Source organism: Rheinheimera sp. KL1, assembly GCF_001275035.1.
Taxonomy (GTDB): domain Bacteria; phylum Pseudomonadota; class Gammaproteobacteria; order Enterobacterales; family Alteromonadaceae; genus Pararheinheimera; species Pararheinheimera tangshanensis.
Window position 1 is genome coordinate 286,855 of record NZ_LAMX01000026.1, and the last position, 57,671, is coordinate 344,525.

The window sequence follows — 57,671 nt, forward strand, 5'->3', positions numbered from 1 at the left end:
GATACGACTTTATCCCGCAGTATCAAAAGTCTGTATGCTGCAGGGCACTTTGACGACATTCAGGTGTTTCGTGATGGCAGTACTGTTATTTATCGCTTAAAAGAGCGTCCAACCATCAATAACATTGAGTTTGATGGCAACAAAGACATCAAAGAAGAGCAGTTAAATGAAAGTTTAACAGGTCAAAAGATTATTGTTGGCGAGCCTTTAGATAAAACCGTAATCAAAGAAGTTGAAAACGGCTTAACAGAGTTCTACCACGGCGTAGGTAAATACAACGCCACGGTCAAGATGAAGGTCACGTACTTACCTCGTAACAGGGTCAACCTGAAGATTGAATTTGAGGAGGGGGATGCCGCTTCTGTCCGTCAGATCAACGTGGTAGGTAACGAGTTATTCAGTGACGAAGAGCTGCTGAAAAATATCGAATCTAAGTACGATTTACCCTGGTGGCGCTTTTTGTCTTCAGACCGTTACCAGAAGCAAACCTTACAAGGTGACTTTGAGAAAATTCGTAGTTACTACCTAGACCGGGGTTACCTGCGTTTTAACATTGATGCGAATCAGGTTTCTGTCAGTACAGATAAAAACTCAGTGTATGTGACGCTGAACGTGACTGAAGGTGAGCAGTACACTATTACTGGTGTGGATTTTGTCGGTGACTTAATAGGTCAGGACGCTTTTATTAAGGCGCTTTTGCCGCTGAAAGCCGGACAGTTATACAACGGCGCTTTGGTGACCTATACCGAAGAGAGTATTGCTAAGTTACTGGCCCGTTTTGGTTATGCTAATTCTAAAGTTCGTACCATCCCGACCATCAATGATGATACTAAAGAAGTGGCTTTAACCATCAGTGTGGAGCCAGGAAAGCGGGTGTATGTGCGTCGTCTGGAAGTAGCAGGTAATGCCTCAACCAAAGATGAAGTCATTCGTCGTGAAGTCCGTCAGATGGAAGGTGCCTGGTTATCCAACGATGCGCTGGAGTTGTCCAAAGAGCGTATTCAGCGTTTACCTTATATCGAAAAAGTCGAATTCGAAACCAAAGAAGTTGCTGGTGTAGATGATAAAGTTGATGTCAGCTACAAAATTAAAGAACAGCCGTCAGGTAACTTTAATGCTGGTATCTCTTATGGTGATTTCCAGGGCTTGTCCTTCCAAATTGGGGTTGAACAACAAAACTTCTTTGGTACTGGTAACTCGGCTGGAATCAGCTTAAGCACTAACAGATACAACAAACAGATTTCATTGTCTGTCACAGATCCCTACTTTACGCTGGATGGGGTGAGTCTGGGTGGGCAGGTTTTCTATTCAGACACAGACTATTCCAGTTTGTCGTCTAACTTAGAAGCCTACAAACAAAAACGTTATGGTTTTGGTGCTTCTATTGGTTATCCGATTAACGAATACAACAGGTTAAACTTCGGCAGTAACTATGCTGTGAACGAAATTAACTCTTTGTCTGAATATGATCAGTTGCGTCATTTCAGAGCTGTATTGATGGATAAGAATGACCCGGATGGCGGCTACAAGTTTACTAACTATGAACTGGTTGCAAGTTGGATCCAAAGCACATTAAACCGTGGTTTATTCCCAACAGCTGGTCATGAAATGGTATTAAGTGGTCGTATTACGACACCTAATTCTGATTTGCAGTACTTCAAAACGACTTTTGAAGCCCGTAAGTACATTCCTTTAAGTAATGACCACCGCTGGTCGTTCTTAAGTAAGCTGGAACTTGGCTACGGTAATGGTTATGGTAGCAAAGATGGTTATGATTATACGCTGCCATTTACCGACAACTTCTATGCTGGTGGTCAGAATTTACGTGGTTTTGAAGCTCGTATTATCGGTCCTCATGCGATTTATCGTCAGATTAGTACAGTTCCTGGATTACCTAATCCAACAGGGCTGGCCGGGGCTTTCCCGACTGACCCAAGTTTTGACACTTATTTAGTGTCACCACGATCAACGGGTGGTAATGCCATGGCTATTGCTACCCTTGAGTTAATCACACCAACACCTTTTGTTGGTGAGGATTATGTGAACCAGATACGTACCAGCCTGTTTGTTGATGCAGGTAACGTCTGGGATACAGAGTTTGATTTAAGTCGTTACGACGGTCTAAGCCCAACGACAAGTCAGAATTTTAACAGTCCTGCGCTGTTAGACTATTCAGATCCAGGCTTAATACGTATTTCGACGGGTCTTTCTCTGCAATGGATTTCGCCTATGGGTCCATTGACATTTAGTTTGGCTAAAATCATCCAGAAAGAAGAGGGTGATGATCAAGAAAACTTTAGTTTCAATATTGGTACTACATTCTAAATTTATGGGAAATGGAAAACATGTTTAAGCAAAGCTTAGCAAAAACTGCATTAGTGTTGATGGCTGGTCTGTTCATGGCTGGTACTGCTGCAGCAAAAGAAATGAAAATTGGTTTGGTGGATGTGCAAGCTATTGTCGCTCAATTGCCTCAAACGACTTCTATTCAAAATACATTAAAAGCTGAGTTCGAAGGCCGCATCGCTGAAGTACAAAAGCTGGAAAAAGACATTGCTTTTAATCAGGAAAAATTAAAGCGTGATGGCGCAACCATGAACGACCAGCAGAAGAAAACTCTGCAAGGTGAGATGGAAAAACAAATGCGCAGCTACGAGCAGTTAGCTCGTCCATTGGATGAAGACTACCGTAAGCGTCAGGCTGAAGAGCGTAATAAGCTGATGGGCTTAGTGAAAACTGCCATCGATGCTATTGCGAAAAAAGACAACTATGACCTGATCTTAAATGCTCAGGCTGGTGTGTTCGTTAAACCTGAATATGACATCTCTAATGCTGTTGTAGCTCAGGTGAGCAAAGCCAAATAATGGCTAAGCTTACTCTGGCTTTTATAGCTGAGCAGCTCAATGCTCAGCTAGTTGGAGACGCCACGGCACTGATCAGTGCCGTTGGCACATTAGAAGACGCCACAGGATCTCAGTTAAGCTTCTTATCCAACAGCAAGTACCGTAAATTCTTACAATCGACTCAAGCCGGTGCTGTGCTGATCAAAGCTGAGGACCAGAGCTATTGTCCGGTCAATGCACTGATCGTAATAGACCCTTATGTGGCATTTGCGAAAATAGCTCAATTATTAGATTCCACACCTGCTGCCGCTTATGGGCGGGGGCAGAATATAGTGATAGACCCTTCTGCTTCCGTAGCGGATTCTGCCGTTATTGGCCCCAACGTGGTGATATCCGCTGGAGCTGTGATAGGTGAGAATGTACAGATTGGCGCCGGTTGTTTTGTTGGTGAACAGGCTCATATAGCCGATGGCTGTAAAGTTTGGCCTAATGTGACCCTCTACCACGGCGTACGGCTTGGAAAAAACTGTCTGGTGCACAGCGGCGCAGTGATAGGTGCAGATGGTTTTGGTTTTGCCAATGAACGTGGCCGCTGGTTGAAGATCCCTCAGGTCGGTACTGTCATCATAGGTGACGATACTGAAATTGGCGCTAATACCACCATAGATCGTGGTGCATTAGGCGATACAGTGATTGGCAATAACGTTATTCTGGACAATCAGGTACAAATTGCTCACAACGTGCAGATTGGCGATCATACCGCCATTGCGGGTTGCACAGTGGTCGCGGGCAGCACTAAAATTGGCCGTTACTGCATTATTGGTGGTGCTTGTGCTATCAATGGTCATATGGAGATTTGTGATGGCGTGCAAATCACCGGCATGTCGATGATTATTAAGTCTATTACCGAAAAAGGTATCTATTCATCCGGTACTCCGGCCAGCACTAATCTGGAATGGCGGAAAAATAGCGTCCGGTTTCGTCAACTGGATCAGATGTATCAAAAATTACGGGAACTTGAACAGCAAATGGCTGTTTTATCCCAACCGCCTTCAAAAGACGAATAAAATAAAAGAGGTTCACTTTGGCTAACCAATTGAATATCCTTGAAATACAGGAAATCATGGCCCTGTTGCCGCATCGCTATCCATTTTTAATGATCGACCGGGTTTTGGATTTCACTCCAGGCGAATCTTTGACTGCTATTAAAAACGTGACTATTAACGAACCTATATTCACTGGTCATTTCCCTACTATGCCAATTTTCCCAGGCGTGTTAATTCTGGAAGCGCTCGCTCAGGCCACGGGTATTTTGGGCTTTAAAACAGTAACAGAACGTGCTGAAAACGAGCTGTACTTATTTGCTGCTATAGACGAAGCTCGTTTTAAGAAACCAGTAGTTCCTGGTGATCAGCTGGTATTAGAAGTGAAGTTCTTAAAAGAACGCCGTAATTTGTGGAAGTTTTATGGTGAAGCCAAAGTGGATGGCCAGGTCGTTTGTAGTGCTGAATTGATGTGTGCCAGAAGAGAGCTTTAATATGATCCATCCTACCTCTGTGATTGAAACAGGTGCTGTACTTGGCCAAAACGTCAAAGTTGGACCATTTTGTTATATCGCTGCCAATGTGGTGATCGGTGATAACACTGTGCTTGAATCTCATGTGGTGCTCAAAGGCCCGACCGTTATAGGTAAAGGCAATCACTTTTACCAGTTCACCAGCATAGGTGAAGATTGTCAGGACAAAAAATACAACGGCGAGCCAACGGAACTTATTATTGGTGACAACAATGTATTCCGTGAAAATTGCACTGTGCATCGTGGCACTATTCAGGACAAAGGGGTCACCCGTATAGGGTCGAATAACCTCTTTATGAATAACACTCATGTGGCGCACGACTGCGTGATTGGTGATAACGTGATTTTTGCCAGCGGTGCTCAATCTGCTGGCCATGTGCATATTGGTGACTGGGCTATTTTAGGCGGTATGAGTGGTATTCATCAGTTCTGTCATATAGGTGCTCATGCCTTTATCGGTGGAGGCTCTATTGTAGTCAAAGATGTTCCTCCTTACCTGATGGCACACGGCTCCCATGCTGTTCCGGCTGGTTTAAATGTTGAAGGTTTAAAACGTCGTGGCTTCAGCGCCGATGCGATTTTAGAAGTACGCCGCGCTTATAAAGAAGTCTATCGTAAAGGTTTAACAGTGCAGGAAGCTTTGGATGCTCTGGCAGAGAAATCTGCCGAATTCCCGGAAGTCAAAGCCTTCACTGATTTTATCGCCAACTCCAGCCGTGGCATTATCCGCTGATGGGTGAATTGCAATCCAAGATAGCTCCTTATTCAGTGAAAGTCGCCTTAGTCGCCGGAGAACATTCCGGCGATATTTTAGGTGCTGATTTAATTCGCGCTTTGAAGCTTTTGTACCCGCAGGCCGAATTTTATGGCATAGGCGGTGAGCGGATGAAAGCCGAAGGCTTTAGCGCTTTGTTTGATATGGAAGAGCTGGCGGTGATGGGCATAGTGGAGGTGTTAGGCCGCTTGCCACGTTTGTTGCAGGTGCGCAAAGAGCTGCTGGAGCATCTTACTGCCACACAGCCTGATGTCTTTATTGGTATAGACGCACCGGATTTTAATATTCCGGTGGAGCTCAAGCTCAAAGCCGCTGGTATTAAAACTGTGCATTATGTCAGCCCTTCGGTCTGGGCCTGGCGGCAAAAACGAATTTTTAAAATAGCCAAAGCCACCAATATGGTGCTGGCGTTATTGCCTTTTGAAAAAGCCTTTTACGATAGATTTGATGTGCCATGCAGTTTTGTGGGTCATACGCTGGCCGATCAAATGCCTTTGCAGCCTGATAAAGCCGCTGCCAAAACTGAACTGGGTTTAAACCCGGAAGCACCAGTGCTGGCTATTATGCCGGGTAGCAGAACCAATGAAATCAAATTATTAGCTGCGGATTATCTGCTTGCTGCACAGGAACTAAAACGTCAGCAACCAGATTTACAGCTGATTTGTAATATGGTGACTGAGCAAAAAGCGGAGTTGTTCAAGCAAATCAAACAACAGGCCGCACCGGATTTAGTGGTGCAACTGGAAATTGGTAAAGCCCGTACCGTTTTAACCGCGGCTGATGCTGTGTTTATCGCCTCAGGTACTGCCACCTTAGAAGCCATGCTGGCCAAAACCGCTATGGTGGTGGGCTACAAGATGAACTGGCTGACGCATCAAATTGCCAAATGGTTAGTGAAATTGAAGTTCTTTAGCCTGCCGAATTTATTGGCTGATAAAGCCTTAGTGACTGAACTGCTGCAAGAGCAGGTAACGGTAGATAATTTAGTCAAAGCTATGGCACCTTTATTACAAGATCAAAAAGCGCAGCAAGCATGCGTGGGCTCTTTTACAGAGCTGCATCAATTGATCCGCTGTAACGCCAGTGAACAAGCTGCTGCGGCAATAGCAAAAGTGATGGAAAACCCTGTATGAGTGTTAAAGCTCTGAATGCTGAAACGTACCAAAGACCAGCAGCCGCATTGATTTGTGGTGTAGACGAAGTAGGACGGGGTCCGCTTGTTGGCGCTGTAGTGACAGCTGCTGTAATACTGGATCCGAATAACCCTATTATTGGCCTCAACGATTCGAAAAAACTGTCAGAAAAAAAACGTCTGCAGCTTGCTGAAGAAATTAAAGCTAAAGCTTTAAGCTGGAGCTTAGGCCGTGCTGAAGTGCATGAAATTGATAGTTTAAATATTCTCCACGCCACTATGCTGGCGATGACCCGTGCTGTACAGGGCTTACATATCAAGCCGGAATGGGCCTTAATAGACGGCAACCGTGTGCCGAAAGATATAGGTGTGCAAGCCAGTGCTGTGGTCAAAGGGGATGCTTTAGTACCGGAAATCAGTGCTGCTTCTATTTTGGCCAAAGTGGCGCGGGATGAAGAAATGCAGCAGCTGGATGCCACTTATCCGCACTATGGTTTTGCTGGTCATAAAGGTTATCCGACTGCTGAGCATTTAGCTGCCATTAAAACCCATGGTGTGATCGCAGAGCACAGACGCAGTTTTAAGCCAGTCCGGGATGTATTGGAGCAGATGCATGGCTGATCCGGCTTTTATTCATTTACGAGTGCACAGCGACTTTTCGATGGTCGATGGCATCAAAAAAATAAAGCCTATAGTCAAAGCGGCGAAAGAGCTGAATATGCCTGCGCTTGCTCTAACCGACCAAATGAACATGTGTGGTCTGGTGCGTTTTTACAGTACTGCGCACGAAGCCGGTATTAAGCCGATAGTAGGTGCTGATTTATGGGTGCAGCATCCGCTTTTTCCGGGCGAGGCTTGTCGTTTATTGATTCTGGCGTCTGATAATACCGGCTACCAGAACCTGACCATGTTGTTGTCCAAGGCCTATTTACGTGGCCACGTGCAGCATAAACCGCAGATTGATCACGATTGGCTGGTGGAATACAAAGAAGGTCTGATTGTGTTGTCAGGCGCAAAAGACGGCCCTTTAGGCAAAGCCTTAATTAAAGGTAATGCGCCCAGTGCTTTAGCTTTAGTGCAGTTTTATCAAGAGCATTTCCCCAACCGGTTTTTTATTGAACTGACCCGAACTGGTCGCCCGGATGAAGAAACTTATATTCAGGCGGCAGTAGAGCTGGCAGAGCGCGAACAGTTGCCTGTGGTGGCCACCAATGAAGTGGTGATGTTAAGCCCTGACGATTTTCCTGCTCATGAAATCCGGGTTGCCATTCATGATGGTTACACTTTAGAAGATAAAAGACGGCCAAAAAATTACAGCGAGCAGCAGTATCTGCGATCAAGCGACGAAATGTTGGAGCTGTTCTCCGATATTCCTGAAGCCTTACAAAACTCAGTTGAAATCGCCAAACGCTGTAATGTCACCATACGTTTAGGGGAATACTTCCTGCCAGCTTTCCCGACTGGTGGTTTATCCGACGCTGATTTTTTGGTTTTAAAATCAAAAGAAGGTCTGGAAAAACGCTTGCTGCAGTTATTTCCCGACCCACAAGTGCGTGAAGTTAAACGGGTTGAATACGACGAGCGTTTAGACATTGAGCTTGGCGTTATTAACCAGATGGGTTTCCCTGGTTACTTCCTGGTCGTGATGGAATTTATCCAGTGGAGTAAAGACAACGATATTCCGGTAGGCCCTGGCCGGGGGTCGGGTGCTGGTTCTCTGGTGGCTTATGCACTGAGCATTACCGACCTTGACCCGCTGGAATTTGACTTACTGTTTGAACGTTTCTTAAACCCTGAACGGGTGTCAATGCCTGACTTTGACGTCGACTTCTGTATGGACAGGCGCGACGAGGTGATAGAACACGTCTCCGACATGTATGGCCGTGAGGCGGTATCTCAGATTATCACCTTCGGTACCATGGCGGCTAAAGCTGTGATCCGCGACGTAGGACGGGTCTTAGGCCATCCTTATGGTTTTGTTGACCGAATCTCTAAGCTTATTCCACCCACGCCTGGCATGACACTGGAACAGGCTTTTAAAGAAGAGCCACGTTTACCTGAGCTTTATGAGGCCGATCAGGAAGTCAAAGATCTGATCGATATGGCACGTCAGCTGGAAGGGGTAACCAGAAACGCTGGTAAACACGCTGGTGGTGTGGTGATAGCGCCGACTAAAATTACCGACTTTGCCCCTGTCTATTGCGATGAAGAGGGCAATAACCCCGTCACTCAGTTTGATAAAAACGACGTGGAATATGCAGGTCTGGTCAAATTCGACTTCCTCGGTTTGCGCACACTGACCATCTTGCAGTGGGCTGTGAATATGACCAACGAGCGTCTGGCCCGTGAAGGCAAGCCGCTGGTCGATATCAATACTATTCCTCTGACCGACCGAAAGAGCTTCGACTTATTAATGAAGGCGGATACCACAGCGGTATTCCAGCTGGAAAGTCGCGGTATGAAAGACTTAATCCGCCGTCTGCAGCCAGACTGCTTCGAGGATATGATAGCGCTGGTGGCGCTGTTTCGGCCCGGTCCTTTGCAATCAGGCATGGTGGATAACTTTATCGACCGTAAACGCGGTCGTGAAGAGATTTCCTATCCGGATTCGACCTGGCAGCATGAGTCACTCAAACCTATTCTGGAGCCGACCTACGGTATTATCCTGTACCAGGAACAGGTCATGCAAATAGCGCAGGTGTTGTCTGGTTATTCACTGGGCGGCGCTGACTTATTACGCCGTGCTATGGGTAAAAAGAAACCAGAAGAGATGGCTAAGCAGCGCGATACATTCCGTGATGGTGCTGTTGCCAATGGCGTCGATGCCGAACTGTCGATGAAAATCTTCGACCTGGTAGAGAAGTTCGCAGGCTACGGTTTTAACAAATCGCACTCCGCTGCTTATGCGCTGGTGTCCTACCAGACGCTGTGGATGAAGGCGCATTATCCGGCTGAGTTTATGGCCGCCGTCATGTCTGCCGATATGGATAACACAGATAAAATCGTTATTCTGGTGGATGAATGTGAGCACATGAAGCTCAAATTGATCCCGCCTGATGTGAATTCTGGTGAATATAAATTTACAGTAAACCGCCAGGGCCATATCGTCTATGGCATAGGCGCGATAAAAGGTGTGGGTGAAGGCCCGGTCGAAGCTATTTTAGCGGCGCGCGCTAAACACGGCAGCTTCACAGATTTGTTCGACTTCTGTAATAAAGTTGATTTAAAACAGCTGAATCGTCGCGTCATTGAAAAGCTGATTTTATCAGGTGCTATGGACCAGTTAGGCCCACACCGTGCGGCGATGATGGCGACTTTAGAAGAAGCGATGAAAGGCGCGGAGCAGCAGGCCAAAGCCGAAGCCGTGGGCCAGTCAGATTTATTTGGTCTAATGGCGCCCGGGCCTGAACATGCCGCCAGTGCCTTTAAACAAGTGCCAATCTGGCCGGATGAAGTTTGGCTCGAAGGTGAACGTGAAACCTTGGGTTTATACCTGACCGGTCACCCGATCAATAGGTATTTAGAAGAGTTACCGCATTACAGCACTGGCCGTTTAGTCGATATGCAGCCAGGTCGACGCGATCAGGTGGTGCATGCAGCAGGTTTAGTCTTGTCTGTACGCACCATGATCAATAAAAAAGGCAGACGCTGGGCTATTGTCACTTTAGATGACAAATCTGCCCGCTTAGATGTACGTTTTTTCCCCGAACAGTTCGAAAACTTCGAGCATTTGCTGCAAAAAGACAAAATTTTGGTGGTGTCGGGACAGGTCAGCTTTGATGATTTCAGTGGTGGCCTTACAATGTCGGGCCGCGAAGTAGTGGACATCATAGCTGCACGGGAAAAATGCTTAAAATCTTTGACCTTAACTGTACATCAACAGCAAATGGGACTGGATTATCTGCAAAAACTGCAGCAAGCTATGCACGAATTTAAATTAGGCACAGTGCCTGTAAAGCTGGTGTACCAGCGTGACGAAGGTCAAATCACTGTGGCTCTGGGCACCGAATGGTGGGTGACCCCAACAGACGCTTTGTTGCATCAATTGCGACAATTAGCAACAATACAACTGGATTTTCATTAATTAGGTAGTGACAGTCGATGATGCTGAATTATTTAGAGTTTGAGCAACCGATTGCGGAACTTGAAGCCAAAATAGAAGAACTTCGCAAAGTAAGCCGCAATGGCGAGTTTGATCTCGGCCTTGAAGAAGAAGTAAACAAGCTGAAGGAAAAAAGCTTAACTCTGACCAAAAAGATTTTCGCAGAGTTAGGTGCCTGGCAGGTTGCTCAGTTAGCCCGTCATCCGTTGCGTCCTTACACGCTGGATTATATTAAACATATTTTCACTGACTTTGATGAGTTTGCCGGTGATCGTACTTTTGCTAACGATCCTGCCATTGTCTGCGGTACAGCCCGTTTAGGTGATAAAACTGTGATGGTGATTGGTCATCAAAAAGGCCGTGACACCTCAGAGAAAATCAAACGTAACTTTGGTATGCCAAAACCTGAAGGCTACCGTAAAGCTTTACGTATGATGGAAATGGCTGAACGTTTTAACTTACCCATCATCACTTTTATTGACACCCCTGGTGCATACCCAGGTGTGGGCGCTGAAGAACGTGGTCAAAGTGAAGCTATTGCCCGTAACCTGAAAGTGATGGCTGGCCTGAAAGTGCCGGTGCTTTGTACTGTGATAGGTGAGGGCGGTTCTGGTGGTGCTTTAGCCATTGGCGTCGGCGATCAGGTCAACATGCTGCAATACAGCACCTATTCGGTGATTTCACCTGAAGGTTGTGCTTCTATTCTGTGGAAAAGTGCTGATAAAGCCCCTATTGCTGCCGATGCTATGGGTATTACCGCTCCGCGTTTAAAAGAGCTGAACCTGATTGATGAAATCGTCAGTGAGCCTTTAGGTGGAGCACACCGCAATCACGAGCAAATGGCGCAAAGTTTAAAGCAGGCTTTATTACGCGACTTAGCCAAGCTAGAAAAGTTAAGTATTGAAGACTTGCTGGACAGACGGTATAAGCGCTTAATGTCTTTTGGCTACTGCTAATAGAGCCGTTGTGCCTGAAGCTGTATAAAATCAGCGGGCATAGTGGGAAAGGGCGGGGATAAAAACCGCCCTGCAAGCCGCCGTAAGGCGGTTTTTGTATTTAGGATCATTGTCTTTGAATAGTTCTGAGTTACTGGCACCACTGCGTTTGAACATCCAACAGCTTGTTTAAACCAGCTGGTGCTTGGCTTATCCGGTGGGCTGGACTCTATGGTGTTGCTGGAACTTTGCCATCAGTTGACTCAACGTTCAGCTATCAAGCTTAAAGCTGTGTATATCCATCATGGTTTAAGTGCCAATGCCGATCAGTGGGCTGCTTTTTGTCAGCAGCAATGCCTTAAGCGTAACGTTCCCTTTGAAGTACAAAAAGTACAGCTGAACCCTACTGCCAATATTGAAGCTCAGGCCCGTGCCGCCCGTTATTCGGCTTTAGCTGCTTTTGTTACCACTCCCCACACCGCTTTATTAACGGCTCACCATGCCGATGATCAACTGGAAACTTTGTTGCTGGCACTAAAACGTGGCGCAGGTCCGGCCGGTTTATCCGGTATTGCCGCTTTGCAGCCTTTTGCTGCAGGTTGGTTAGTGCGGCCTTTATTAGATTTTAGCCGTGAGCAACTGGAAGTCTTTGCACAAGGGCAGCAGCTTAAGTGGATCGAAGATGAAAGTAATAACGACAATAGATTTGACCGTAACTTTTTGCGTTTAGAGGTCATTCCGTTACTGCAACAGCGCTGGCCGGCGTTCCGACAAAATGCGCTACGTTCTGTTGCCCATATTCAGCAGCAACAGCAGTTTGTTGAGAAACAGCTTGATCAGCTATTACCTGCTGTAATGCATGAGGCTGAATTAGATTTAAAACTACTAACGTCGCAAGACTTAATCACACAAAAGCTGTTAGCGCGCCGCTGGTTGGCTTTAACTGGGCTTAATCCATCCACCGACTGGCTGGAGCGATTCTTTTCTGAGTTGATTCAGGCTAAAGCCGACGCTCAGCCTCTGCTGGAACTGGATGGGTATCAAATCCGCCGTTTTGCCAACAAGGCTTATATCACGCAAGTTACAGAGGTTCCGCAGCCTGGGGTTTGGCTCGAATTAAAACCAGGACAACAGTTAAACACTGTGGTAGGTCAATTTATCCTGAACGTAGAAAACAAAGGTACAGCTTTGTTACTCACAGATGATCCTGTGTATCTGGTATTTGGGCTTTTTAGCTTGCCGTTTAAACCTGCAGGACAGCGGCATAATAAAGAATTAAAACAGTGGCTGAAGTTGTGGGCCATACCGCCCTGGCAACGCTTGCTATTGCCTGTGCTGGTGCAAAACAATCAGGTAGTTGCGGTTATAGGACTTGCCTCGAATTCGACTAAAGAACAAGCCACTGCTTTTATCGACTGGCAAAAACCTTAAACTAAAACTGCGCCAAATCGCAGGTAAAAAAAAGGGCTGTTGGATCTTCTGTCCTTTAGCCCCAAGGTTCGACGACTAAAACCTATACTGATCCGCATCAGGCCTGATTCAACAACGCCACCTTCACTGCATTTTTACCCGCTAATTTAGCTTGTGATAAAGCTTCATCAGCACGGCTGAATAACAGTTCTGATTTTTGATTGGGTGCCAGATGCGCTAAACCTGCGCTCGCTGTGACTGCAAACTGATTACAGACATGATGCTGGTTGATCGCTTTCACCAGACGATGAGCGACCAATTCAGCCGACAAGGCATCGTCTGCTGTCAGTAAGATAGCAAATTCATCACCACCAAAACGGAATAAACAATCGCTGGCTCTTAAGGTTTGACGCATAGCATCAGCCACTGCAATCAGCACATCATCACCAGCAGGGTGACCAAAGTTGTCGTTGGTTTGTTTAAAGTTATCCAAATCCAACAGAATTAATGCACAGGCTTCTTTGCGTCTGTGTGCCAACTGCACTGCACGCTCAAACTGATCGTCAAAATGACGTCTGTTTCCCAAGTCGGTTAAGCTATCTTTTAACGCTAACTGTTGTAAACGCACAACCACCAGCGTATTGCGAAGTGGATACAGCCATTGACGTTCCAACTGCCATAACTGATGCTGGATCAACGGAGTAAACGCCTGATCAGACTGATAATTCAGCTCCGCCAGGCACTGCTCATTGAGCATCAACACACTGCGATGCTCAAAATGGCCATCTTCAGAGCCCGGTGCCAGGTATTTGCCTACAGCGGTTTGCAATTGGATAGAGCGCAAAGGCAAAACTTTGCCAGCGGCCATTGAATAAATCTGGAGTTGATCTGCAAGATCCAGACTGGTTTGTAACTGCTCTGGCAGAGTCGCCGGATCTGTCGATAAACCAGACCAATGCGGCTGACTGGTGACGCCAGCGTAGCTGGTTCCACTTAAAGTCATATCTTGTAAACCATATAATTCCACTGCCGATACTCCGGAGCATATCAAGGATATCTGGAATTTGCAGGTATTGTGCCACTTTAATAAGTGAATGATCTTATTGATTTTTTCAATTATGCATTTAGTAATGACGACTTTTTGACGGCAAAGGCTGGCTAAAATTTGCCTCTGATAGCACCTTCATGAACGCAAGAAATCTAACAGTTCAGGCATTTGTTGTATGGCATCCTGATAACCAATTTCAATCAGGCGTTTGGTATAAGACTTCTCAAACAACAGGTAGCTGGTCAAGCTCGATTCTGAGTGCTGGGTGATGCCTGTTAACCGCAATAAACTTCGAACGGCCATTGGCAGCTGCAAAAAGTGCTGGCTGGCAATTTCATTAAAGTTCACGCTGGGATTGATTAAAAAGCTTTCTACTTTCTTCAGATCAGTCGGAATATTGTGTGCGTTTAAGGTATCTACGGTTTTATTGATCCTGTTCATGCGTTCTAAATCGGCATTCAGCGTATCCGAAAAAATCGTATCCAACAAATGACCAGCCACAGTAGCTAAACCAGGATGATGCGGCATAGCGTTCGCCAAGTCGCGGGTTCTGGGTTGCTCTAAACCTATGATCAGTATTTTTTCGGCTCCTAAATGAATAGGAGCACTCAGTGGTGATAACTGATTGACTGAACCATCGCCATAATAATGTTGGTGAATACGCACAGAAGGAAACACCAGAGGGATAGCAGCTGAAGCTAATAAATGATGAATACCCAGTAAGGTTTTTTGGCCACAGCGTTTGGCTCTGCGCCACTCGCTGGCTTCATTGCCCTGAAAAAAAGTAATGGAGTCACCCGTGTTGTAACTGGACGCTGTGACAGAAACGCTGGATAAATAACCGCCCTGAATGTTACGGTCTATGCGCTGTAAATCAACAATGTTATGCAGCAACAAACGCAGAGGTTTATTGTCCAGTAAGCTGACAGGCCTCTTATTGGCATAACCAGCTTGAAAGGCGCTTAAAAAACCACGTAACAAATGCCAGCCCAGACGTAAATAATCAGAGTAGTACACTTGATGGGTATGAAAATTGCGCCAGACCCACTCAATTTTTTTTACACCTAAATGAAAGCACGACGCATAGCAGGCAATACCAGTGGCATTGATGGCCCCTGCAGAGGTGCCACAAATAATCTCAAACGGAATTTTACTATTGCGTGGGTAATGCTGAGCCAGTGCTTTGAGCACGCCGACCTGATAAGCGGCTCTTGCTCCGCCCCCTGTCAGCAGCAAAGCAACTTTTTTATTAGTGTTTTCACCTTTTTTATTATCAGTCACTGAAACTTCTTAACTCTTTACAGACTCTCTGTTTATATATTGCTGAAAAGCAAAATAAATGCAACGCTATAGCTAGTTTTTCAATGGCTTAATATCACTGTCCCGAATAAGTGAAAGGAAAAAACAGAAATGACCGAGAAGGCTCCTGGCACAGGCCAGCAACAATATTACATAGGTTTAGCAGTGGTCGCTGTGACCCTTATTGCGATTGCCTGGTTTTTCTTCCGGGCTGAGGATACTTTGGTTGCAGAGCCTGAACCTACGCCAGTTCCGACCGTGCAACAGCCAGCACCTGCTGATGTACTGACTGCAGATAAAGAACCTGTCGATAGTTTGACAGTACAGGCTCAGGATGAAACTCCTTTGCAGGAGACACCACTGGACGATGCTGTGGCGGTTGAACCTACAGTGAAGTTACCCAGTCTGGATAACTCAGATGCAGAAGTGAAAAGTGGTTTATTAGGTTTACGCTGGAAGGCTGGTTTAGCCTCGTTGTTTGTGACAGAAGACATGATCCGTCGTTTTGTGGTCAATGTGGATAACATCGCTCAAGGCACATTGCCAAAAAATCAGCCACTGTTTCAACCCATGACAGTGAAGTTTGCCACCTTACCTGCTGATGGCGGAGCAGTGCAGCTGGACCCGGCTAACTTTGAGCGTTATGAGCCTTACCTGCAATTGCTGGAAAGCGTTTCAGTGACTGAAGTGAAACGTTTATTTGAATACTATTATCCGCTGATGCAGCAGGCTTATGCTGAGTTAGGGTACCCCAATGCTCAGTTTCGTGTACGTTTGCAGGAAGCGATTAAAGTACTGTTAGCAACTCCTGAAGTGGCACCCCCTATGGTATTAGCCCGTCCTAACGTCTATTACACTTATGCCGACCCGGAGATTGAAGCTTTGCCTTTAGCGCAACGTCAAATGATCCGTTTAGGGCCTGACAATCAAAAACGCTTAAAACGCGTGTTAGAAGCACATCAGCTGGTGCTGGCTCAGCCTTAATGCCGGCTTTACCTGCTATTCCGGCAAGTTTGCCACGCCGTCACAGTAACCTTGGCCAGAAACTTGGCCTCTGGTTACTGAAACTGCTGGGCGGCTGGAATATTCAGGGCGAAGTTCCTGCCCACAAAAAGATGGTCATTGCTGTTGCCCCTCATACCTCGAATCAGGATTTTTTTGTCGGTATAGCCGCAGCTTTGGCTCTGGATCTTAAAATTCGTTTTTTAGGCAAACATAGTATCTTTGTCTGGCCAGTGAAAGGTCTGTTGACTGCTTTGGGAGGCATCCCGGTCGATCGCAGTCATACTCGTGGCGTAGTAGGACAGGTGGTTGCTGAGTTCGAACAAAGCGATGCGTTGCTCTTGGGGTTATCGCCTGAGGGCAGTCGAAAGAAAGTAGCACAATGGCGTTCCGGATTTTGGCATATCGCCAAACAAGCCGATGTACCTATTTGTTTGGTCGGGCTGGATTATCAAAGCAAACAGTTTGTATTTGGTCCTTGTCTAACCCCTGGTGAAAATTTCGCCGATGATTTGCAGCAAATGCGCACATTTTTTCAGCAAATGACCGCAAAATATCCAGAAAATGCTTAAGTTCTTGCACAGCCAAAAGCTTTTAAGCATAATGCGCGCACCAGTTTTACTGGTACCTTCAATGGTGGCCTCATCGGTCCTCTCGCAATACTAATTCGTTCACCTGGTCAGGTCCGGAAGGAAGCAGCCAAAGCGGATAACGTATGTGCCGGGATGTCGGCTGGTGAGGTCGCCACCCAACTATCCTCTGTAACTACCCGCTGTAGTTATGTGTTGTCTAACAGTCAGGCTTGACTGCTTCTGTATCAATCATCATCTACTGTCGAGTTTTTACCTGAGTGTTGAATGCGGTCGATGACAATCACAGCTGCCAGCAACTGTGCTGTTAATTTAGGCTCGTAAATATCCACACCGTAAGTATCTGACCAGCTAAACCAGGACTTCGATACTTCTGCCAGTACCTTGCCGTTTTGGCTGATTTTGTATTCGTGTTGCCATAAATTGCCGTGCATTTCCAGTTCACCTGCTGGGCCTGTTATCGTAAAACGACTGGTCCAGAAGGGCCAAAAACATTTGCGGATCAGCCACTCACTGCCATCAGCGCAGAGCAATCGGCAAGCCGGCATGATGGTCAGATACTTACGTTTGATTTTTAAAAGCTCCAAGCCGCGGCTGTCAAACAGGGTTTGGCTGCTGGAGATACTGAAAAACTTGCCTTTGGCGCTAAAAGCCGCGTTGCCGTTTTCATCTTCAATAGTAAAGCTGTCGGTCAGGCTGAATATCTTTTGTTTGATTTTATATTTCATGGGGCAGCTCCTGCTTTAACATCAGCCTTATGCTGCCTGAGTTTTACGCTGGAGCAAAGTCATAACATAATGATTTACAAAAAAGTCGGAGAAGGAGAGCGGATATATTGTCTTGCGAATAACGCAGGTTAGAGCAGCAACTAACGCCGATAACCTGCTTGTAACAAAAAGTGGTAGCTTAGTTTTTGTTCTGATGCCGTTGTCGCAATACCTCAAGTACATCATGAAGCGCCAAATCCTGGCTTTTCAGCAATACCAATAGGTGATAAATCAAATCTGCAGCTTCGTTTTTCAGCTCTTCACGATCGCCTACTGTGGCTGCCAAAGCGGTTTCCACACCTTCTTCACCGACTTTTTGCGCGATGCGTTTGACGCCTTTGGCAAACAAAGAGGCGGTGTAGCTGGAGCTTGGATCTGCGCCGAAGCGGCTGTGGATCACTTGTTCTAACTGGTCCAAAAAGGCTAAGTCGGGCTGATTGGCATCGCTTTCATGCCAGCAACTTTCGGTACCGACATGGCAGGTCGGGCCAATTGGTAGTGCTAAAGCCAGAATACTGTCCTGGTCACAATCGGCGGCCATGCTTTGTAATTTCAGCGTATGACCAGAGCTTTCGCCTTTGGTCCATAAGCGGTTTTTACTGCGGCTGAAAAAGGTGACATCACCGGTTTCCAGGCTTTTTTGCAGCGCTTCTTTGTTAGCAAAACCCTGCATCAGTACTTTGCCGGAGCGGGCGTGCTGGACTATGACCGGCAACAAGCCATCGCCTTTGCTGAAATCCAGCTGGTCCAGATTGGTTAGATTTAATTTCATGGCCTGATCTCCAGCTTACGTTCTAATAAAAAGGTTTTTAGCTCTGGGATTGGAATAATGCCTTTGTGAAACACTGAAGCGGCCAAAGCGCCGTCTACATCGGCTTGTTCAAATACATCGGCAAAGTGCTGCATAGCTCCTGCGCCACCACTGGCAATCAGCGGCACTTTGCAGGCATTTCGCATCAGTTGCAGTTGTGTGAGGTCATACCCCTGACGCACACCATCCTGATTCATACAGTTCAGTACTATTTCACCAGCGCCCAGCTCCTGCACCCGCTTTAACCAGTCCAGCGTTTGCCAGCGGGTTTTCTGAGTGCGGCTTTCATCACCTGTGAACTGATAGACCTGATATTGGTCTGTTTCTTTATCAAAAAAACTGTCGATACCTATCACCACACATTGCTGACCGAAACTATGTTCCAGCTCGCTAATCAGTTCAGGTCGCGCCAGGGCAGGGCTATTGACAGAGATTTTATCTGCACCCATTTCCAGAATAAGGCCAGCATCAGCCACAGATTTAATACCACCAGCGACACAAAACGGAATATCGATCACTTCAGCTATACGGCGTACCCAGCTTTTATCGACTACACGGCCATCGCTGGAGGCGGTGATATCGTAAAACACCAGCTCGTCGGCGCCTTGTTCGGCGTAGGCTTTAGCCAGCGGCACTATATCGCCAATGATTTCATGGTTACGAAACTGTACGCCTTTGACCACTTTGCCATCGCGCACATCTAAACAAGGAATTATGCGTCTTGCCAGCATTGCATTGCCTCCTCTGCAGTAAACTTACCTTCCAGCAAGGCCCTACCTAAAATCACCCCTGCTACGCCTGTGGGTTTTAAGGCTTTGATATCAGCTAAAGAGCCCACACCACCAGAGGCTTGCCACTGAATTTGTGGGTACTTTTGTACCAGCTCGGCGTACAGCGCCACATTTGGCCCCTGCAAAGTACCGTCTTTACTGATGTCGGTGCAAAGCACATGTTTAGCGCCAGCTGCAATAAAACCATCCAGCACTTGCTCCAGCGTAATAGTCGACTCTTCAATCCAGCCGTGGCTTGGCAGAGTTTTGTCGCCTTTGGCATTGATAGACACATCCAGCGCCAACACTATTTTGTCGCCACCATAAGTTCTTAACCAGCCTTGCACTGTTTCTGGCTCACGAATAGCCACACTACCTACGACTACGCGGCTGGCACCTGCTGCCAGTAACTGTTCTACATCAGCTGCTGTGCGCACACCACCACCGACTTGTACTGGCAAAGGTGCGTTTTTCATTAAGCTGGTTAACAGCTCAAGCTGACGGTCAGCGGCGTTTTTCGCCCCTGTTAAATCCACCAGATGCAAAATGCCTGCGCCAGCTTCAGCGTATAAATCGCGCAGCTGTAATGGAGTTTGTTGATATTCAGTGGTTTTATCGTAGCTGCCCTGATAAAGCCGCACTGTTTTACCTTGTATTAAATCTATCGCCGGAATAATCACGTTTAATCCTGTAACGGCAAGGCCGGATGAGAAAAATTAACCATTAAAAGCCAAAAAATTCTGCAATAAACGAGCGCCGACAGCACCTGAGCGTTCAGGGTGAAATTGCGCACCTAGTTTATTGCCTTTGCCTATCACAGCGGCAAAATCACTGCCGTAATTGCAGCGTGCTAAGGTGGTGTCGGATGGCGCTACCGCAAAACTATGGACAAAATACACATAGTCTTTTTCGCCTATGCCCTTAAGCAGCGGGTGATTTTGTGCACTCTGTTCTACCTGCAACGTATTCCAGCCCATATGAGGTAAACGTAAATCACCGACTTGCATGCGCTTGACCTGACCTGGTATTAAACCTAAACAATCGACATCACCTTCTTCGCTACGGTCGGTCAACAGCTGCATGCCTAAGCAAATGCCAAGGAGTGGTTGCTCCGCCTGCTGTAAGGTGGCAATTAAATCGCGTTCACGCAAATTCGCCATCGCCTGACGGGCAGCGCCCACACCCGGCACTAATAAACGGCTGGCATTTTTAATCACGCTTAAATCACGGCTGACTTTAGCATCCACACCTAAGCGCTGGAAGGCACAGTAGACAGAGCTGATATTGGCGCAGCCAGTATCTACGATCACGAGCGACATTAAAGCACTCCTTTACTGCTTGGCAGGGCTTCGCCCGACACTTTAATAGCCTGACCAAGTGCACGGCCAAAGGCTTTAAATAAACCTTCCACCATATGGTGTTTATTGCCTGGACTGACTGATAAGTGCAGTGTCATCAGCATGGCGTCGCTTAAAGAGCGGAAGAAGTGGTGTACCATTTCAAGGTTCATAGTGCCGACAGCACCCTGGCCTAAATCGGCATCAAACTTCAGCAGCGGCCGGCCTGATAAATCCAGCACACATTCAGCGCGGCATTCATCCATAGGTAAGACAAAACCAAAGCGGGTAATGCCTTTTTTATTGCCTAGCGCTTGTTTTAACGCCTGACCTAAAGCCAGAGCTGTATCTTCCACGCTGTGGTGATCGTCTATGTGTAAGTCGCCTTTGACTTTGAGTTGCAGGCTAAAACCACCGTGGGTGGCAATTTGATCCAGCATATGGTCAAAAAAGCCAACGCCGGTTTCAATGACATTGCCGCCTTGCTGATCTAAATCTACATTGACCTGAATATCAGTTTCGCGGGTGACACGATTGACGCTGCCTTTCCGGCCCTTGCTTAACAGCTGTTTGGTAATTTCTTTCCAGCCTAAAGTGTCGCGGTCGTAACGGAACGAAGGCAGGCCCATATTTTCAGCCAGTTGTACGTCGGTTAACCGATCGCCAATGACAAAAGAGTTGGTGAAATCCACTTTGCCTTGTTGCAGATAGTCTTTCACTAAACCCAGCTTCGGCTTACGGCAGCTGCAGTTGTCTTTATCAAAGTGCGGGCAAATCAGAATATCGTCAAAACGAATGCCCTGCGAATTGAGCAACTGCATCATTTTTTCCTGCGGCGCATCAAAGGTATCACGCGGGAAACTTGAGGTGCCAAGGCCATCCTGATTGGTTACCATCACTAAGGAATAACCAGCGGCCTGCAACTTCAGTAATGAAGGTACAAGATCGGGCTCGTAAGCCAGTTTTTCCAATGAATCCAGTTGTTTATCTATTGGAGGTTCTTCCACCATAGTGCCGTCACGGTCGATAAATAAAATAGCTTTGGCACTCATAAAGACTCCTGGTTTTTTGATAAAGAATAAGACGACATAATTTGTTGTAACTGCGCCATTTCAGTGGCATTGCCAATGGAGACCCGAACCACCTGACCCAAACCAAGCTGACTGGATTGATTGCGGATCAGCACACCTTGCTCTGCAATAAAGCTTACCAGCGCCGTAGCGTCAGGCACGGCCAAGAGCACATAGTTAGCCTTAGACGGATAGACACGGCTTACATAACTCAGAGTCTCGGCAAAAGCGCTAAAGCTGTCGCGTAAGCTGTTGATTTGCTCCACTGCGGCACGCATTTTTTGCTGGCCCTGGCTTGATAACGCCTGCACCGCAATTTCAGCCACAGGAGCTGGCACAGGGTAGGGCGCTATCATCTGGCGAAGTGCTGCAATAACTGAAGGTTCTGCCAAAGTAAAACCACAGCGCAAGCCCGCCAAAGCAAAAGCTTTAGATAAAGTACGCAGCACCACTAAGTTGCTGTATTGGCTTAATAACCCAGCTACAGAAGCTTCTGGCGCGAACTCAATATAAGCTTCATCGACCACTACTAAAGCTTTATCTTTATAAAACTCCAGCACCTCGACAATTTGCTGACGGGGTATTAAATCGCCGGTTGGGTTATTGGGGCTACAAATAAACACCAGTTTCACATTGGCTTTTTGCGCAAATAAAGTCGGCAGATCCAAAGTTAAATCTTGGGTTAAAGGCACTATGTTTACATCCACCAGCTGGCTTTCAGCGCTGATTTTGTACATGCCATAAGTCGGCGGGCAAATGCTGATGGCGTCTTGTCCTGGTTCACAGAAGCTGCGAATTAAAAGCTCAATGCCCTCATCAGCGCCACGGCTAGTCAATACCTGATTGGTTTCTACGCCAGCGTAAGATGCATAAGCGCTGATCAAGTCTTTTGGCTGACAATCCGGGTATCTGTTGTACTGGCCTGACAGTGTATAGTCTGTTGCCATCGAGTTTTCGTTAGCATTCAGCCAGACCGAGCCGCCACTCATGCTTAAGCGGGCAGAAGCATAAGGCACCAGTTGTTGCACTTTTTGCCGGGCTAAAGAACTGATACGGCTCATGAACGATTTTCCTCTGAAATTTTTGCTGAAAGCTCTAACTCTGCTAATCGGAATGACACCGCATTGGCGTGCGCATCTAATCCTTCGGCTTTGGCCAGTTTAACAATAGTGGGGCCTAAATCGCGCATGCCAGCTGCTGTTAAGGTTTGCACTGTGTAACGACGATAAAAGTCGGCCAGACTTAAACTGCTGTGGTTACGACTATAGCCATAAGTGGGCAATACGTGGTTAGTACCACTGGCATAATCACCTGCCGATTCTGGCGTGTAAGGGCCAACAAAAATACTGGCAGCGTTGGTCAATTGGCCAAGTAGACCTTGATCGTCAGCGGTTTGAATAATTAAGTGTTCAGGCGCGTATTGATTGCTCACTTGTGCCGCCGTCGCTAAATCCGGTGTTAAAATCAGTCTGCTGTTGGCAAGTGCTTTTTTAGCAATTTCAGCTCGTGGTAATAAAGCCGTCTGACGTTTTAACTCACTGATGGTATTGACCAGTAAAGCTTCGCTTGGGCTGACCAACACCACTTGTGAGTCCGGGCCGTGTTCGGCCTGGGACAATAAATCTGCCGCTACGAACACCGGATTGGCGTTGTCATCGGCAATCACTAAAACTTCAGAAGGGCCGGCTGGCATATCAATAGCAGCACCACGGGCATCCTGGCTAACTTGCTGCTTCGCTTCGGTAACAAATCTATTGCCAGGGCCAAAAATCTTGTCCACTTTGCCAATAGTTTCAGTGCCATAGGCTAAGGCCGCGACTGCCTGAGCACCACCTAAAGTATAAATCTCCGTAATGCCACAAAGTGATGCTGCATACACAATCTCAGCTGCAATATCGCCTGCTTCAGGCTGACCAGGAGGTGTGACTAACACCACACGGCGGCAACCGGCCAGTTGAGCAGGCACACCCAGCATCAGTACAGTGGAAGGCAGAGGGGCGCTGCCACCTGGTACATACAAACCCACCTGATCCAAAGCACTGTAATTCAGTTCACAGACCACACCCGGCTGAGTTTCAATGCGGATATTTTGTGGCAACTGCGCCGCGTGAAAGGTGCGGATATTACGGTACGCAATCTGAATGGCAGTTTTTAGCTCATCGGATAAAGAGGCGATTAAGCGTTGTTGCAGTGTGTCCGCCAAACGTAAAGGGTTGCTTTGCAGCTTGTCAAATTCGCGGCTAAAACGGAGCAAAGCTGCATCGCCTTCACTACGCACAGCGCGGATAATGTCCCGCACAGTTTGTTTTAAGCTGTCGGATTCCTGCTGCAGCGGGCGCTCTAATAAAGCCTGCTGCGCAGTTTTATCCAGTTGTTGCCAGTTGCTGATCTGAAACTGCATCTTTTACTCCATCATCTTTTCAATGGGTAATACAAGAATGGAGCTGGCACCTAAGCCTTTCAGTTGCTCCATGGTTTCCCAGAACAAAGTTTCGCTGCTGACTACGTGCAAAGCCACTAAATCGTCATTACCTGCCAGTGGCAATAAAGTTGGGTTTTCGGCGCCTGGCAGCAGAGCTATCACTTCCTGCAAACGGGCGCGTGGTGCGTGCAACATAATGTATTTGCTTTCATTGGCTTGCATCACACCCTGAATACGTGGCATCAGTTTTTTAATCAGTTTCAGTTGTTTCTCATCAGCTAAATCACGGCGCTGAATAAGTACTGCTTTGGAGCGGTAAATCACTTCCACTTCTTTTAAACCATTGGCCTCTAACGTAGCGCCTGTGGAGACTAAATCACAAATGGCGTCGGCTAAACCTGCCCGTGGCGCCACTTCAACCGAACCTTTTAAATTGACGATACGGCAATTGACGCCGTTTTGTTTTAAATAGCGATTCAGCAAACGTGGGTAGGTGGTCGCAATAGTGCGGCCTTCTAAATCTTTGATGGATTTATAATCTTCTTCCTGTGGTACTGCGATAGATAAGCGGCAGCCACCAAAGTCTAGACGAGCCAGCACAGTGTAATCGTAAGTTTCGTTGTCCATTTGACGTTGCAAGGAGACTTCTTCCAGCACGTTTTCGCCAACAAAACCTAAGTCACAGACACCATCCATCACTAAACCCGGAATATCGTCATCACGTACCCGCAGTAAGTCGATATCCATATTTTCTACATGGGCAATCAGGCGCTGTTCGCGTAAGTTGATTTTTAAACCGCAGCTTGTCAATAGTGCCTGAGAGTCTTGCGACAGGCGGCCTGACTTCTGAATGGCGATACGTAATCTGTTGGTAGTGACTGTCATGTTATCTAGTACCTTATAAAATTGTAAAACAAAAACCCCGGGATTTTAGCCCCGGGGTTCAGTTGGAATTGGTTTGCACTTTCTCCACCGCAGGCTGGTTATGACCTAGCCTCCAATGTCAACACGGACCGGCTAGTCGGATAAATGATGGTGATGATGCCAGTGGATGTTGATAGTCATGGAAAGTTACTCCTCGTTAAGATGTATACAAGCTAACGGCTTTTTGTCATTCAGGCAACAGAATTTTTTGTTTCAGCTGTATTTTGTTTTGAAGCTGATTTTTTGTTATCTGTTTGTTTTTATTTGTTTATATGGTTTTTTTTGTTGTTTTTTTATAGTCTGAACTGAATAAGTTATAAAAAAAATAACTCTGAAGGGGAGGTTGAAAAATAATCAGGTTGTATAGATAAAGTTATTTGTGTTACTGCCGATAACAGAGCAAAGGAGGGGTTTATGGACGCTTTATTTCCCTATTTGTATAGAACACCAGGCACGCCAGCTGAACAGTCTGGACCTATGATCGCGCCTGTGTACAAAGATGCCAAGATCAGTGCTTATGAAAAAGAGGAAAAGCGTTTCCTGATTTTACTGAAAGATCAGCCTAAGAAACGTCAGGACAGGCGTCGTCGTGACGACTATCCACCTGCGCCTCAGACCACTCCTGAGGAAGAGCAGCGTGTGGATGACGAAGGACATTTAGATATTTTTATCTAGCCAAGGCATAATAGCGCAAATTCTTGCCGGGCCTTGTTTATGCTGTTGTCTGTTCTTCTCCCCATCAACTCTGTGTTCTTTTACTGCTTATGTTAAAAAAAGTGCAGCAGGCTTTTGCCGAACAAGGAGCTTTATCTAAAGCTATCGAAGGTTTTAAAGCCCGTGAGCCACAAAAGCTGATGGCGGCTTCTGTGACCAAATCCATTGAAAACGGCAACGCGTTATTAGTGGAAGCGGGCACAGGTACTGGCAAGACTTACGCTTATTTAGTACCTGCTTTGTTATCCGGCAAAAAAGTGATTTTATCCACTGGTACCAAAAACCTGCAGGAACAGCTGTATTTCCGCGATTTACCTACAGTATTAAAAGCTCTGGCTTTGCCGGTCGATACTTCTTTATTAAAAGGCCGCTCCAACTATTTATGTTTATTCCGTTTAGATCAGCATTACCAGCATGTGCCAACCGCAGATGCGGCTGTGATCAATGATTTAAGCCTGATCAAAAAGTGGTCCAACGAAACTCAAAGCGGCGATATAGGCGAGCTGACTTATATAGCCGAAGACTCCAAAGCTTTGCCACTTGTCACCAGTACAGCAGACAACTGCCTGGGTAAAGACTGCCCATCCTATGAAGACTGCTATTTGCTGCGCGCCCGCAAAAAGGCGATGCAAGCCGATTTAGTGGTGGTGAACCACCATTTGTTTTTTGCTGATATGGCGCTGAAAGACACGGGTTTTGGTGAGTTGTTGCCCACTATGGATGTGGTGATCTTTGATGAAGCCCACCAAATTCCGGATATCGCCAGTGAGTATTTTGGCGAAACCTTATCCAGCCGTACTTTGCTGGAGCTTTGTAAAGAGCTGGAGCTGATTTGTAAAACTGAATTACGTGATCATCCGCAATTGAGTAAAACAGCAGACAAGCTGGCAACTTTAGTGCGGGACTGGCGGTTACTTTGGTCGGATGAACCTGAACGCGGCAACTGGCGTGACAGCAGTAAAAGACCTGATGTGCAAGTGGCGCTGACCCGTGTCTCTGAAGCCATGGGTATGCTGTATCAGGTGCTTAAAGGCAGCTTGGGTCGCAACGAAGTGGTGGATCACTGTTTTGAGCGGCTGGCTTTGGCTAAAACTCAGCTGGAAAAACTACAGGATGTCAGCAAAACTGGTGTGAGTTTTTGGTATGAAACCACCAGACAGCATATCAGCTTGCATTTAACGCCTTTAAGCATTGCCGATAAATTCCGCGAGCTGGTGTTTGCCGAAAAACGCAGCTGGATTTTTACTTCAGCAACCTTGTCGGTGGATCAGGGGTTTGCCCACTATATTGAACAAATGGGCTTGCAGCAGGCAGATACTCTGCTACTCGACAGCCCTTTTGATTACGAACAACAAGCCATGTTGCTGGTGCCGCGTTATTTGCCTGAACCCAATGATGCCCGTATGGGCAAAGCGCTGCTAAAATTGGCGGTGCCTTTAATTGAAGCCAATCAGGGCCGCTGCTTTTTCCTCTTTACCAGCCACAGAATGCTGCAGTGGATGGCCAACGAACTGCCACAGCATTTGTCTTTGCCTGTGCTGGTGCAAGGGACAACCAGTAAACGCTTATTGCTGGAACAGTTTGTTGAAACCAAACATGCTGTGCTGCTTGGCACCGGCAGTTTCTGGGAAGGTGTGGATGTGCGCGGTGACACTCTAAGCTGCGTTATTATCGACAAGCTGCCTTTTGCATCGCCTGATGATCCTTTATTACAAGCTCGTAATGAAGATTGTCAGATGAAGGGCCTCGACCCATTTGCTTTAGTGCAATTGCCACAAGCAGTGATCACCTTAAAGCAGGGCGTTGGGCGTTTAATCCGTGACGTGTCAGACCGTGGTGTGCTGGTGATTTGTGATAACAGATTAGTGACCCGGCCTTATGGTTCAGTATTTTTAAAAAGCCTACCGCCAATGCGCCGTAGCCGGGATCTGGGCGCTGCGATAAAGTTTTTAGAAGATTTACCCAAATAAAATGAATTGTAGAAAAGGAGCCACCTGTTGAAATTACTGGCATTAGATACCTCAACCGAAGCTTGTTCAGTGGCTTTAACTGTTGATGGCAAAATTTGGACTTTGGATGAAGTTTGTCCGCAGCAACACAGTAAACGTATTTTGCCTATGGTGCAGCAGTTGTTGTCTGAAGCGGGCTTAACCCTGCAACAACTGGATGGTCTGGTGTTTGGCAAAGGCCCTGGTAGTTTTACCGGTGTGCGTATTGGTGTGGGTGTATGTCAGGGTTTGGCTTTTGGCGCTGAAATTCCGGTTTATGGTGTATCAACCCTGGCTGCTATGGCACAAGCTGCATACAGACTGCATCAGGCTCATCAGGTGGTGGCTGCTATAGATGCACGCATGAATGAAGTTTATCTGGCCAGTTTTCAGTTAGATGAGCTGGGGCTGATGCAAGCGTTAAGCACTGAAGTCGCGGCTAAACCAAGTGATTTATCTGGTCCTGTGTTAAAAGGTCATATTTGTGCTGTGGGAACAGGCTGGAAAACTTATGCGCAGCAACTGGAAGACTGGCATAAAACTAGCAACAGCGGATCCGAGGATCTGGCGCAAGTTCATCATAGCCCTGTGATTCTGTATCCTTCAGCGCAGGATATGTTGAGTCTGGCGGCAACTCCGTTCCGGCAGGGGCAGTTTATTGCCGCCGAACTGGCAGAACCGACTTATGTGAGGGACGAAGTGACCTGGCAAAAGCTCCCTAACAGATAATAAAAGTGACTTGGCGAATTTTTTTGCTAAGTTATACTGGCAGCAAATAAAGGCGAACTTTGAGCAGTTATGACAATAGCCGTCAGTCGTGATGTACCCAAAAGCCCCAGTGTCGGGCTGGTATTTCAGGGCAATAAAACTAAAGCCGTTGAGGCTGAACAGCAAAGTAAAACCATACTGGTACCTTCAGGTTCCGGTGTGCGTGCTGATGCTCAGGTTTTGTCTATGCTGGATCAGCAGGAAGCCCAAAAACGTACCACCTACGATCAACCCAAGCAGCGTAACCAGCAGGCCTTAAATGCTTACGAAATGCTGGCTAATCAGGAAAAACGCGACAAAATACAACAGATGTTTAGTCTGGATTTATACGCTTAGGCCGCCTCAAGCAACGCTGTTTTTTAAAGCTGGGATCCACCTGACGAGAATACACGTATAAACCATACTATTAGTTTTGAGTGTATGTTTATGTCCCGTTACTGTTTAATCACTGGTGCAAGTTCAGGTTTAGGTCGTGAGCTTGCCATTCAATACGCCGAACAAGGCTGGCAAGTGATCGCCGTTGCACGTTCCGTCAACGCGCTGAATGAACTACACAACCAATACAAAAACATCCATGCTTTTCCTTTGGATTTGACCAATACAGAACTATTCTCTGCCGCTGTCGTGCAGTTGAGTCAACAGATCCCTGCGTTGGATCTGGTTATTCTCAATGCCGGCAGTTGTGATTATGTTGATGTGACCCAGCTGCCTTTGGATATTTTTGATCGCACTATGGCGCTGAACTTTCAAGCTCAGGTTGCTGCAGTGAAATTGTTATTACCTCTGCTACAAAAATCAGCAGACGCAACCCTGGCTATCGTCAGCAGTCTGGCTCACTTGTTCCCTTTTACCAAAGCTCAGGCTTATGGTGCCAGCAAAGCCGCTTTAAGTTATTTCGCCGACAGCTTGCGAGTTGATTTGACAGGGAGTGGTGTAGGTGTTTGTTTGATTGAACCCGGTTTTGTCGACACTCCTTTGACTCAGAAAAATGATTTTAAGATGCCTTTTTTGCTACAGGTCGAAGATGCAGCAGGGCGGATCCGTCGCGGACTTGATGCACAGCAACAAAGGATACGTTTTCCAAAACGTTTGGTGTGGAGCCTGCATCTGCTGAATTGTTTGCCCTATTCGTTGCGTTGCAAAGTCGCTGCCGGGATGCGTCAGTCATGACTAAGATGAATTGGCCCGTACTGATTGGCTTCAAACTGAGCTGGTTTGCCCTTGTCTTGTTGCAAAATATGCTGCTTATTCCGGTAGTACTTTTTGTATTCTGGGCCTTGTGGCGTTGTAACAGGGCTGAACGTTTGGCGTGGCTGGCTCTGGCTGCGGTGGGCATAGCTCTGGATTCGGTGTTGCAATACAACGGTGTATTAAGTTTTACTTCTTCTGAGTGGTTACCCTGGTGGATGCTGGCATTGTGGTTGGTATTCAGTTTAGTGGTGGTGCAGGTATTTTCAGTGTATCTACAAAATTACTGGCTGGCGGCACTTATTGCGGCTGTGTCTGGTCCAATGGCATATCTGGGCGGCGCAGCATTAAGTGGTCAGATGCAGGTGAGCAACACCACAGAAGCTTATATAGCATTAGCTTTATGTTGGGGCTGCTTTGGTGTGTTAGCAGGATGGAGCAGACGATTTTATGCGTAACATTTTAGTGATCTTAGCTTTTGCCTGGAGCTTTAGTTCCCAGGCTATGCCAGATAACATCAAGCTCGTTGGGCAAGGCCAGTTTAGTTATTTATTCTGGGACTTGTATCAGGCTCAACTGTACACCGCAGATGGTCAATGGAGTAATTACCAGCAAAGTGCACCGCTCGTGTTGAAGCTCACTTATCAGCGTGATATCAGTAAAGCTGATTTTATTGAAGCGACAGTGGATCAATGGAAACATCTGCAGGGTAAGGTGTCTACTCAGCATCAGGAGTGGGCCAAACAATTGGATCAGCTTTGGACAGATGTCAAAAAAGGCGACCAGTTGAGTTGTGTTTTATTAGCTGATGGTACAGTGCAGTTTTACTTCAACGATAAGCTACTTGGCGATGTAGCAGACCCTGCTTTCGGTCCGGCATTTTTAGATATCTGGCTGTCGGAGAAAACATCTGCGCCAAAGCTGAGAAAACAATTGCTTAAAACTTCAGCATAAAAAGTGAGGCGCGATTTGGGGTGATGCTGGCTTTCTGTACTGCATCCAAACAAAATCTACGCCTCCTGTTCCTTCTAGCTGTATTTCTAATTTAGTTTGTCGTGTTTTTCATCTCATTTACTTTCAATTTTTTTACAAAACAAAAGCGGCTCCGCATTTGTTTATTTATTCATCTTTCCTCAAGAGGCCGTAAATAAGGCTGATTTCATTATTTTTTTTAATAAACAGCTAGATAGCTCGATTGCGCCGTTTTTGGTTGTTTAATTCTAGTACAGCTATGTTGTTTATTTTGTGTTCGCTTTCATATGTTGTTGATTCTTATCATTAATTTAACACCTGTGTTATTTGCGGCAGATGCCAATTAACGTGACTATTTAAGCCTCAAAAGCGGTTGACCCCGACAAAAAATTACCTTTATTATCCGCCGCCGTTTTGGGTTGTCCCAATGCAGGCGTGTTGTAACTTCAATCGGCGCCCATGTCGATTGCCGTAAAAATAAAGCCACTACTCGGTGGTCCAGGGAGACAAAATGTTTGTAAGTAGTAAGTTGTCAAAAGCTGTAAGTTTGGCTGTTGCTTTTGGCGCTGTATCAGGCGTCACTTTTTCTGGTTCAGTACATGCTCAGGAAACTGATAATGTTGAACGTATTCAGGTTACTGGTTCAAGTATCAAACGTACTGACATTGAAGGTGCTTTGCCGGTTCAGGTTCTTGACCGTGCTGCTATCGACCGTTCAGGTCTGGCAACTGCTGGTGACTTAATCCAGTCTATTCCTTCTATGCAGGGTTTCACTACTGATGGTGATTCTGTAGGTGGCGGCGGTGGTGGTATTAAAACTGCTTCTTTACGTGGTTTAGGTTCTGACTACACTCTGGTTCTGATCAACGGTCGCCGTATGGCACCACGTGGCTCAGGTTCTACCATTGACCTGAACTCTATCCCATTAGCAGCTATTGAGCGTGTTGAAGTACTGACGGACGGCGCATCTGCTTTGTACGGTTCTGACGCTATCGCTGGTGTAGTTAACTTCATCACTAAGGATGACGCCCAGGGTGTGAACCTTTCTGCTCGTTACAACAAGCCACAAGAGAAGAATGGTACCAGCGATAACTTCTCTATCACTGGCGGTTTAGGCGATTTTGATGCAGATGGTTACAACGTGCTGGTGTCTTACAGCCGTGATTCACAGGAACAGTTAAAAGCGACTGACCGTGAGTTTTCCAAGACAGGTATTATCCCGTTCAATTTAAATAACAAACAATATTACTACGTTGCAGGCTCGCCAAATGCCATCCCTGCTAACGCTCGTTATGTATACACTGGCGCTGATGGTAAACCGGTTAACTCAGCTGTATTTAACCCTTACGCGAAACAAAATGGTGGCTGTGCTACTGATAACTTTGAAGCTTCAGGCTTATGTCAGTTTGACTACACTACGACAGTAGAAATTCTGCCAGAAAGTGAGCGTGATTCTTTAATGCTGGGCGCGGACGTTGCGCTGACTGATGACGTGAAGCTTTTTGCTGATGTAATGTACTCTGATTTCTCTCAGACTACCCGTATCGCTCCTAACGCAACAGGTTTCTTCCCATTAGCTGCAGATTCTGCCTTAGCACAGCAATACGTGATGCCTTATGTTGATCCTGCTCACCTGGGTTCAGTTACGTCTGTACAGGCACAATGGCGTGCATTACCACTGGGCGGCCGTGCTACTGAGTGGAACACTAAATCAACGCATATCGTAACTGGTGTTGAGGGTGTGTTTGATACTATCGACTATTCAGCTGCTTTCACTTACTCAAAGAACGACACTGACGAAAACGTTGCTGGTGGTTACCCGATCTTTGATAAATTCATGACAGCTGTAAGTTCTGGCTTAGTCAACGTCTTTGATACTCCGGATAAAATCAGTGCTGAAGGTCTGCAGGCTCTGCAAGATTCTCAGTACTATGGCAACTGGAGCAACGATACCACTGAAGTAAAAGGCGTTGATATCAAAGCCTCTACTCCAGTGTATGAATTGCCTGCCGGTGATGTTTATATTGGTACAGGTGTTGAATTCCGTAACACTCACTATGTCAGCTCATTGTCTGATGCAAACAAACAGGATCTGCTGTTAGGTGCAAATATCGGTTCAGAGTATGACTTAAGCCGTGACAACTACGGTGGTTTTGTTGAAGTGATAGTTCCGGCTCTTGAGAATCTGGAACTGACTGGTGCTGTGCGTTATGACAACATTGGTGAAGTGACCTCTGACTTCGTGTACAGCGAAGATGGTATCGCAGGTCCAGGCAGCTACAAAGTCAACGATTCAATGAACGACACGACTTATAAGTTGGCATTACGTTACAACGTGACTGATGATTTATTAGTACGTGCCTCAACAGGTACTGGTTTCAAAGCACCTTCTATGTTGGATTTAGGCCAGCCTAAAGTTGAATTCGGTGTGACAAGCAGCCCGTACTCTTGCCCATTTGCTGGTACTTCAGACCCGCTGGCTGCAGTATGTAGCCCGTCTCCACAACAGTTTGAAGCTTTCAGTCAGGGTAACCCGAACTTAAAACCAGAAGAGTCTGAACAGTACACTTTAGGTTTTGTTTATGCGCCTGATAACAACTTCAGCTTCAGCATGGATTACTGGAATATTGAACTGACCAACCTGGTGACTTCTGTGACTGAGTCTCAGATCGTCAACAACCCGGGACGTTACCGTGATCTGTTCACTACCAAGACCAACAAGGCAACAGGTCAGGAAGAACTGGCTATCATATTCGCCAGCGTCAACGTAGGCCAGTCTATCAACAAAGGTATTGACTGGGACTTAACTGTAGGCAATGACTTATCTTTTGGTCGTTTAACTACGACGCTTGCTGGTACTTATGTATTAGATAGCAAATATACCCGTCCTGGTACTACGGATGACTGGATCAGCAGCTTAGGTCGTTTTGGTGATGACAATGAAGTTGTATTCAGAACTTTAGCTAAGTTCAGCAACACCTTAACGCATGGTGATTTCACTCACAGTGCAATCCTGAACTACCGCAGTGGTTATGAAGATCAGGCTCAATATGCCGCTTCACGCACAGTGCGTTTAGATTCAGTAACAGGAGCTGGTGCAGACGTTCAACTGAGCGTGCCGTCTTACGCTACTATTAACTACCAGACCAAGTACCAGGCGATGGAAGCTCTGGGCGTAACTTTTGGTATTAATAACTTAGCTGACCGTGCTCCTCCACTGTCATTACGTACTGGCGGTGCTGGTCACCAGGTTGGTTTCGACCCACGTTACACTGACGTATACGGTCGTACTTTCTACTTAGGCCTGGACTACAAGTTCATGTAATCTGAAAAGCTAAGGGCGTTTCTGTACTAAGCAGAAGCTTCCCTTGAGCACATAAAAAACCCCACTGCATGCAGTGGGGTTTGTTTTTTCAATAACTAAATATTACTTTTTCTGCTGGATAAACTGGATCAGCTTTCCGGCAATTTCAGTATTGTCCTGAAAACCTGCGAATAGTTGTTTATCTGCACCGTAAGCCAGAACTGGTACATCAGCTGCCGTATGGCCACCGCTGGTCCAGCCTGTGGTCGAATGGTGATCAATACGTTGTTTGACTGCGGTCGCCAGAGCCTTTTGTCCTTGGCTGCGGGCCTTACTTAGTAACGCTTGTTCATCCGTGCTCAGCTCAAGACTGGTGAGGCCTAACCATGCCTGATACATCACTTTTTCATCTTTCAGAGCTAACAACTGGCCAGCTATATAGTCGCCGGAATGTTTAACTTTTTTAATGACATCGCGTTTCCAGCTGTATTGACCGCTGGCACCCAAAGATAAACCACCGGTTTCATGATCAGCTGTCACTACTAAAATAGTATCAGGGTGACTATCCACATAAGCTTTGGCTACTTTTATAGCTTCAGCAAAATCGTGCATTTCAGCCATAGCGCAGGCAATATCATTGGCATGACCACACCAGTCAATCTGGCTGCCTTCAATCATCACCACAAAACCTTTTTCGGCTGGGGATAACAGTTCCAGCGCTTTTTCTGTCATTTGTTTTAATGGCAAAGGTTCTGGATTATCCAAAGCGCTGTCAAATCCCTTAGGTGCAAATAAACCCAGTGCAGGTAATGTATTCAGCGTTTTTAAGCCAGCCCAACTGTCTGTGTATTGAAAGCCCGCTTGCTTAAATTCCTCTACCAGATTACGGTCTTTGCGGATGAAATAACTGGTGCCGCCACCGAGCATTAAATCGGCAACGATCTGGCCATTTACTTTGTTGTCGATGTAATCATCTGCGATCTGATCGTAGTTTTGACGGCTTTGGTCATGCGCCAGAAAACCGGCAGGAGTGGCGTGGTTAATTTGCGCCGTGACGACCACACCTGTCTGCATACCTTGGGCTTTGGCTATTTCCAGCATAGTGGTTAAAGGTTTATGGTCGTGATCAACCGCGATAGCACCGTTGTAGGTTTTATGAGTGCTGGACAAGGCAGTGGCCGCAGCCGCGGAGTCGGTGACGACTGTATCGTCATCCGGATAGGTGCTGGCATTACCAATCCATAATTCATCAAACACAGTGCGCTCTACCACTTTGGTATCCGGGTTATCCATGTAATACCGGTAAGCAGCTAAATACGCAGGGCCCATGCCATCGCCAATCATATAAATAATATTTTTTGGGGCTGCAGTCACAGCAAAAGATGTAGAAGCAAGGCAAGCAAGACTGATCAAACTTAATTTTTTTAACATAAGAATACTCTGTGGGTAACTAAAAATCTGGTGCGACCAGAGCCGGTATGGTGAGGTTATCTTACGTCAGTGACCAAAATATGACAAAACTGTAAAGAGTCCAAACGCGACCAATAGACGTAAAAGCAGGACTGAACCAGGTAAGAATAAAACTTCAGATATAAGTGTTGCGGAGCCGATCACGCTTGGCTTAGAGTAGTGACGGAACTAAAGCCGCTACACCTTATCTAACAGGCCGTGTAGTTAATGAGGTTAAAAAGTCATGAGTAAGAAGTTTGTCGTTGTTGCTTTGAGTCTGATGGCGTTGGCTGGCTGTGCCAGTTATCCGGAACCAGTGCGTATTGCTGATAACGTAGCCTTAACCAGTTATGAAAATGCCACTCAACAGAATATAGATTTTGGTACAGCACGTTGGAGTGGTGTGATTGCAGAGATCAGTAATCAAGCCAATCAAACCCGTCTGGAGGTTGTGTACTTCCCGTCAGGCTCTAATGGTCGTCCGTCTGTGTCTGATCAAACGCAGGGCCGTTTTGTGACTTACATCAAAGGCTTTTTAGACCCTATGGTGTACCAGCGAGGTAAGTCGGTTACAGTGCTTGGAGAGTTGACTCGTGCTGAAGTTGGCAAAGTGGATGAGTATGAATACCGTTATCCGGTGATTAAAGATGCGAGGGTGTATTTATGGCCAAAACAGGAAGAACGAATTGAGGTCATTGATACCTGGCCTATGATGCGTCCTTATCCTTATTACTGGGGCTACAGTCCTGGTATACGCGTCCGCACTATTACAAAACAACATTCGACAATACAAGGCCCAGTACATGTTGACAATAATAAACAAAATAAAGTGCAACCTTAATTTAGTTATAGTTTCAGCTGCGCTTTGTAGCGCAGCTGCCTTAGCTGAAACTCCTTCTGCACCCGATCTGGCTGCGCTAGCGGATCATTCATTTCGAAGCGCAGAAGATAAAGCCCGAAACCAATACCGTCACCCGGTTGAGACTTTGACCTTTTTTGGCATTCAACCGAATATGTCTGTGCTTGAGATATGGCCTGCCCGCGGTTGGTATACAGATATTCTGGCGCCTTATTTAAAAGATCAAGGCAAGTTAAGCATCGCTAACTTCCGTGTAGATGACGGTACTATGCAAGATGACAGGAAAATCTTCTGGAGTCGCATCAGTGAAAAACTCAGCCAGCGTATTCTGCAACATAAAGATCACTTTGGAACTGTGTCGCAGACTGAATTTGATCCACCTGCTTACATGTATCTCGGGGCTGCCCAACAATACGATTTAGTGCTTAGTTTCCGTAACGCACATATCTGGAACGAACAAGGTTATTTGCTGGATGTATTTCGCGCTGTATTTGATGTACTCAAACCTGGTGGGGTCTTTGGTATAGTCGAACACAGAGCTAGTCGTGTCTCTGAAATCTCCAGTTCGGCTGTAGAAGGTTATCTTGATGAGTCTTATGTGATTGCAGTCGCGGAACAAGCCGGTTTCACTTTGCAAGCCAAATCAGAAATCAACGCGAATCCAAAAGATACCAAAGATTATCCAAAAGGTGTGTATGCCTTACCACCAACTTTGGCTATGGGCGCTGTAGACAGAGCTAAATATCTGGCGATAGGAGAGAGTGACCGTATGACTTTAAAATTTGTCAAAACCGTCAGTCACTAATGCAGGCAGTGAAGTTTTCGCTGCCCACTCTATCATTAGCGGGATGGCAACAAGGTCCGGAAACACAACAGGTCACTTTATGTCTGCATGGCTGGCTGGATAACGCTGATAGTTTTTTACCTCTTTGCGCTCACCTTACAGAATTGAATTTGGTTTCGATTGACCTGCCTGGGCATGGTCAATCCGATCATCGCAGTCCTGACGCCCATTATCATTTCTTAGATTGGATTTATGATCTGGCTACACTGATTCAAAGTGCGGGTTGGAAACAGGTCGATATTATAGGTCACTCAATGGGGGGCATGATTGGTTCTGTGTTAGCCGCTGTTATGCCGCAGATGGTACGCAAATTAGTATTGATCGACAGTCTGGGTTTGGTGGCAGGAGACGCAGCTAAAATCACTGAACAAGTTCGCACTGCAATTCATCACAGATGGCAAAGTCCACAGAAGCAAAAACCAGTTTACCCCGACCTGCATAGCGCTGCATTGGCCAGACAAAACCAAAGTGATTTTGACCTTGCAGCGGCACTGATTTTAACTCAAAGGGGCTCCAGAACTTGCACTGAAGGAATCACCTGGTCAGCAGATATGCGTTTGCGGGAGTCCTCAATCTATCGATTGTTGCCACCACAAGTGACACAGCTGCTGCAGGATATTCAATGCCCCGTGCTTGCTATTTTGGCAACTGATGGTCTGGACATGATGCAACAAGCACGACAACAGTATCAGTATTGTTATTCACAGCTAGAACTGGTGGAGTTGAGTGGTGGGCATCATTGCCATATGACTCAGCCGGAACAAACGGCCAACGCAATCCGTCAATTTTTACTGTCCTGACGATTTTTTATGCTCTGCAATCCTGCAGAGCTCCCTTGCGGGCCAGCTAAAGCTTGTTCCGGGTTCCTGACGATTTTTTTATGCTCTTCAATCCTGCAGAGCTCCCTTGCGGGCCAGCTAAAGCTGTTAAAAATCGTTCCTGACGATTTTTTATGCTGTTATAGTCGGGGGCAGAACTGCTGATTCCGCAGACAATTGTGAAATGAAAGCAATTGTGGGATGATGCAGGATTAGAGTAAAAACTCAGTGCCATTTTGTAGCAGATATCACCGAGGTCTGTACAAAGGGCCAACGTACTAACTATAACTACTATAACTACTATAACTAAAAAATAATAAATACCACGAGGAGAGGACAGTGGATCGAGTCTGGTCAAAAAATTACCCTGAAGGCGTTCCGGCTGATATCAATGCCGATCACTACGCATCGTTATTAGAAGTTTTTGATGAAAGCATCAAAGATTATGCAGGCAGAACTGCCTACATTAATATGGGCAAAAGCATCACCTACGCTGAATTGGATCAATTAAGCTTAAAGTTTGCTGCTTATTTGCAGCATCAATTAGGTTTGAAAAAAGGTGATGCAGTGGCTGTCATGATGCCTAATCTGCTGCAGTACCCTGTTTGTATTTTAGGTATTTTGCGTGCAGGTTGTGTGGTGGTGAACGTTAATCCACTGTACACGCCCCGCGAATTGCAGCATCAGCTACTGGACTCACAAGCCAAAGCCATTATCATTGTCGAGAACTTTGCTCACACCTTGTCTGAGGTTCAGGACAAGGTGAAACTAGATCACGTGATCTTGACGCATATGGGCGATATGTTAGGTCTGGTGAAAGGCACTATAGTCAACCTGGTGGTCAAGCACGTTAAAAAACTGATCCCTGCGCACAACTTGAAAAAGTACGTCACTTATAAACAGGTGATAGCGGCCGGTAGTGCTGCAGCTTACAAAAAGCCTGTTGTGGTTGGTGAAGATCTGGCCTTTTTACAGTACACAGGGGGCACCACTGGCGTATCCAAAGGCGCTATGTTGACGCACCGTAATATGATAGCCAACCTGGAACAAGCAGCGGGCTGTTTAGACCCACTTCTGAGCAAAGGCAATGAATTTATTGTTACAGCTCTGCCTCTCTATCATATTTTCGCTTTAACAGCTAACTTCTTGGTTTTTATGAAGTATGGCGGTACTAATCTTTTGATTACTAACCCGCGAGACATGCCTAACTTCGTTAAGGAGCTGGCGAAATATCCGTTTACAGCATTAACCGGCGTTAATACATTATTCAATGGTTTACTCAATACTCCGGGCTTCGCTCAGCTTGATTTTAGTAAGTTAAAGCTTGCTCTGGGTGGAGGTATGGCTGTGCAGCGTCCTGTGGCTGAGCGTTGGCAGAAAGTCACCTCAACCCGTCTGGTTGAGGGATATGGTTTAACTGAATGTGCGCCTTTAGTCACAGTAAGCCCCTACAATTTGCCCGCTTATAACGGCAGTATAGGTTTTCCTGCGCCTTCGACTGACATTAAACTGGTGAACGATGCAGGCGTTGAAGTGGCTGCTGGTGAAGCCGGTGAAATGTGGGTGAAAGGCCCGCAAGTGATGAAAGGTTATTACAACAGACCAGACGAAACAGCTAAAGTGTTAAATGCTGAGGGCTGGCTAGCCACTGGTGATATAGCTCGTGTTGATGACGATGGTTTCTTCTACATAGTCGATCGCAAAAAAGATATGATTTTAGTCTCAGGCTTTAATGTCTATCCAAATGAGATAGAAGAAGTCGTGGCAATGAACGATAAAGTATTGGAAGTTGCTGCCATTGGTGTACCGAACGAATCTACAGGCGAAGCCGTGAAGATTTTTGTCGTGAAAAAAGATCAAAGCTTAACTGATATTGAACTCATACAACATTGTAAGGAACGTTTGACGGGCTATAAAGTGCCGAAGCTGGTAGAATTTCGCACCGAACTGCCAAAAACTAACGTAGGTAAAATCTTAAGGCGAGAGCTGAAAGGTTAAACCTGAAAAAAAAACCGGCTTTTGCCGGTTTTTTTACGACGAAAAATTGGTTAAAGAAATAGAAAGAGACAATCAAGGATTTAAAATGATGTATCAACTTATAACCTCCTCCTCTGCTTTAGCTGCTTTTTGTGCGCAAGCCGCCACTGCTGAGGTATTAGCTGTTGATACTGAATTTGTTCGGCAGACGACATTAAGTCCAAAGCTTGGCTTGATCCAGTTGTTTGATGGCAAACAACTAGTGCTGGTCGACCCGTTAGCTATTGATGATTGGAGTTCTTTGCAACAGCTGTTTGCTGATCCGGCAGTCTGTAAAGTGGTGCACTCCTGCAACGAAGATTTAGAAGCTTTAGCCACTAAAGATCTGTTACCTGTATTGCCTCTGATTGATACCCAACTGGCTGCCGAACTGGCTGGTTGGGGCGGAAGTCAGGGCTATGCCAAATTGGTACAACGAGTTTGTGCTATTGAGCTGGATAAAAGTGAATCCCGCACTGACTGGATAGCACGACCCTTATCTGCATTACAGCTGGATTACGCAGCCAAAGATGTAGAGCATTTGCTTGATGTATATCAGGCGCTGAAAACAGAACTGCTAGCAAAAGGCCAATACGAATTACTGCTTGCTGAAGGCGAACATTTAATCGCACGCCGCTCTTTTGGTTTGCCTTTGGCATTTCGTCATCTTGAGCTGAAAAACAGCAATCTACTGGCCCCCCGAGAGTTAGCTATTTTGCGTGAACTGGTGATCTGGCGTCAGGAGTATGCGCAGCAGCATGATATGGCGTTAGGTTTTATCTTCAAAGATCATCATTTACTGGATATTGCTAAACGCCGTCCCGGTAGCCTGGAGTCGATGTTTAATATCCCTGAATTGCCTGGCCGTGAAGTACGCCGTCATGGTAAAGCTGTATTGGCTTTGATTGAAAAAGCCAAAGCGTTGCCGCTTGAAGAATGTCCTGCTCCTTTTTATCACACTGATGTATTTCAGGGCTTTAAAGAAGAAATGCAAAAAATCACAGATGCTATTAAAGCCGCAGCGAGAGAGTCTGGTATTCCTGCTGAATTTATCGCGGTTCGTCGCCAAAGCACTGAGTTTTTCAATTGGTGCTGGCGGGTCAGTGATAAAGACAGGGGGCTGTTGCCTTTACCTGAGTTTTTGCGAGGCTGGCGCCGCGAGATACTGCGTAAGCATCTGCCTGTGCCTGCACATGCAGCTGAATTGATCTGATCAAGCTTTTACTGCGTAAGTACGAGCCTTTCTGAATATGGTTTAATGCATTTTTTTAGAAAAATCATCCGGTTTTTTGCAAAAAAAGCCGTTGATCTAGTCAAAATTTGTCGTCGTAACCCTTTTGCAACATAAACAATCAAAAGGGTATTTATGATGAGATGGACAAATAAACTATGTGTCGTAGGTTTCACGCTGCTTGCTATCGCAGGTTGTAACGATTCTGACTCTCCACCAGAAATAATAGCTCCGCCACCTGTTAACGCGACAGTTAAAGTTGTGCACGCAGTTTCTGATGCACCAGATGTCGCGATCACCGCTAATGGTAGTGTAGCCGTTGAAAATCTGGCTTTTGGTGATGCCGCAGGACCAGTTTCCGTCGCACCTGGTAATTTCAGTACTTCTGTTGGTGCCAAATTACCTGGTGGCACCCAAGCCACAGTGATCCCACAAACCAGCCTTTCTTTAGCAGAAGCAACTGATTATGTAATTTTTGCTGTTGGTAAAGCTGCTGACAGTAGCATCGAACCTTTGGTTATCAACTTTCCTCAAACAGCAGTAAGTAGTGGCAATGTGCGTCTGCGTGTCGTACACGCTGCGGCATCTGCTCCAACAGTTGACGTGCATTTGACAGCTCCTGCTGCTGAATTATCCGCAGGTACTGTGGCCGCGACTCTTGAATTTAGCGCCAATACAGGTGATGTCACTGTTCCTGCTGGCGACTACAGAGTGCGTATCACTCCAGCTGGTGATTTGAGCACTGTAGTGTATGACTCAGGCACTGTCGCTTTGACTTCCGGTCTAGACTTAACCATAGCTGCGTTGGACAACAAGTTTGCTGGTAATTCGCCCGTCTCTTTATTAGCTTTAGTACAAGGCGGCGATACCAGTCTTGAGCTGTTGGATCAGGGCTCTGTCTCTGCGGTCCGCGTGGTGCATGATGTATCTGATGCGCCAGCTGTTGACGTGTTAGTTAACAATGCTGAAGCTATCAATGCCTTAGCTTTCCCGAACTTTACTGATTACGCTGAATTGGCTCCAGACACATATAACGTCAAAGTAGCTGCGGATGCGGATAATTCAGTTGTCGTAATTAACGCTGACCTGGAGCTGGAGGCTGGTGTTTATTACACTGTGCATGCAGTAGGTTCGTTAACTGAAAACAGCATTGAGCCTCTGGTAGTGGAAGATAAGCCACGTCGTATTGCTACAGCCGCACAAATTCGTGTGATCCACGGTTCTAGTCTGGCAGGCCCTGTCGATGTGTATTTAACTGCAACTTCTGATATTTCAGCGGCTACAGCTGCACTGAGTAACGTACCTTTCAAAGCGGACTCTGGCTATATCCAGGTACCTGCGGGTGATTATTTTGTCACTGTAACACCAACAGGCAGCAAAACAGCAGCTATTGGTCCTGTCGCTGTGACCTTAGATACGAATAAGATCTACACTGCAGTAGCGCGGGATGGTCAGGGTTTGACCGCAGATCTGGGATTGATCCTGTTGGACGACTTTAATAACGTACAGTAAAACTTAATAAAAAAAGAGGCAGGATCACAGATCCTGCCTCTTTTTAGTTTTTTAATTATTATTTTTTGTCGTCAGGGAAGGTGACGTTTAACTCCAGCACTGACAACTCGTCTGAACTTTTTTCCAGAGAGACAGACACCTGATCATCCGCTATATCGACATATTTGCGGATCACGGCCAAAATATCGCGTTCCAGCTGTGGCAAATAATCCGGGCTGTTGCGTCTGTTGCGCTCATGGGCGACGATGATTTGTAACCGCTCTTTGGCAGTTGAAGCGGTATTTTTTTTCGTTGAACGGAAATAATCCAATAACGACATTCGCTTAGCCTCCAAATATACGTTTGAGCAAGCCTTTTTTCTCCACATTCAGGAAACGGAAAGGCACGTCTTCGCCAAGCAAACGGGCGACTGTATCTAAATAGGCCTGACCTGCGTCACTTTCTTCATCCAGAATAACCGGAGTACCGGAGTTGGATGCATTTAACACAGCCTGAGATTCAGGAATGACACCTAAAAGTTTAATCGCCAGAATTTCGCCGACATCTTCTACACTCAGCATCTCGCCTTTGACGACGCGCTCAGGATTGTAGCGGGTTAACAGCAAGTGTTCTTTGATACCAGGTAAGCCTTGTTCAGCACGACGTGATTTGCTGCTGAGCATACCTAGAATACGGTCTGAGTCACGGACTGACGACACTTCAGGGTTAGTCACAACTATTGCTTCATCGGCAAAATACAACGCCATCATAGCGCCTGATTCAATACCAGCAGGCGAGTCACAAATGATGTAGTCAAACTCTTCTGCCAGCTCGTTCAGAATGCGCTCTACGCCTTCTTTGCTCAGAGCGTCTTTATCGCGGGTTTGGGAAGCAGGCAGAATAAACAAGGTGTCGATACGTTTATCTTTGATCATCGCCTGTTTTAAATTCGCTTCACCGTTAATCACATTAACGAAATCGTAAACCACACGACGTTCGCAGCCCATGATTAAGTCCAGATTTCTCAAACCTATATCGAAATCGATAATCACGGTTTTAAAACCGCGCATCGCGATACCTGTGCCAATAGCTGCGCTTGACGTAGTTTTGCCTACGCCACCTTTACCTGATGTAACAACAATGATTTTTGCCATCGCAAAATATCCTTAAAGCAAATCTGCTAAAACCAACTTATCGTCCTGCAACCCAATGCAAGCCGACTTACCCCAATATTCGCCTTGCAGACTGTCACTGAGCCAGTAACTTCCGGCTATGGAGATCAGTTCAGCTTCCAGCTTGTGACAAAACACGCGTTTTTGACTATCTCCGGCAGCGCCTGCTATGGCTTTACCACGCAAGGTACCGTAAATATGTATATTGCCATCGGCAATGACTTCAGCGCCGGCACCTACAGTACCACGGATCACTAAATCTGCACCTTTGGCATAAATTTGTTGGCCGGAGCGAATGTTTTGCTCCACCACTTTAGTCTCCATTACAGGAGCTACAACGGCAGCTTCTGTTTTTGTTTCTTTTTCTTTGCTTTCTTTGGCCGGAGTTTTACTTTTGCTCAATTGCAATGAAGCCAAACCAGCGGCCTGAGCCGCTTTTTTTAGTTCAGCAGATGCACCACATACACCGACCAAGACCAGCTCGAGCTCGTTGAAAACTTCAGCAATAGCTGCGAAATCAGGAGTTTGAGTTATAGACTCGACATTAATCACCACAGGTGCGCGGTAAAAAAAGGCTGGAGCTTGCGCCAATTTTTGCTGCAACTGAGTTTTTACTGCAGCGGCAGACAGGTCCTGACAATACAACACAGACAGTGGAAATAAACTGCCTTTTAATTCAAAGGAATGATCAGACATAGCTCAAAATGCGCACTTTATTATTTGTTTAATGACGGCAAAAAATCGTGTCAGCCTTTATTTGCTTGGTACGCAAGGCTGGTGCTTCATGTTATAGTTTGCGCCCCTGTTAGGCAAGTTAGTCAGAGTAGTTTTTGTCCTATGTTATGTGTCATTTATAAAAGTCCGAAGCTGGACCAAACCTATTTGTACGTATTGCGCCGTGATGACTTTAGCGCTGTACCTGAAGCCTTACTGAAAACCTTTGGCAAACCCCAACTGGTGACGCTGGTGAATCTGGCCACCAAAAGCAAACTAGCCCACGCAGATATTGATAAAGTCAGAGCACAACTGACAGAACAGGGCTTTTATTTACAATTGCCTCCGCCGCCTGAAGATTTACTTAAAGCGCATAAAGAGAGCTTGCAAAACAAGGAGTAACAGATGAAGTTGACTCAAATCGCAGTCATTGTGGTCAGTAGTTTATTGTTATCTTGTACCAGCACTGTGTCTGGCAATGCCCAAACTAAAACACAAACGGTAAAAACTGCGCCTGTCGCTAAAGTACCTGCCCTGCAAAAAGCCCAAACAGCCTCTGTGTCTGCATCACCTGCGCAAGATGCTTTGAATAAAGGTAGTTTTGAACAATACGCAGCTTCTTTAAAACAGCAGGCCTTAGACAAAGGCTATTCCAAAACTCTGGTCAATGAGGTATTCGCCAGCTTAAAGCACTACAAATCTGCAGTAGTGGCAGATAAAAAGCAGCCTGAATTTACTGAAACCTTAGATACCTATTTACCGAAGCGTGTGAGTAAACAACGCATTGCGCTGGCGCGTAAATACTACAAGGAGCATCAGCAAGAGCTGGAAACCATAGGCCAGAAATATGGGGTACAACCGCGTTTTATTGTGGCTTTATGGGGGCTTGAGAGTAGCTTTGGTAAGTTTATGGGCAACTATTCAGTACCTTCTGCTTTAGCCACTATGGCCTATGATGGCCGCCGAGAGTCCTTTTTTAAATCTGAATTCTTTCTGGCGCTGGATATTCTGCAGCAAGGCCATGTCAGCTTGGCAGATATGAAAGGCTCATGGGCTGGTGCTATGGGCCAAAGCCAGTTTATGCCCAGTGCATTTATGTCCTATGCTCAGGATGGTGACGGTGATGGTCACATCAACATCTGGCAAAGCCGTACTGATGCTTTCGCCTCTATTGCCAATTATTTAAAAACCCGTGGTTGGGACAATAGCCAAACCTGGGGCAGAGAAGTAAAAGTACCAAATAACTTCGATTTCTCTTACGTGATCCCAAAAGGCAGTAAAGACAGAACTCAGTGGCTGCAGTGGTGGGCTAAATCTGAACGTTCTTTAGCGGCCTGGCAAAGCTTAGGTGTTCGCACCACTGAAGGCAAAGCCTTACCACAACGCGATATCAAAGCTGCATTGGTGATGCCGGATGATGAACAAGGTCGGGTCTATCTGGCGTACAGCAACTATCAAACGCTGATGCACTGGAACCGGTCTTATTACTTTGTCACCAGCGTAGGTTATCTGGCGGATTTAATAGTAGCTGAGGATAAAGCATGAGTTATCAGCATAAAGATCTGCAAGGGCAGGCGATCCATCTGCCAGTAGGCAAAGCACTGTGTATTGGCCAGAATTATCAGGACCATATCGCTGAGATGAACAGCAAAACGGCACCGGAAGCACTGTTCTTTATCAAACCCAGTACAGCTGTCGTTGATATCCATCAGTCTTTTCCTATCCCAGACCAGTTAGGTGCTGTGCATAATGAAACTGAGCTGGCTGTGCTGATTAAAGCCCCCTTAAGCAAAGTGACTCCAGAGCAAGTGCTGGACGCTGTTTGGGGTTATGGTCTGGCGCTGGATTTAACACTACGGGATCAGCAAAAGAAATTAAAAGAGCTCGGACGGCCCTGGGAAATTGCCAAAGGTTTTGATGGCGCTTGCCCTGTCTCTGGTTTTATTGCGGCTGATGAACTGGGTGATGTGCAACAGTTAGAGTTTAGCCTGAGGGTGAATGGTGAGACGCGTCAGCAAGGCGATACCCGTATGATGATCCGTTCCGTCACTCAAATCATCAGCGAAATGTCACAGTTTTTTACTTTGCTACCTGGTGATCTGGTACTGACAGGCACACCAGCTGGAGTGGGGCCACTTTATAGTGGCGATCAGTTAGAATTAACTCTGGCCAACAAGCTACATATTAAGACGTCAGTACGCTGACAGAGAGGTTGAAGTGTTAACAGCAAAATTCTGGGAAACAAAAAGCCTGGAACAAATGACAACAGAAGAATGGGAAGCAGTCTGTGATGCTGCGCCAAATGTTGTCTGAATAAATTTATCGATGATGAAGACGAAGAAGCCGAAGGCCCAACGGATTACATCAAACCAGATGAGCAGATCCATTTCACCAACATAGCGTGTCGTTATCTGGACAGCCATAAATGTGCCTGTACTGTGTACGAGCAGCGTACAGTGCTGGTGCCGGATTGCGTCAAGCTGACGCAGGATAATTTAAAAGACATCTTTTTTATGCCCAATAGCTGCAGCTATCGTCGTTTGCACGAAGGCCGTGGTTTACCGTCCTGGCATCCGCTTCTGAATAATGGCAAAAAAAGTCTGATGCATAAAAAGCAAATGTCAGTGCGCAACAAAACCATTTCTGAAGATGCGGTCGATATGGAAAAGTTTGAAGATTATATTGTGACCTGGGCTATAAACGATCTGGATTAAAACCTTCATTGAGGGTTCAGTTGGGCAAGCAAAAATAGCGTTTTTTGATTTAGAGGGTGATGGTTGTGCAAGAAGCCATGCAAATTTTGCATCAGTTAAAACAGTTAATGGCCACTTTTAGTCCGGCCATAGTGCAGATGGTGATCAGTGCAATCATCATTTTGATTTACATCATTTTGAGCCGTCGTATTGCGCCTTTTGTTTACCGCACTATAGCGGCCAGCGTATTAAAAGATGAAATGAATCGTCGCGCTTTAGTGGTGTTTCATATACTACTGTTTTTACTGCTGGTTGTTGTCCTAAGTGTAGTCTGGGGCATCGACATCAAAGGGTTGCTGGTTCTTGCGTCTTCAATGATTGCAGTGATAGGTGTGGCGTTATTTGCCGCCTGGTCGCTGTTGAGCAACATCACCGCCTTTTTTATCATGTTAGGCCAACGTAATTTTGCACCTGGTGCTGAAGTGAAAATTATTGATGGTGCGAACCATGTTGAAGGCAAGGTGGTGGAAATCAATTTGTTCAGCACAGTACTGCTGACAAAAAACAACGAACAGATTGTCTATCCGAATAACCTGATCGTGTCCCGTCCAGTCATAGTGCAGCACCAGTTCAGAGCGGATAAAAACAAAATGGTCAACAGATGGCGGCGCAGACACCCTGATCATCGATAGTCTTGCTTGTTTGAACCCTTCGTATGAAGCTGCAGCTTCAAGTACGAAGGGTTTAGTCTGACAAACGCAGGGCTTCGCGGAATTTATCCACCCACATAGCAGTTGCGCCACACACAGCTACTGGCATAATCAGTAAGTTAATCAGTGGTACCAGGCTCAGCAGATAAACACTGATGCCAAACCCATAACTGTGTTTCCATTGCAGTTTGAGCGCCTTTCTCATGGTGCTAAAAGGCACTTTGTGGTTATCAAACGGATAGTCACAGTACTGAATAGCCAGCATCCAGCTGCAGAATAAAAACCATAACAACTGGCCTATGCCCGGCAGGATAAAAAACAGCAGTAAAAAGCCAATGGCGCGCGGCAAACAATAAACAAACTTTTGCCATTCACGGCCCAGCATACGCGGTACATCTTTTAAAAATGCGGCCAGGCCTTGATCCGGCAACGGCTGACCCGTTAAATGCAGCTCAGTTTTTTCCGCCAGTAAGGCGTTAAAAGGGGCTGCGATAAAATTCGCCACCATAGTAAAGGTTAAAGCTAAACCCATCACAATAGAAAACAGCGCCAAAAGCCAGACTAAAAATCCGATAAAACCCAGCCACTCAGGTAAGGTTGCTACGACCTGATCGACCCAGCCACCTAACTGACTGAATAAATAACCAAAAGCCAGTGCAAACAGCACCAGGTTGATACAAAGTGGCACCACCACATAACGTTTTAAGCCCTTAACCCGGATCAGGTTCAAACCTTTCATTAAATAATGCATAACTTTCATACCTCAACAGGGATCTAGGGCGAGCATATAGGCCATGTATCTGAGTCGCAACATAAAATCCGTAAGCAACTTTTTCAGCGCAGGAATACAAAGCGGCCGTGACAGCAGCACTGCTGTTCTGTTACATTCACTTTTGTTAACAAAACCTCGGCCTTATTGTTCAGGGACAGATGCGTCTTAAGCAAATTAAATTAGCGGGTTTTAAATCCTTCGTTGATCCTACCCAGGTGGCTTTTCCTGCTGCAATGACTGCTGTAGTGGGACCAAACGGCTGCGGAAAATCTAACGTTATTGACGCTGTACGCTGGGTGCTGGGCGAAAGCTCGGCAAAAAACCTGCGTGGTGATGCGATGACAGACGTTATTTTTAACGGCTCCACCCAGCGCAAACCTGTGTCTCAGGCTTCTGTTGAACTGATGTTCGAAAACACTCAGGGCCGTTTGCAAGGCACGCTAGCTGATCGTAGTGAAATAGCCATCAAACGTTTAGTAACGCGGGATGGCCAGTCGAATTACTTCCTTAATGGTACTAAATGTCGCCGCCGTGATATCACCGATATCTTCCTCGGCACAGGTTTAGGCCCACGCAGTTACGCCATTATTGAACAAGGCATGATTTCACGGCTGATTGAATCCAAACCTGCGGACTTGCGTATTTTTATCGAAGAAGCGGCTGGCATTTCCAAATACAAAGAACGCCGGCGCGAAACTGAAAACCGCATTAAGCATACCCGCGAAAACCTGGACCGTTTATCTGATGTGCGCGAAGAGCTGGGTAAAAACCTCGATAAGTTAAAACGCCAGGCTGCAGCTGCGGCACGTTTTAAAGAACTTAAAGCGCAGGAGCGTAAGCTCAAAGCGGAATTGGCCTGTGTGAAATGGTTACACTTTCATGGTCTGCTGCAGAAAACAGAGTTGGATATAGAGCACAAGCTGACCGAAATAGAACAATTTCAGGCGGCTCAATCCGGTGATCAATTGCTGGTGTTGCAACTCAAAGAGCAGCAACAGGATTTACGGGCTGAGCAGCAACAAGTGCAGCAGCAGTATTATCAGGTCGGTAATCAGATCACGCGCTTAGAGCAACAGCAACTGCACCAACGTCAGCGTCGCCAAAGCCTGACCGATGAGCTGCGCTCCTTGCAGCTGACTTTGCAGGAAGCTGACTCTTATATAGCGCAGCAGCGAGAGCAACTGGCGGAACTTGAATTCCAGCTCGAACATGCAGCACCAGATAGCGAACTGAAACAAGAGCAATTTGAAAGCCTGACCGAACAAGCGGAGCAAGCTCAGGAACAACTGCTGCAGGCTCAGAGCGCACTGCAGCAATGGCAGCAACAGTTTTTTGCCTTGCAGCAACAGCAGCAACAGAATCAGCTCAAAGCGCAGCACAGCCAACAGCAACAGCAGCAGTTACTCAACCGTATCAGCCAGTTACAACAAGAGTTAGCGCAACTGGATGCGGTGGCCGACTCGAAAGCTGCAGAGCCATTACTTACCAAACAGCACGAAACACAGCAGCAACTAGAGCTACTGCAACAGCAAAGTTCTGAAGCTGAGCAAGGTTATCAGGATTTACAGCACGCACAGCAGCAATACAAACAGCAGCAACTGGTAAGGCAAAGCGAATTAAAGCAGCTAAAAAACCAGCAGGACAAACTCAGTCAAATTCAGCGGCAGGTGAATCAGCAGCAACAGCAGCTGTTAAAGCAGCTGGAGATTGAACCGCAATGGGCCAGGGCTGTTAGTCTGGTGCTGGGCGAATTACAGCATGCAGTGATGGAGCAGGGGACAGAGCAAAGTTATGTCGCGCCAACTCAACTGACAGCCAAAGCCGGTACTTTAGCTGCGGTGATCCGTTCAGGCCTGTATCCGGATCCCTTTCATAGTGTGTTGCTGGCCGACAGCATCGAACAAGCGCGGGCATTGCAACATCAGCTAGAACCACAGCAATCTGTCATTTGCCCGCAAGGCATTTGGCTTGGCAGCAACTGGCAGTTAGTACCGGGACAAGCGGCTTCTGACAACTACTTAACCCGGCAACAGCAATTGCTGGAACTGGCGGAACAAATCCAGCAGCTTGAACAACAGATAGCGGAACAGCAGCAGCTCGAAGTGCGCTTCGACACAGAAGTCGCAACGAGCAGGCAGCAGTGGCAACACAGCCAACAGCAATTGCAGCAAACCAAAGAGCAGCTGCAAAAAATCAGCACCGACCTTTTATTACTGCAACAACAGCAGCAACTGCAGCAGCAAAGACGCTTACAAGCATCTTCAGAGTTAACGGCGCAGCAGCAGGATTTTGAGTTATTAAGCCTGCAGCTGGATGAGCTGGAGCAACAATCCGAAGCGTTAGATGAGCAGCATCAGGCGCAAAAAGCCAAAGAATGGCAATTGCAGCAACAACAAACACAAAGCCAGCAGCAGTATCAACAACTTAAACAACAGCAAGATGCTGTGCGTCAGCAACTGCAGCAACTGCAGCTGGAGCAACAAAGTGCGCAAAAGCAGCTAAGTTTCAGCCAGCAGAATTTGCAACGTAGCCAGCAACAACAGCAGCAATTGCAACTGCGCTTCCAATTGGTGCAGGAGCAATTGGCTGAAGTGTCAGAGCCGGATGCTGAGCAACATGAAAGCTTGCAACTATTACTGGAACAACGGGCTGAAGTTGAACTTTTAGTGCAGCAAAAAGCCGAAGCTTTGCATCAACTGGATGACAAGCTGCGTCAGGCCGAGCAAGGTCATCAGGGCGTTGCGCATTTACTGACGCAAAAGCAAAAAGAATTAGCCGATTTGCAGTTGGGTGCCGAAGGATATCGGGTGCGCGCCAATAATATGTTGGAGCAACTGACAGAGCTGCAGGTCAATTTTAAAGAACTGAGTGAAACTTTGCCCGCCGAAGCCAACGAGCAGGAATGGCAACAACAACTGGAAAAAACGCAGGATGCAGTAGGGCGTTTAGGGCCTATTAATCTGGCGGCTATTGAAGAATTTGAACAGCAGGACGAGCGTAAACAGTATCTGGATGCGCAGCATCAGGATTTAGTCTCAGCGCTTGAGACTCTGGAAACTGCGATTCGTAAAATTGACCGCGAAACCCGGCAAAAATTTAAAGAAACCTTTGAGCAGGTGAACGATGGTCTGCAAACTTTGTTTCCAAAAGTTTTTGGTGGAGGTAGTGCCTATCTTGATTTAACTGAAGAAGATCTGTTAGAAACAGGTGTAACTATCATGGCGAGACCGCCAGGGAAAAAAAACAGTACAATTCACTTACTCTCGGGTGGTGAAAAAGCGCTAACCGCTTTATCATTGGTGTTTTCGATTTTTCGATTAAATCCGGCACCTTTTTGCATGTTGGATGAAGTTGATGCACCTTTGGATGATGCAAACGTCGGCAGATTTTGTAATCTGGTACGGGAAATGTCTGAAACTGTGCAATTTATTTATATCAGTCACAATAAAATTGCTATGGAAATGGCGGCACAATTAATGGGGGTGACCATGCAGGAACCCGGCGTGTCGAGAGTTGTAGCTGTAGATGTGGAAGATGCCGTGAAAATGGCACAAGCCTAAAAACTAAAAGGTAAAAGAGATGGCTGAGGAATTACGTTTAGTCTTGATTGTTTTGGGTGTACTGGGTATTAGCGCTTTAGCTTTACATGGCTGGTGGACTGTCCGTAAAAATAATAAGGACATTGGCAACTATGAAGTAGAGGATACAACTTCTGCCAGCAGAGCTGATGGTTTTGATGAGCTGGGTATAGGTCGAAAGCGGGTATTACAACCGGGCGAAAAGCCGCAGCCGAAACCTGCACCAACTGTAGCACCAAAGGCCAATAAATTACGTGAACCAGTGAAAGTGCGCCGTGAGCCGGAATTAAACGAGCCGTCGCTGGATATGGGCAGCTTTTCTGCCACAGACGAGCCTTATGCTGAAGCTGTAGCCGAAGAGCAACAGGCTGCTTACGAAGCTGAAAAAGATCAAAGCGCTCAGGCGCCAGCCAACGAAGTATTGATCCTGTATGTATTACTGCCAGAAGGTGAAGAAATTAATGGCTCACTGTTGTTACCGTCATTGCTGACCTTAGGCTTTAAATACGGTGAGATGAATATTTTCCACCGTTTCCAGGACAACGCAGGTTCAGGCGAAGTGCTGTTTTCTCTGGCTAACATGTTTAATCCAGGCACCTTCGATTTAGAAGACATGGATAAAATGAATACCCGTGGTTTAAGTTTGTTTATGACTTTGCCAGGGCCAGGCGAAGCCTTACAGAATTTTAACCTGATGCACAGCGCTGCGAAAAAACTGGCGGATGAATTTGGTGGTCAGGTCCTGGATGGCCAGCGCTCAGTGCTGACAGTACAAACAGTTCGGCATTATGTAGAAAAAATCCGTGAATTCCAGCGTCAGCGCCTGATCCACGGTTAATACTGTACAGCTATGAAACAGGCCCCGTTATCGGGGCTTGTTTATTTTAAACTTTCAGATTTCAGACTTTAAGTGTCCGGGTACCTCAAATGAATCAAGCTATCCAACAACGCCTGCAACAGCTCAAAGACCAATTGGCTTATCACAACCACCAGTATTATGTGCTGGATAACCCAAGTCTTCCCGACGCCGATTACGACCAGCTGTTTTTGGAATTAAAGCAGATAGAACAACAGAATCCTGAACTGGTTACCCCTGACTCACCGACTCAGCGAGTGGGGGCTGCACCTTTAAGCAAATTTGGTCAAATCAGTCATCAGGTCGCTATGTTGTCTTTGGATAATGCTTTTGATGCCGACGACTTCGCTGCTTTTTACAAACGTATGGCCGACCGCATTGATGCAAGTAAAGACTTTGAGTTTTGTGCCGAGCCGAAACTGGATGGTTTAGCCGTCAGTATTCGGTACGAGCACGGCCTGTTGGTGCAGGCTGCCACCCGTGGTGATGGCTTTACCGGTGAAGATATTACTGCCAATGTCAAAACCATTAAGGCTGTGCCACTGAAGCTGTTGGGTGACGTACCGGCTGTGTTGGAAGTGCGGGGTGAAGTTTTTATGCCGCTGGCAGGTTTTGAGGCAATGAACGAAAAAGCCAGAGCTTCAGGCGATAAAGTGTTTGCCAACCCTCGTAATGCCGCAGCGGGTAGCTTACGGCAGCTGGATCCAAAGATCACCGCCACTCGTCCTTTGATGTTTTATGCCTATGCGGTAGGAGCAGTGGAAGACACAACTCAGCTCTTAAACGGCAAAAGCCATCATGCCCGTTTGCAACAACTCAAAGCCTGGGGCTTACCAGTGTGTCCGGAAATCCGCCATGTCACAGGTTTGCAAGCCGCTTTGGATTATCAGCAAAGCATTTTAACTAAACGCGCCACTTTGCCTTATGAAATAGACGGTGTAGTGCTGAAGGTCGACGATTTAGCCCAGCAACAAGCTTTAGGTTTTGTGGCCCGTGCACCACGTTGGGCTATTGCTTTTAAATTTCCGGCTCAGGAAAAAACCACCATTTTACTGGATGTCGAGTTTCAGGTTGGTCGTACTGGCTCAATTACGCCTGTTGCCCGTTTAGAGCCTGTGGTTGTGGGTGGTGTTACGGTCAGTAATGCAACTTTGCATAATCAGGATGAAATTAACCGCTTGGGCGTCAAAATAGGCGACACCGTGATAGTGCGCAGGGCAGGAGACGTGATCCCACAAATTGTTTCTGTGGTACAGGAGCAGCGGCCTGAAAGCGCACGTGACATCCTGTTTCCAACGCTTTGCCCTGTCTGTCAGTCCAGCATTGAACGGGTTGAAGGTGAAGCTGTAGCGCGCTGCACAGGCGGCTTATTTTGTGGAGCTCAACAAAAAGAAGCGCTGAAACATTTTGTCTCTCGTAAAGCTATGGATATTGAAGGTTTAGGCGACAAAATTATCGAGCAGTTGGTCGATCAGCAACTGGTGAAAACTCCGGCAGACATTTTCCGTCTGGATATGCCTGCTTTGGTTGGCCTTGAGCGAATGGGTGAAAAGCTGGCGCTTAAATTACTGAAATCTATCGAAGATTCAAAACAAACCACTTTGCCACGTTTTATTTATTCCTTAGGTATTCGTGAAGTAGGGGAAGCGACCGCGCTGAATTTAGCCAGTCATTTTGCTGCTTTGGATGCACTGCAGCAGGCAAGTATTGAACAGCTGTTAGAAGTGCCTGATGTTGGAGCTGTAGTGGCAGGTAACATCCAGCACTTTATGGCCGAAGAGCATAACGCCGCCGTCATAGCTCAATTGATTGAAGCAGGTATCCACTGGCCTGTGATTGAAAAACAGCAACAAGGCGAACAGCCACTGGCCGGTTTAACACTGGTACTGACCGGAACTTTAGTCAGCATGGGCCGTGATGATGCCAAGGAAAAACTGCAGCGTTTAGGCGCCAAAGTCTCAGGCTCTGTCTCCGCTAAAACTTATGCGGTGATAGCGGGGGACAATGCAGGCTCTAAACTGGCTAAAGCGACAGAGTTGTCTGTACCCGTCTGGACTGAGCAGCAGATGCTGGATTTGTTTGCACAGCATGGGCTGAACTGAAATGTCGCAGTTTTATCCGCTTTTGGATAAGTATGGCCTGACCCGGATACCACTGCGGTTCTATGCCGTGTTGCTGTTATTACTCAGGCCTTACATTCTGTGGATTTTAGTGCTGACTATGCCAGAAGGTGGCGATAAATTACTGGCTGCTGTGTATCCTAAAAGTAATGATTTTTTAACCGCTTGCCTTATCTGCGCACCTCTACTTTTAGTGGTCACAGCCTTGAGTCAGCGTAAAGAGAAAGGGAGTCAGGGCTGGTTTAAAGTATGGCGTCAAAGCCGTTGGATCATGTTAGTTATTGTTGCCACGGATCTGGTGCACAGTCTGACGCACTTACCCAACTATGTGATGCTCAAAGCGCCCTGGCTGCTGCTCTCACCCATGTTGTTAGTGCTTAGCTTATGGTGGTTGCTGAAAAATCCTGTGATGAAGCAGGTGGTGACTGAGTGGCCTTAGTGCAGCCTTAAATCGCTATTTTTTGCTGGCTTTGCAGTTGTTGCCAGCGTTTTTGCTGCGCTTCACTCAGTTTATTTCTGGACAGTATCACTTCACACTGCAACCTTAGTTGCTCGGTTTGAATGGCAGGATCGATATTCTCCGTTGAACCTAGTGATTGCAGCAAATTCAGAGCAATACCGACATTCCCCGGCATAATATGAAAGGCTTGGATAAAGGCGTCTAATGCCTGATGCCATTGGCCTCTCTCGTACAGTAGTACAGCGTTGTTGTTGAATTCTCTTGGCCCCATAGGCAAGGTTTCACGCTCTTGCAGTTCTTGTTTGAGGTAGCTCAGAAATACCGAGTCGACATTTTTCAGCTTATTTTCGTCCTGGGTCAGCTGCCTGAGTAATTCTCTGGAACGGCTTAATAAGCCCACTTCGTGCAAAGCTTTGGCTTTATCCAGAATATCTTCGGGACCTAGCTCTCCTTGGGTTTTATCCAGAGTGAGCAACATTTGCTTCGCTTTATCTATTTGATCTTTCAAATAATAAATCCGAGCCTGCACTACGGCTTGTTGTTGTTCTTTCTGTGGTTCAGGGAATAGTTGGCGCATATTATTTAAGGTCTCATTGGCGACCTTAGATAAGCGGATGATGTGTTCCTCTTCATCGATACTTAAAGCGTAATCAATAGAGGCTCGTGCCAGGTTCAGATACAAATCAGGTTGTTCGTAGATAGAGAAACGGGCAAATCTTAGTAAATCTCTGGCAGCTTTAAATTGTTGCTCGTAGTCATGCGTTAAACGCGACAGGTTCATTAGTTTTTGTTGGCGTAATAAATTACGTGGTGCCATATCTGCCGCTTGCAACAGCTCTGCCTGAGCTTTTTTATACAGATGCTGGCGCAGATGGATCTCAGCTAATAAATCCAGGGCAGCCAGTTTTAAATCAACCTTGTTCAGTAAAGGTTGTAACAGGGCTATCGCTTCAGAAAAGCCTTCCCGCTGAATTAAGCTGCGGGCTAAACCAAGTTTCACCCATTGCAGACTGTCGTGCTGGATCAGGTTGCTGTAAAACTGTTCGCTTTCAGTCCAGCGGCCTGCTTGTTGCAACAGCTCGCCTTTTATTTTCAGCAGCATGTTGTGGTATTTGGGCTGATAACCCTGTTCCAGCCATTGCTCCAGCAATTTCAGCGCCTGCCCGGTTTTGTTTAGATCCATCAAGGTATACAAAGGGCGGAATAATTTTTTACGTTGGACAGTACGATCTATACGGGCTTGTAAGTCTTTAATGGCGTAAGGCTTCACCATAAATTCGTCCGGCTGCAATTCTAAAACGCTATGCACCAGGCTTGGGTTTGTCTCTGCACTGATAAAAATAAAGCCTGTACTGTGACTAAATAAATTACGAGCTTTTAACTCCTGATACAGCTGATAACCATCTTTGCCATTCAAATTAAAAGAGCAAATAATCAAATCAAAGGTTTTGTCACGGCATTGAGTTAAAGCCACAGCAGAATTTTCAGCATAAATAAAACTGCTATAGCCCAGACTCTCCAGCGCATAACGCAGATAGTTCTGAGTTAAAGGCTGTTCATCTACAACCAGTATCCGGACGTCTTTGTTAAGTTTTACTGTCATAAATGAATTAGGTATTTTTTTATCATTTGTATCAAATATAGCCATTAAAGTGATAAAAATCTCGACTTTTTTCAAATGAATTCAATAGCTAAGGTTTTTCTGATTTAGGAAATTTATGGATAAGTGAAAAAATGGTAAAAACAAAACGTGTGGATTGAATAAATTCAAAGAGTTAACTGGATTCGAACCAGTCTGCCTTGGTCTTTTGTGAAGAGTGCGGTGCTTTTTTTAATAAGGAGAAAATTAGATGGTGGATGCTACTGGGTTCAAACCAGTCCGACTTGGGCTTTGGCAAAGGGAGCGGTGCTTTTTCAAATTAAATGGTGGATGCTACTGGGTTCGAACCAGTGACCCCCGCCTTGTAAGGGCGATGCTCTCCCGGCTGAGCTAAGCATCCATCGTGTGGTCGGCCGTCATTATAGGGGGCACGGTTTTTGTGTCAATAATATTTTTAGCTTTGTGAACCGTATGCTTTAAAAGTAAGCAGTTAAATCTTTTGCCGCATCATAGCTTCTCCCGTGCAATCACGGCTTTGCAT

52 protein-coding genes, 1 tRNA gene and 1 other RNA gene (1 of these 54 running past the window's edge) are annotated in these 57,671 nt (G+C 46.3%); 36 read left to right on the forward strand and 18 right to left on the reverse strand.

Annotation, left to right across the window (positions count from 1 at the left end; translation table 11 throughout):
* The 10 genes from bamA to tilS form a co-directional block, all read left to right on the forward strand.
* On the forward strand, positions 1 to 2,325 hold the 3' portion of the coding sequence (bamA, locus tag WH43_RS15545; protein WP_053425491.1) for an outer membrane protein assembly factor BamA. The gene continues 168 nt to the left of window position 1, outside the view; only the last 2,325 of its 2,493 coding nucleotides appear in the window; its start codon lies off the left edge, out of view; the stop codon is at positions 2,323 to 2,325.
* A 20-nt stretch (positions 2,326 to 2,345) separates the two neighbouring features.
* Positions 2,346 to 2,864: an OmpH/Skp family outer membrane protein gene (locus tag WH43_RS15550; protein WP_053425492.1), complete on the forward strand. Its 519-nt coding sequence runs from the start codon at positions 2,346 to 2,348 to the stop codon at positions 2,862 to 2,864.
* Entirely contained in the window at positions 2,864 to 3,910 is a 1,047-nt protein-coding gene (gene lpxD / locus WH43_RS15555; RefSeq protein ID WP_053425493.1) for a UDP-3-O-(3-hydroxymyristoyl)glucosamine N-acyltransferase, read from the forward strand. Before WH43_RS15550 ends, lpxD begins: the two co-directional genes overlap by 1 nt.
* A gap of 17 nt (positions 3,911 to 3,927) precedes the next feature.
* On the forward strand, positions 3,928 to 4,380 hold the full coding sequence (gene fabZ, locus WH43_RS15560; protein ID WP_053425494.1) for a 3-hydroxyacyl-ACP dehydratase FabZ: 453 nt from the start codon (positions 3,928 to 3,930) through the stop codon (positions 4,378 to 4,380).
* A gap of 1 nt (position 4,381) precedes the next feature.
* Positions 4,382 to 5,152 carry an acyl-ACP--UDP-N-acetylglucosamine O-acyltransferase gene (gene lpxA, locus WH43_RS15565; RefSeq protein ID WP_053425495.1) on the forward strand — a complete coding sequence of 257 codons (771 nt, stop codon included), beginning with the start codon at positions 4,382 to 4,384 and terminating at the stop codon, positions 5,150 to 5,152.
* On the forward strand, positions 5,152 to 6,327 hold the full coding sequence (gene lpxB, locus WH43_RS15570) for a lipid-A-disaccharide synthase (RefSeq protein WP_053425496.1): 1,176 nt from the start codon (positions 5,152 to 5,154) through the stop codon (positions 6,325 to 6,327). The genes lpxA and lpxB overlap by 1 nt, the downstream gene beginning before the upstream one ends.
* Positions 6,324 to 6,947, forward strand: a complete 624-nt coding sequence (rnhB, locus tag WH43_RS15575; RefSeq protein WP_152342877.1) for a ribonuclease HII — start codon at positions 6,324 to 6,326, stop codon at positions 6,945 to 6,947. The genes lpxB and rnhB overlap by 4 nt, the downstream gene beginning before the upstream one ends.
* Complete coding sequence (gene dnaE, locus WH43_RS15580) at positions 6,940 to 10,410, forward strand: DNA polymerase III subunit alpha (protein ID WP_053425497.1); 3,471 nt, start codon at positions 6,940 to 6,942, stop codon at positions 10,408 to 10,410. The genes rnhB and dnaE overlap by 8 nt, the downstream gene beginning before the upstream one ends.
* A gap of 17 nt (positions 10,411 to 10,427) precedes the next feature.
* Positions 10,428 to 11,384: an acetyl-CoA carboxylase carboxyl transferase subunit alpha gene (gene accA, locus WH43_RS15585; protein WP_053425498.1), complete on the forward strand. Its 957-nt coding sequence runs from the start codon at positions 10,428 to 10,430 to the stop codon at positions 11,382 to 11,384.
* Positions 11,385 to 11,564: 180 nt separating this feature from the next.
* Positions 11,565 to 12,794: a tRNA lysidine(34) synthetase TilS gene (gene tilS, locus WH43_RS15590; protein ID WP_152342878.1), complete on the forward strand. Its 1,230-nt coding sequence runs from the start codon at positions 11,565 to 11,567 to the stop codon at positions 12,792 to 12,794.
* A gap of 97 nt (positions 12,795 to 12,891) precedes the next feature.
* Here the strand turns inward: tilS and WH43_RS15595 are convergent, their stop codons facing one another.
* Together WH43_RS15595 and WH43_RS15600 are read right to left on the reverse strand one after the other, a co-directional pair.
* Positions 12,892 to 13,800: a GGDEF domain-containing protein gene (locus WH43_RS15595; protein WP_053425500.1), complete on the reverse strand. Its 909-nt coding sequence runs from the start codon at positions 13,798 to 13,800 to the stop codon at positions 12,892 to 12,894.
* A gap of 156 nt (positions 13,801 to 13,956) precedes the next feature.
* A complete protein-coding gene (locus tag WH43_RS15600; protein ID WP_053425501.1) occupies positions 13,957 to 15,102 on the reverse strand; it encodes a patatin-like phospholipase family protein in 1,146 nt (381 codons plus the stop codon).
* A 129-nt stretch (positions 15,103 to 15,231) separates the two neighbouring features.
* Between WH43_RS15600 and WH43_RS15605 the strand changes: the two genes are divergently transcribed.
* The 3 genes from WH43_RS15605 to ffs all read left to right on the forward strand — a co-directional run bounded on the left by WH43_RS15605 (position 15,232) and on the right by ffs (position 16,863).
* Positions 15,232 to 16,104: a DUF3014 domain-containing protein gene (locus WH43_RS15605; RefSeq protein ID WP_053425502.1), complete on the forward strand. Its 873-nt coding sequence runs from the start codon at positions 15,232 to 15,234 to the stop codon at positions 16,102 to 16,104.
* Complete coding sequence (locus WH43_RS15610) at positions 16,104 to 16,694, forward strand: lysophospholipid acyltransferase family protein (protein ID WP_053425503.1); 591 nt, start codon at positions 16,104 to 16,106, stop codon at positions 16,692 to 16,694. The genes WH43_RS15605 and WH43_RS15610 overlap by 1 nt, the downstream gene beginning before the upstream one ends.
* Before the next feature lie 71 nt (positions 16,695 to 16,765).
* An RNA gene (ffs, locus tag WH43_RS19885) (signal recognition particle sRNA small type) lies at positions 16,766 to 16,863 on the forward strand.
* A 76-nt stretch (positions 16,864 to 16,939) separates the two neighbouring features.
* Here the strand turns inward: ffs and WH43_RS15615 are convergent.
* From WH43_RS15615 to hisG, 9 genes are all read right to left on the reverse strand, one after another.
* Positions 16,940 to 17,440: an LURP-one-related/scramblase family protein gene (locus WH43_RS15615; protein ID WP_053425504.1), complete on the reverse strand. Its 501-nt coding sequence runs from the start codon at positions 17,438 to 17,440 to the stop codon at positions 16,940 to 16,942.
* A gap of 178 nt (positions 17,441 to 17,618) precedes the next feature.
* On the reverse strand, positions 17,619 to 18,251 hold the full coding sequence (gene hisIE / locus WH43_RS15620; RefSeq protein ID WP_053425505.1) for a bifunctional phosphoribosyl-AMP cyclohydrolase/phosphoribosyl-ATP diphosphatase HisIE: 633 nt from the start codon (positions 18,249 to 18,251) through the stop codon (positions 17,619 to 17,621).
* Positions 18,248 to 19,021: an imidazole glycerol phosphate synthase subunit HisF gene (gene hisF / locus WH43_RS15625; protein ID WP_053425506.1), complete on the reverse strand. Its 774-nt coding sequence runs from the start codon at positions 19,019 to 19,021 to the stop codon at positions 18,248 to 18,250. Before hisF ends, hisIE begins: the two co-directional genes overlap by 4 nt.
* A complete protein-coding gene (gene hisA / locus WH43_RS15630; protein ID WP_053425507.1) occupies positions 19,003 to 19,740 on the reverse strand; it encodes a 1-(5-phosphoribosyl)-5-[(5-phosphoribosylamino)methylideneamino]imidazole-4-carboxamide isomerase in 738 nt (245 codons plus the stop codon). The genes hisF and hisA overlap by 19 nt, the downstream gene beginning before the upstream one ends.
* A gap of 36 nt (positions 19,741 to 19,776) precedes the next feature.
* A complete protein-coding gene (gene hisH / locus WH43_RS15635) occupies positions 19,777 to 20,379 on the reverse strand; it encodes an imidazole glycerol phosphate synthase subunit HisH (protein WP_053425508.1) in 603 nt (200 codons plus the stop codon).
* Entirely contained in the window at positions 20,379 to 21,449 is a 1,071-nt protein-coding gene (gene hisB / locus WH43_RS15640) for a bifunctional histidinol-phosphatase/imidazoleglycerol-phosphate dehydratase HisB (RefSeq protein WP_053425509.1), read from the reverse strand. Before hisB ends, hisH begins: the two co-directional genes overlap by 1 nt.
* Positions 21,446 to 22,528 carry a histidinol-phosphate transaminase gene (gene hisC, locus WH43_RS15645; RefSeq protein ID WP_053425510.1) on the reverse strand — a complete coding sequence of 361 codons (1,083 nt, stop codon included), beginning with the start codon at positions 22,526 to 22,528 and terminating at the stop codon, positions 21,446 to 21,448. Before hisC ends, hisB begins: the two co-directional genes overlap by 4 nt.
* The gene (gene hisD / locus WH43_RS15650; RefSeq protein ID WP_053425511.1) at positions 22,525 to 23,868 is read right to left on the reverse strand and encodes a histidinol dehydrogenase; all 1,344 of its coding nucleotides are present in this window, start codon (positions 23,866 to 23,868) and stop codon (positions 22,525 to 22,527) included. Before hisD ends, hisC begins: the two co-directional genes overlap by 4 nt.
* A gap of 3 nt (positions 23,869 to 23,871) precedes the next feature.
* Positions 23,872 to 24,774, reverse strand: a complete 903-nt coding sequence (gene hisG, locus WH43_RS15655) for an ATP phosphoribosyltransferase (RefSeq protein WP_053425512.1) — start codon at positions 24,772 to 24,774, stop codon at positions 23,872 to 23,874.
* A 453-nt stretch (positions 24,775 to 25,227) separates the two neighbouring features.
* Between hisG and WH43_RS15660 the strand changes: the two genes are divergently transcribed.
* From WH43_RS15660 to WH43_RS15695, 8 genes are all read left to right on the forward strand, one after another.
* On the forward strand, positions 25,228 to 25,488 hold the full coding sequence (locus WH43_RS15660; RefSeq protein ID WP_053425513.1) for a hypothetical protein: 261 nt from the start codon (positions 25,228 to 25,230) through the stop codon (positions 25,486 to 25,488).
* Between the two features lie 89 nt (positions 25,489 to 25,577).
* On the forward strand, positions 25,578 to 27,497 hold the full coding sequence (gene yoaA, locus WH43_RS15665; RefSeq protein WP_053425514.1) for a DNA repair helicase YoaA: 1,920 nt from the start codon (positions 25,578 to 25,580) through the stop codon (positions 27,495 to 27,497).
* Between the two features lie 27 nt (positions 27,498 to 27,524).
* Positions 27,525 to 28,244 carry a tRNA (adenosine(37)-N6)-threonylcarbamoyltransferase complex dimerization subunit type 1 TsaB gene (tsaB, locus tag WH43_RS15670; RefSeq protein WP_053425515.1) on the forward strand — a complete coding sequence of 240 codons (720 nt, stop codon included), beginning with the start codon at positions 27,525 to 27,527 and terminating at the stop codon, positions 28,242 to 28,244.
* Positions 28,245 to 28,313: 69 nt separating this feature from the next.
* Positions 28,314 to 28,619: a hypothetical protein gene (locus WH43_RS15675; RefSeq protein ID WP_053425516.1), complete on the forward strand. Its 306-nt coding sequence runs from the start codon at positions 28,314 to 28,316 to the stop codon at positions 28,617 to 28,619.
* 90 nt (positions 28,620 to 28,709) lie between these two features.
* Positions 28,710 to 29,453, forward strand: a complete 744-nt coding sequence (locus WH43_RS15680) for an SDR family NAD(P)-dependent oxidoreductase (RefSeq protein WP_053425574.1) — start codon at positions 28,710 to 28,712, stop codon at positions 29,451 to 29,453.
* Positions 29,450 to 29,929 carry a DUF2878 domain-containing protein gene (locus tag WH43_RS15685; RefSeq protein WP_053425517.1) on the forward strand — a complete coding sequence of 160 codons (480 nt, stop codon included), beginning with the start codon at positions 29,450 to 29,452 and terminating at the stop codon, positions 29,927 to 29,929. The genes WH43_RS15680 and WH43_RS15685 overlap by 4 nt, the downstream gene beginning before the upstream one ends.
* On the forward strand, positions 29,922 to 30,425 hold the full coding sequence (locus tag WH43_RS15690) for a chalcone isomerase family protein (RefSeq protein WP_053425518.1): 504 nt from the start codon (positions 29,922 to 29,924) through the stop codon (positions 30,423 to 30,425). Before WH43_RS15685 ends, WH43_RS15690 begins: the two co-directional genes overlap by 8 nt.
* 529 nt (positions 30,426 to 30,954) lie before the next feature.
* A complete protein-coding gene (locus WH43_RS15695) occupies positions 30,955 to 33,768 on the forward strand; it encodes a TonB-dependent receptor (RefSeq protein WP_053425519.1) in 2,814 nt (937 codons plus the stop codon).
* Between the two features lie 102 nt (positions 33,769 to 33,870).
* Here WH43_RS15695 and WH43_RS15700 read toward each other — a convergent pair whose 3' ends face one another.
* Positions 33,871 to 35,178: an alkaline phosphatase gene (locus WH43_RS15700; RefSeq protein WP_053425520.1), complete on the reverse strand. Its 1,308-nt coding sequence runs from the start codon at positions 35,176 to 35,178 to the stop codon at positions 33,871 to 33,873.
* Positions 35,179 to 35,440: 262 nt separating this feature from the next.
* On the opposite strand from WH43_RS15700, the gene WH43_RS15705 reads away from it, so the two are divergent.
* The 6 genes from WH43_RS15705 to WH43_RS15730 all read left to right on the forward strand — a co-directional run bounded on the left by WH43_RS15705 (position 35,441) and on the right by WH43_RS15730 (position 42,476).
* Positions 35,441 to 36,037, forward strand: a complete 597-nt coding sequence (locus WH43_RS15705) for a Slp family lipoprotein (RefSeq protein ID WP_053425521.1) — start codon at positions 35,441 to 35,443, stop codon at positions 36,035 to 36,037.
* Positions 36,000 to 36,860: a class I SAM-dependent methyltransferase gene (locus tag WH43_RS15710; RefSeq protein WP_053425522.1), complete on the forward strand. Its 861-nt coding sequence runs from the start codon at positions 36,000 to 36,002 to the stop codon at positions 36,858 to 36,860. The genes WH43_RS15705 and WH43_RS15710 overlap by 38 nt, the downstream gene beginning before the upstream one ends.
* A gap of 8 nt (positions 36,861 to 36,868) precedes the next feature.
* Complete coding sequence (locus WH43_RS15715) at positions 36,869 to 37,699, forward strand: alpha/beta fold hydrolase (RefSeq protein ID WP_286049827.1); 831 nt, start codon at positions 36,869 to 36,871, stop codon at positions 37,697 to 37,699.
* Positions 37,700 to 38,056: 357 nt separating this feature from the next.
* A complete protein-coding gene (gene fadD, locus WH43_RS15720) occupies positions 38,057 to 39,715 on the forward strand; it encodes a long-chain-fatty-acid--CoA ligase FadD (RefSeq protein ID WP_053425524.1) in 1,659 nt (552 codons plus the stop codon).
* 85 nt (positions 39,716 to 39,800) lie between these two features.
* Positions 39,801 to 40,946, forward strand: a complete 1,146-nt coding sequence (rnd, locus tag WH43_RS15725; protein ID WP_082335816.1) for a ribonuclease D — start codon at positions 39,801 to 39,803, stop codon at positions 40,944 to 40,946.
* A 153-nt stretch (positions 40,947 to 41,099) separates the two neighbouring features.
* Positions 41,100 to 42,476: a DUF4397 domain-containing protein gene (locus WH43_RS15730; protein WP_286049828.1), complete on the forward strand. Its 1,377-nt coding sequence runs from the start codon at positions 41,100 to 41,102 to the stop codon at positions 42,474 to 42,476.
* Between the two features lie 58 nt (positions 42,477 to 42,534).
* Here the strand turns inward: WH43_RS15730 and minE are convergent, their stop codons facing one another.
* The 3 genes from minE to minC are packed head-to-tail and all read right to left on the reverse strand — an operon-like array spanning position 42,535 to position 44,323.
* Complete coding sequence (gene minE / locus WH43_RS15735) at positions 42,535 to 42,795, reverse strand: cell division topological specificity factor MinE (protein WP_008900582.1); 261 nt, start codon at positions 42,793 to 42,795, stop codon at positions 42,535 to 42,537.
* A 4-nt stretch (positions 42,796 to 42,799) separates the two neighbouring features.
* Positions 42,800 to 43,609: a septum site-determining protein MinD gene (gene minD, locus WH43_RS15740; protein ID WP_053425526.1), complete on the reverse strand. Its 810-nt coding sequence runs from the start codon at positions 43,607 to 43,609 to the stop codon at positions 42,800 to 42,802.
* 12 nt (positions 43,610 to 43,621) lie between these two features.
* Complete coding sequence (gene minC, locus WH43_RS15745; RefSeq protein WP_053425527.1) at positions 43,622 to 44,323, reverse strand: septum site-determining protein MinC; 702 nt, start codon at positions 44,321 to 44,323, stop codon at positions 43,622 to 43,624.
* Between the two features lie 141 nt (positions 44,324 to 44,464).
* On the opposite strand from minC, the gene WH43_RS15750 reads away from it, so the two are divergent.
* The 5 genes from WH43_RS15750 to WH43_RS15770 all read left to right on the forward strand — a co-directional run bounded on the left by WH43_RS15750 (position 44,465) and on the right by WH43_RS15770 (position 47,726).
* Positions 44,465 to 44,743, forward strand: a complete 279-nt coding sequence (locus WH43_RS15750; protein ID WP_053425528.1) for a YcgL domain-containing protein — start codon at positions 44,465 to 44,467, stop codon at positions 44,741 to 44,743.
* Positions 44,744 to 44,746: 3 nt separating this feature from the next.
* The gene (locus WH43_RS15755) at positions 44,747 to 45,886 is read left to right on the forward strand and encodes a lytic murein transglycosylase (protein WP_082335817.1); all 1,140 of its coding nucleotides are present in this window, start codon (positions 44,747 to 44,749) and stop codon (positions 45,884 to 45,886) included.
* Positions 45,883 to 46,545: a fumarylacetoacetate hydrolase family protein gene (locus WH43_RS15760; RefSeq protein WP_053425529.1), complete on the forward strand. Its 663-nt coding sequence runs from the start codon at positions 45,883 to 45,885 to the stop codon at positions 46,543 to 46,545. Before WH43_RS15755 ends, WH43_RS15760 begins: the two co-directional genes overlap by 4 nt.
* 117 nt (positions 46,546 to 46,662) lie before the next feature.
* Complete coding sequence (locus WH43_RS15765; RefSeq protein ID WP_286049847.1) at positions 46,663 to 47,055, forward strand: YcgN family cysteine cluster protein; 393 nt, start codon at positions 46,663 to 46,665, stop codon at positions 47,053 to 47,055.
* Between the two features lie 65 nt (positions 47,056 to 47,120).
* The gene (locus WH43_RS15770; protein WP_286049830.1) at positions 47,121 to 47,726 is read left to right on the forward strand and encodes a mechanosensitive ion channel domain-containing protein; all 606 of its coding nucleotides are present in this window, start codon (positions 47,121 to 47,123) and stop codon (positions 47,724 to 47,726) included.
* A 52-nt stretch (positions 47,727 to 47,778) separates the two neighbouring features.
* Here WH43_RS15770 and cysZ read toward each other — a convergent pair whose 3' ends face one another.
* Positions 47,779 to 48,495 carry a sulfate transporter CysZ gene (gene cysZ / locus WH43_RS15775; protein WP_053425577.1) on the reverse strand — a complete coding sequence of 239 codons (717 nt, stop codon included), beginning with the start codon at positions 48,493 to 48,495 and terminating at the stop codon, positions 47,779 to 47,781.
* Between the two features lie 179 nt (positions 48,496 to 48,674).
* Between cysZ and WH43_RS15780 the strand changes: the two genes are divergently transcribed.
* From WH43_RS15780 to WH43_RS15795, 4 genes are all read left to right on the forward strand, one after another.
* On the forward strand, positions 48,675 to 52,076 hold the full coding sequence (locus WH43_RS15780) for an AAA family ATPase (RefSeq protein WP_053425531.1): 3,402 nt from the start codon (positions 48,675 to 48,677) through the stop codon (positions 52,074 to 52,076).
* A 19-nt stretch (positions 52,077 to 52,095) separates the two neighbouring features.
* Positions 52,096 to 52,932 carry a cell division protein ZipA gene (gene zipA, locus WH43_RS15785; protein WP_053425532.1) on the forward strand — a complete coding sequence of 279 codons (837 nt, stop codon included), beginning with the start codon at positions 52,096 to 52,098 and terminating at the stop codon, positions 52,930 to 52,932.
* An 89-nt stretch (positions 52,933 to 53,021) separates the two neighbouring features.
* Positions 53,022 to 55,052 (forward strand): NAD-dependent DNA ligase LigA, encoded by a 2,031-nt coding sequence (gene ligA, locus WH43_RS15790; protein WP_053425533.1) that lies wholly within the window; start codon positions 53,022 to 53,024, stop codon positions 55,050 to 55,052.
* 1 nt (position 55,053) lies between these two features.
* Complete coding sequence (locus tag WH43_RS15795) at positions 55,054 to 55,509, forward strand: DUF2919 family protein (protein ID WP_053425534.1); 456 nt, start codon at positions 55,054 to 55,056, stop codon at positions 55,507 to 55,509.
* Between the two features lie 7 nt (positions 55,510 to 55,516).
* On the opposite strand, the gene WH43_RS15800 is transcribed toward WH43_RS15795, so the two are convergent.
* Positions 55,517 to 57,133: a response regulator gene (locus WH43_RS15800; RefSeq protein WP_053425578.1), complete on the reverse strand. Its 1,617-nt coding sequence runs from the start codon at positions 57,131 to 57,133 to the stop codon at positions 55,517 to 55,519.
* Between the two features lie 321 nt (positions 57,134 to 57,454).
* Positions 57,455 to 57,530: transfer RNA gene (locus WH43_RS15805), tRNA-Val, on the reverse strand.
* Positions 57,531 to 57,671 lie beyond the last annotated feature (141 nt).

Excerpts from the sequence above, each read along its gene's own strand:
- lpxB (WP_053425496.1), top strand. The coding sequence starts at position 5,152 with ATGGGTGAATTGCAATCCAAGATAGCTCCTTATTCAGTGAAAGTCGCC.
- WH43_RS15710 (WP_053425522.1), top strand. The coding sequence starts at position 36,000 with ATGTTGACAATAATAAACAAAATAAAGTGCAACCTTAATTTAGTTATA.
- minC (WP_053425527.1), bottom strand. The coding sequence starts at position 44,323 with ATGTCTGATCATTCCTTTGAATTAAAAGGCAGTTTATTTCCACTGTCT.
- rnhB (WP_152342877.1), top strand. The coding sequence starts at position 6,324 with ATGAGTGTTAAAGCTCTGAATGCTGAAACGTACCAAAGACCAGCAGCC.
- WH43_RS15680 (WP_053425574.1), top strand. The coding sequence starts at position 28,710 with ATGTCCCGTTACTGTTTAATCACTGGTGCAAGTTCAGGTTTAGGTCGT.
- minE (WP_008900582.1), bottom strand. The coding sequence starts at position 42,795 with ATGTCGTTATTGGATTATTTCCGTTCAACGAAAAAAAATACCGCTTCA.
- WH43_RS15760 (WP_053425529.1), top strand. The coding sequence starts at position 45,883 with ATGAGTTATCAGCATAAAGATCTGCAAGGGCAGGCGATCCATCTGCCA.
- WH43_RS15675 (WP_053425516.1), top strand. The coding sequence starts at position 28,314 with ATGACAATAGCCGTCAGTCGTGATGTACCCAAAAGCCCCAGTGTCGGG.
- lpxA (WP_053425495.1), top strand. The coding sequence starts at position 4,382 with ATGATCCATCCTACCTCTGTGATTGAAACAGGTGCTGTACTTGGCCAA.
- yoaA (WP_053425514.1), top strand. The coding sequence starts at position 25,578 with ATGTTAAAAAAAGTGCAGCAGGCTTTTGCCGAACAAGGAGCTTTATCT.
- WH43_RS15750 (WP_053425528.1), top strand. The coding sequence starts at position 44,465 with ATGTTATGTGTCATTTATAAAAGTCCGAAGCTGGACCAAACCTATTTG.
- WH43_RS15755 (WP_082335817.1), top strand. The coding sequence starts at position 44,747 with ATGAAGTTGACTCAAATCGCAGTCATTGTGGTCAGTAGTTTATTGTTA.
- WH43_RS15695 (WP_053425519.1), top strand. The coding sequence starts at position 30,955 with ATGTTTGTAAGTAGTAAGTTGTCAAAAGCTGTAAGTTTGGCTGTTGCT.
- rnd (WP_082335816.1), top strand. The coding sequence starts at position 39,801 with ATGATGTATCAACTTATAACCTCCTCCTCTGCTTTAGCTGCTTTTTGT.
- hisIE (WP_053425505.1), bottom strand. The coding sequence starts at position 18,251 with ATGAAATTAAATCTAACCAATCTGGACCAGCTGGATTTCAGCAAAGGC.
- WH43_RS15660 (WP_053425513.1), top strand. The coding sequence starts at position 25,228 with ATGGACGCTTTATTTCCCTATTTGTATAGAACACCAGGCACGCCAGCT.
- WH43_RS15700 (WP_053425520.1), bottom strand. The coding sequence starts at position 35,178 with ATGTTAAAAAAATTAAGTTTGATCAGTCTTGCTTGCCTTGCTTCTACA.
- WH43_RS15615 (WP_053425504.1), bottom strand. The coding sequence starts at position 17,440 with ATGAAATATAAAATCAAACAAAAGATATTCAGCCTGACCGACAGCTTT.
- hisH (WP_053425508.1), bottom strand. The coding sequence starts at position 20,379 with ATGTCGCTCGTGATCGTAGATACTGGCTGCGCCAATATCAGCTCTGTC.
- cysZ (WP_053425577.1), bottom strand. The coding sequence starts at position 48,495 with ATGCATTATTTAATGAAAGGTTTGAACCTGATCCGGGTTAAGGGCTTA.
- dnaE (WP_053425497.1), top strand. The coding sequence starts at position 6,940 with ATGGCTGATCCGGCTTTTATTCATTTACGAGTGCACAGCGACTTTTCG.
- hisF (WP_053425506.1), bottom strand. The coding sequence starts at position 19,021 with ATGCTGGCAAGACGCATAATTCCTTGTTTAGATGTGCGCGATGGCAAA.
- accA (WP_053425498.1), top strand. The coding sequence starts at position 10,428 with ATGATGCTGAATTATTTAGAGTTTGAGCAACCGATTGCGGAACTTGAA.
- WH43_RS15730 (WP_286049828.1), top strand. The coding sequence starts at position 41,100 with ATGATGAGATGGACAAATAAACTATGTGTCGTAGGTTTCACGCTGCTT.
- hisC (WP_053425510.1), bottom strand. The coding sequence starts at position 22,528 with ATGAGCCGTATCAGTTCTTTAGCCCGGCAAAAAGTGCAACAACTGGTG.
- WH43_RS15800 (WP_053425578.1), bottom strand. The coding sequence starts at position 57,133 with ATGACAGTAAAACTTAACAAAGACGTCCGGATACTGGTTGTAGATGAA.
- hisB (WP_053425509.1), bottom strand. The coding sequence starts at position 21,449 with ATGAGTGCCAAAGCTATTTTATTTATCGACCGTGACGGCACTATGGTG.
- WH43_RS15690 (WP_053425518.1), top strand. The coding sequence starts at position 29,922 with ATGCGTAACATTTTAGTGATCTTAGCTTTTGCCTGGAGCTTTAGTTCC.
- WH43_RS15705 (WP_053425521.1), top strand. The coding sequence starts at position 35,441 with ATGAGTAAGAAGTTTGTCGTTGTTGCTTTGAGTCTGATGGCGTTGGCT.
- hisD (WP_053425511.1), bottom strand. The coding sequence starts at position 23,868 with ATGCAGTTTCAGATCAGCAACTGGCAACAACTGGATAAAACTGCGCAG.
- ligA (WP_053425533.1), top strand. The coding sequence starts at position 53,022 with ATGAATCAAGCTATCCAACAACGCCTGCAACAGCTCAAAGACCAATTG.
- WH43_RS15685 (WP_053425517.1), top strand. The coding sequence starts at position 29,450 with ATGACTAAGATGAATTGGCCCGTACTGATTGGCTTCAAACTGAGCTGG.
- WH43_RS15610 (WP_053425503.1), top strand. The coding sequence starts at position 16,104 with ATGCCGGCTTTACCTGCTATTCCGGCAAGTTTGCCACGCCGTCACAGT.
- minD (WP_053425526.1), bottom strand. The coding sequence starts at position 43,609 with ATGGCAAAAATCATTGTTGTTACATCAGGTAAAGGTGGCGTAGGCAAA.
- WH43_RS15780 (WP_053425531.1), top strand. The coding sequence starts at position 48,675 with ATGCGTCTTAAGCAAATTAAATTAGCGGGTTTTAAATCCTTCGTTGAT.
- hisG (WP_053425512.1), bottom strand. The coding sequence starts at position 24,774 with ATGACAGTCACTACCAACAGATTACGTATCGCCATTCAGAAGTCAGGC.
- lpxD (WP_053425493.1), top strand. The coding sequence starts at position 2,864 with ATGGCTAAGCTTACTCTGGCTTTTATAGCTGAGCAGCTCAATGCTCAG.
- WH43_RS15605 (WP_053425502.1), top strand. The coding sequence starts at position 15,232 with ATGACCGAGAAGGCTCCTGGCACAGGCCAGCAACAATATTACATAGGT.
- WH43_RS15795 (WP_053425534.1), top strand. The coding sequence starts at position 55,054 with ATGTCGCAGTTTTATCCGCTTTTGGATAAGTATGGCCTGACCCGGATA.
- zipA (WP_053425532.1), top strand. The coding sequence starts at position 52,096 with ATGGCTGAGGAATTACGTTTAGTCTTGATTGTTTTGGGTGTACTGGGT.
- WH43_RS15550 (WP_053425492.1), top strand. The coding sequence starts at position 2,346 with ATGTTTAAGCAAAGCTTAGCAAAAACTGCATTAGTGTTGATGGCTGGT.